Annotated in this window: 55 protein-coding genes and 1 tRNA gene; 27 read left to right on the top strand and 29 right to left on the bottom strand. The window is 69.6% G+C overall.

Annotation, left to right across the window (positions count from 1 at the left end; all coding sequences use genetic code 11):
- Positions 1-3: 3 nt before the first annotated feature.
- Positions 4-435: a MerR family transcriptional regulator gene (locus tag EPO51_RS24985; RefSeq protein ID WP_293356347.1), complete on the bottom strand. Its 432-nt coding sequence runs from the start codon at positions 433-435 to the stop codon at positions 4-6.
- Positions 436-535: 100 nt separating this feature from the next.
- Between EPO51_RS24985 and EPO51_RS24980 the strand changes: the two genes are divergently transcribed.
- The 3 genes from EPO51_RS24980 to EPO51_RS24970 all read left to right on the top strand — a co-directional run bounded on the left by EPO51_RS24980 (position 536) and on the right by EPO51_RS24970 (position 1,631).
- Entirely contained in the window at positions 536-871 is a 336-nt protein-coding gene (locus tag EPO51_RS24980; protein WP_293356344.1) for a hypothetical protein, read from the top strand.
- A 1-nt stretch (position 872) separates the two neighbouring features.
- Positions 873-1,241: a hypothetical protein gene (locus EPO51_RS24975; protein ID WP_293356341.1), complete on the top strand. Its 369-nt coding sequence runs from the start codon at positions 873-875 to the stop codon at positions 1,239-1,241.
- A gap of 66 nt (positions 1,242-1,307) precedes the next feature.
- Positions 1,308-1,631, top strand: coding sequence for a YnfA family protein (locus tag EPO51_RS24970; RefSeq protein ID WP_293356338.1), 324 nt, complete (start codon positions 1,308-1,310; stop codon positions 1,629-1,631).
- 73 nt (positions 1,632-1,704) lie between these two features.
- On the opposite strand, the gene EPO51_RS24965 is transcribed toward EPO51_RS24970, so the two are convergent.
- The 6 genes from EPO51_RS24965 to EPO51_RS24935 all read right to left on the bottom strand — a co-directional run bounded on the left by EPO51_RS24965 (position 1,705) and on the right by EPO51_RS24935 (position 6,485).
- A complete protein-coding gene (locus EPO51_RS24965) occupies positions 1,705-2,319 on the bottom strand; it encodes a class I SAM-dependent methyltransferase (RefSeq protein ID WP_293356335.1) in 615 nt (204 codons plus the stop codon).
- A 2-nt stretch (positions 2,320-2,321) separates the two neighbouring features.
- Positions 2,322-3,461 (bottom strand): DUF2147 domain-containing protein, encoded by a 1,140-nt coding sequence (locus EPO51_RS28190; protein ID WP_465246637.1) that lies wholly within the window; start codon positions 3,459-3,461, stop codon positions 2,322-2,324.
- Positions 3,462-3,543: 82 nt separating this feature from the next.
- The gene (locus EPO51_RS24950) at positions 3,544-4,602 is read right to left on the bottom strand and encodes a helix-turn-helix domain-containing protein (RefSeq protein ID WP_293356332.1); all 1,059 of its coding nucleotides are present in this window, start codon (positions 4,600-4,602) and stop codon (positions 3,544-3,546) included.
- Complete coding sequence (locus EPO51_RS24945) at positions 4,599-4,985, bottom strand: GFA family protein (RefSeq protein WP_293356329.1); 387 nt, start codon at positions 4,983-4,985, stop codon at positions 4,599-4,601. The genes EPO51_RS24950 and EPO51_RS24945 overlap by 4 nt, the downstream gene beginning before the upstream one ends.
- Positions 4,986-5,025: 40 nt before the next feature.
- A complete protein-coding gene (locus EPO51_RS24940) occupies positions 5,026-5,856 on the bottom strand; it encodes a nucleoside phosphorylase (RefSeq protein WP_293356326.1) in 831 nt (276 codons plus the stop codon).
- Positions 5,853-6,485, bottom strand: coding sequence for a class I SAM-dependent methyltransferase (locus tag EPO51_RS24935; protein ID WP_293356323.1), 633 nt, complete (start codon positions 6,483-6,485; stop codon positions 5,853-5,855). The genes EPO51_RS24940 and EPO51_RS24935 overlap by 4 nt, the downstream gene beginning before the upstream one ends.
- 74 nt (positions 6,486-6,559) lie before the next feature.
- Here EPO51_RS24935 and EPO51_RS24930 point away from each other — a divergent pair, with 74 nt between their 5' ends.
- Positions 6,560-7,228 carry an ArsR/SmtB family transcription factor gene (locus EPO51_RS24930; RefSeq protein ID WP_293356320.1) on the top strand — a complete coding sequence of 223 codons (669 nt, stop codon included), beginning with the start codon at positions 6,560-6,562 and terminating at the stop codon, positions 7,226-7,228.
- Positions 7,229-7,341: 113 nt separating this feature from the next.
- Here EPO51_RS24930 and EPO51_RS24925 read toward each other — a convergent pair whose 3' ends face one another.
- From EPO51_RS24925 to EPO51_RS24910, 5 genes are all read right to left on the bottom strand, one after another.
- On the bottom strand, positions 7,342-7,482 hold the full coding sequence (locus EPO51_RS24925) for a hypothetical protein (RefSeq protein ID WP_293356317.1): 141 nt from the start codon (positions 7,480-7,482) through the stop codon (positions 7,342-7,344).
- 107 nt (positions 7,483-7,589) lie between these two features.
- Positions 7,590-7,952, bottom strand: a complete 363-nt coding sequence (locus EPO51_RS28185) for a ubiquitination-like system serine protease family protein (protein ID WP_465246636.1) — start codon at positions 7,950-7,952, stop codon at positions 7,590-7,592.
- Positions 7,949-9,436: a ThiF family adenylyltransferase gene (locus EPO51_RS24920; protein ID WP_293356314.1), complete on the bottom strand. Its 1,488-nt coding sequence runs from the start codon at positions 9,434-9,436 to the stop codon at positions 7,949-7,951. Before EPO51_RS24920 ends, EPO51_RS28185 begins: the two co-directional genes overlap by 4 nt.
- The gene (locus tag EPO51_RS24915; protein WP_293356311.1) at positions 9,337-9,720 is read right to left on the bottom strand and encodes an E2/UBC family protein; all 384 of its coding nucleotides are present in this window, start codon (positions 9,718-9,720) and stop codon (positions 9,337-9,339) included. The genes EPO51_RS24920 and EPO51_RS24915 overlap by 100 nt, the downstream gene beginning before the upstream one ends.
- 2 nt (positions 9,721-9,722) lie before the next feature.
- The gene (locus EPO51_RS24910) at positions 9,723-10,163 is read right to left on the bottom strand and encodes a multiubiquitin domain-containing protein (RefSeq protein WP_293356308.1); all 441 of its coding nucleotides are present in this window, start codon (positions 10,161-10,163) and stop codon (positions 9,723-9,725) included.
- Between the two features lie 183 nt (positions 10,164-10,346).
- On the opposite strand from EPO51_RS24910, the gene EPO51_RS24905 reads away from it, so the two are divergent.
- The 6 genes from EPO51_RS24905 to dcd all read left to right on the top strand — a co-directional run bounded on the left by EPO51_RS24905 (position 10,347) and on the right by dcd (position 14,302).
- The gene (locus EPO51_RS24905; RefSeq protein WP_293356305.1) at positions 10,347-10,709 is read left to right on the top strand and encodes a helix-turn-helix domain-containing protein; all 363 of its coding nucleotides are present in this window, start codon (positions 10,347-10,349) and stop codon (positions 10,707-10,709) included.
- Positions 10,709-11,626: an ImmA/IrrE family metallo-endopeptidase gene (locus EPO51_RS24900; RefSeq protein WP_293356302.1), complete on the top strand. Its 918-nt coding sequence runs from the start codon at positions 10,709-10,711 to the stop codon at positions 11,624-11,626. Before EPO51_RS24905 ends, EPO51_RS24900 begins: the two co-directional genes overlap by 1 nt.
- Before the next feature lie 2 nt (positions 11,627-11,628).
- Entirely contained in the window at positions 11,629-11,967 is a 339-nt protein-coding gene (locus EPO51_RS24895; protein WP_293356300.1) for a hypothetical protein, read from the top strand.
- Positions 11,968-12,052: 85 nt separating this feature from the next.
- The gene (locus EPO51_RS24890; protein ID WP_293356297.1) at positions 12,053-12,511 is read left to right on the top strand and encodes a hypothetical protein; all 459 of its coding nucleotides are present in this window, start codon (positions 12,053-12,055) and stop codon (positions 12,509-12,511) included.
- The gene (locus EPO51_RS24885; protein WP_293356294.1) at positions 12,492-13,688 is read left to right on the top strand and encodes a hypothetical protein; all 1,197 of its coding nucleotides are present in this window, start codon (positions 12,492-12,494) and stop codon (positions 13,686-13,688) included. The genes EPO51_RS24890 and EPO51_RS24885 overlap by 20 nt, the downstream gene beginning before the upstream one ends.
- On the top strand, positions 13,688-14,302 hold the full coding sequence (dcd, locus tag EPO51_RS24880) for a dCTP deaminase (protein ID WP_293356291.1): 615 nt from the start codon (positions 13,688-13,690) through the stop codon (positions 14,300-14,302). The genes EPO51_RS24885 and dcd overlap by 1 nt, the downstream gene beginning before the upstream one ends.
- Positions 14,303-14,566: 264 nt before the next feature.
- Here dcd and EPO51_RS24875 read toward each other — a convergent pair whose 3' ends face one another.
- Complete coding sequence (locus tag EPO51_RS24875; protein ID WP_293356288.1) at positions 14,567-14,812, bottom strand: helix-turn-helix domain-containing protein; 246 nt, start codon at positions 14,810-14,812, stop codon at positions 14,567-14,569.
- A 99-nt stretch (positions 14,813-14,911) separates the two neighbouring features.
- Between EPO51_RS24875 and EPO51_RS24870 the strand changes: the two genes are divergently transcribed.
- The 4 genes from EPO51_RS24870 (at position 14,912) to EPO51_RS24855 (ending at position 22,088) form a co-directional block, all read left to right on the top strand.
- Complete coding sequence (locus tag EPO51_RS24870) at positions 14,912-15,391, top strand: RNA polymerase sigma factor (RefSeq protein WP_293357017.1); 480 nt, start codon at positions 14,912-14,914, stop codon at positions 15,389-15,391.
- Between the two features lie 11 nt (positions 15,392-15,402).
- Positions 15,403-16,377: a FecR family protein gene (locus tag EPO51_RS24865; RefSeq protein WP_293356285.1), complete on the top strand. Its 975-nt coding sequence runs from the start codon at positions 15,403-15,405 to the stop codon at positions 16,375-16,377.
- Between the two features lie 128 nt (positions 16,378-16,505).
- Complete coding sequence (locus EPO51_RS24860) at positions 16,506-19,553, top strand: TonB-dependent receptor (protein WP_293356282.1); 3,048 nt, start codon at positions 16,506-16,508, stop codon at positions 19,551-19,553.
- 9 nt (positions 19,554-19,562) lie between these two features.
- The gene (locus tag EPO51_RS24855; RefSeq protein ID WP_293356279.1) at positions 19,563-22,088 is read left to right on the top strand and encodes an alpha/beta hydrolase family protein; all 2,526 of its coding nucleotides are present in this window, start codon (positions 19,563-19,565) and stop codon (positions 22,086-22,088) included.
- On the opposite strand, the gene EPO51_RS24850 is transcribed toward EPO51_RS24855, so the two are convergent.
- From EPO51_RS24850 to EPO51_RS24840, 3 genes are all read right to left on the bottom strand, one after another.
- Positions 22,006-23,682 carry an asparagine synthase C-terminal domain-containing protein gene (locus tag EPO51_RS24850; RefSeq protein WP_293356276.1) on the bottom strand — a complete coding sequence of 559 codons (1,677 nt, stop codon included), beginning with the start codon at positions 23,680-23,682 and terminating at the stop codon, positions 22,006-22,008. The genes EPO51_RS24855 and EPO51_RS24850 overlap by 83 nt on opposite strands.
- 128 nt (positions 23,683-23,810) lie before the next feature.
- Entirely contained in the window at positions 23,811-24,479 is a 669-nt protein-coding gene (locus EPO51_RS24845; protein WP_293356273.1) for a lasso peptide biosynthesis B2 protein, read from the bottom strand.
- Between the two features lie 268 nt (positions 24,480-24,747).
- The gene (locus EPO51_RS24840; protein ID WP_293356270.1) at positions 24,748-25,374 is read right to left on the bottom strand and encodes a GntR family transcriptional regulator; all 627 of its coding nucleotides are present in this window, start codon (positions 25,372-25,374) and stop codon (positions 24,748-24,750) included.
- 277 nt (positions 25,375-25,651) lie between these two features.
- On the opposite strand from EPO51_RS24840, the gene EPO51_RS24835 reads away from it, so the two are divergent.
- The 3 genes from EPO51_RS24835 to EPO51_RS24825 all read left to right on the top strand — a co-directional run bounded on the left by EPO51_RS24835 (position 25,652) and on the right by EPO51_RS24825 (position 33,181).
- A complete protein-coding gene (locus EPO51_RS24835) occupies positions 25,652-26,650 on the top strand; it encodes a toprim domain-containing protein (protein WP_293356267.1) in 999 nt (332 codons plus the stop codon).
- On the top strand, positions 26,625-28,673 hold the full coding sequence (locus EPO51_RS24830) for a ParB/RepB/Spo0J family partition protein (RefSeq protein WP_293356264.1): 2,049 nt from the start codon (positions 26,625-26,627) through the stop codon (positions 28,671-28,673). The genes EPO51_RS24835 and EPO51_RS24830 overlap by 26 nt, the downstream gene beginning before the upstream one ends.
- A gap of 260 nt (positions 28,674-28,933) precedes the next feature.
- Positions 28,934-33,181, top strand: a complete 4,248-nt coding sequence (locus EPO51_RS24825) for a strawberry notch family protein (protein ID WP_293356261.1) — start codon at positions 28,934-28,936, stop codon at positions 33,179-33,181.
- A 3-nt stretch (positions 33,182-33,184) separates the two neighbouring features.
- Here the strand turns inward: EPO51_RS24825 and EPO51_RS24820 are convergent, their stop codons facing one another.
- Positions 33,185-33,499 (bottom strand): hypothetical protein, encoded by a 315-nt coding sequence (locus EPO51_RS24820; protein WP_293356258.1) that lies wholly within the window; start codon positions 33,497-33,499, stop codon positions 33,185-33,187.
- A 156-nt stretch (positions 33,500-33,655) separates the two neighbouring features.
- Here EPO51_RS24820 and EPO51_RS24815 point away from each other — a divergent pair, with 156 nt between their 5' ends.
- Together EPO51_RS24815 and EPO51_RS24810 are read left to right on the top strand one after the other, a co-directional pair.
- Positions 33,656-34,003, top strand: a complete 348-nt coding sequence (locus EPO51_RS24815) for a single-stranded DNA-binding protein (RefSeq protein ID WP_293356255.1) — start codon at positions 33,656-33,658, stop codon at positions 34,001-34,003.
- Between the two features lie 34 nt (positions 34,004-34,037).
- A complete protein-coding gene (locus EPO51_RS24810) occupies positions 34,038-34,469 on the top strand; it encodes a single-stranded DNA-binding protein (RefSeq protein ID WP_293356252.1) in 432 nt (143 codons plus the stop codon).
- Between the two features lie 83 nt (positions 34,470-34,552).
- Here the strand turns inward: EPO51_RS24810 and EPO51_RS24805 are convergent, their stop codons facing one another.
- Entirely contained in the window at positions 34,553-34,732 is a 180-nt protein-coding gene (locus EPO51_RS24805; protein ID WP_293356249.1) for a hypothetical protein, read from the bottom strand.
- 146 nt (positions 34,733-34,878) lie between these two features.
- On the opposite strand from EPO51_RS24805, the gene EPO51_RS24800 reads away from it, so the two are divergent.
- The 6 genes from EPO51_RS24800 (at position 34,879) to EPO51_RS24775 (ending at position 40,244) form a co-directional block, all read left to right on the top strand.
- Positions 34,879-35,358, top strand: coding sequence for a GcrA family cell cycle regulator (locus tag EPO51_RS24800; RefSeq protein WP_293356246.1), 480 nt, complete (start codon positions 34,879-34,881; stop codon positions 35,356-35,358).
- A 74-nt stretch (positions 35,359-35,432) separates the two neighbouring features.
- Positions 35,433-35,936: an exonuclease domain-containing protein gene (locus EPO51_RS24795; protein WP_293356243.1), complete on the top strand. Its 504-nt coding sequence runs from the start codon at positions 35,433-35,435 to the stop codon at positions 35,934-35,936.
- Between the two features lie 5 nt (positions 35,937-35,941).
- Entirely contained in the window at positions 35,942-36,394 is a 453-nt protein-coding gene (locus EPO51_RS24790) for a BRCT domain-containing protein (RefSeq protein WP_293356240.1), read from the top strand.
- A 72-nt stretch (positions 36,395-36,466) separates the two neighbouring features.
- Positions 36,467-37,321, top strand: a complete 855-nt coding sequence (locus tag EPO51_RS24785; protein WP_293356237.1) for a hypothetical protein — start codon at positions 36,467-36,469, stop codon at positions 37,319-37,321.
- Positions 37,322-37,774: 453 nt separating this feature from the next.
- A complete protein-coding gene (locus EPO51_RS24780) occupies positions 37,775-38,707 on the top strand; it encodes a DUF2493 domain-containing protein (RefSeq protein WP_293356234.1) in 933 nt (310 codons plus the stop codon).
- 295 nt (positions 38,708-39,002) lie between these two features.
- Entirely contained in the window at positions 39,003-40,244 is a 1,242-nt protein-coding gene (locus tag EPO51_RS24775; protein ID WP_293356231.1) for a DUF3363 domain-containing protein, read from the top strand.
- Here the strand turns inward: EPO51_RS24775 and EPO51_RS24770 are convergent.
- The 7 genes from EPO51_RS24770 to EPO51_RS24740 all read right to left on the bottom strand — a co-directional run bounded on the left by EPO51_RS24770 (position 40,241) and on the right by EPO51_RS24740 (position 47,701).
- The gene (locus EPO51_RS24770) at positions 40,241-40,396 is read right to left on the bottom strand and encodes a hypothetical protein (protein ID WP_293356228.1); all 156 of its coding nucleotides are present in this window, start codon (positions 40,394-40,396) and stop codon (positions 40,241-40,243) included. The two genes, EPO51_RS24775 and EPO51_RS24770, sit on opposite strands and share 4 nt — an antisense overlap.
- A 58-nt stretch (positions 40,397-40,454) precedes the next feature.
- Positions 40,455-42,002, bottom strand: a complete 1,548-nt coding sequence (locus EPO51_RS24765; RefSeq protein WP_293356225.1) for an AcvB/VirJ family lysyl-phosphatidylglycerol hydrolase — start codon at positions 42,000-42,002, stop codon at positions 40,455-40,457.
- An 83-nt stretch (positions 42,003-42,085) separates the two neighbouring features.
- Positions 42,086-44,620: a bifunctional lysylphosphatidylglycerol flippase/synthetase MprF gene (gene mprF / locus EPO51_RS24760; protein ID WP_293356222.1), complete on the bottom strand. Its 2,535-nt coding sequence runs from the start codon at positions 44,618-44,620 to the stop codon at positions 42,086-42,088.
- A gap of 19 nt (positions 44,621-44,639) precedes the next feature.
- Positions 44,640-45,221, bottom strand: a complete 582-nt coding sequence (locus tag EPO51_RS24755; RefSeq protein WP_293356219.1) for a DUF1003 domain-containing protein — start codon at positions 45,219-45,221, stop codon at positions 44,640-44,642.
- A gap of 62 nt (positions 45,222-45,283) precedes the next feature.
- Positions 45,284-46,672 carry a sensor histidine kinase gene (locus EPO51_RS24750; protein ID WP_293356216.1) on the bottom strand — a complete coding sequence of 463 codons (1,389 nt, stop codon included), beginning with the start codon at positions 46,670-46,672 and terminating at the stop codon, positions 45,284-45,286.
- Complete coding sequence (locus EPO51_RS24745; protein WP_293356213.1) at positions 46,669-47,352, bottom strand: response regulator transcription factor; 684 nt, start codon at positions 47,350-47,352, stop codon at positions 46,669-46,671. Before EPO51_RS24745 ends, EPO51_RS24750 begins: the two co-directional genes overlap by 4 nt.
- 103 nt (positions 47,353-47,455) lie before the next feature.
- A complete protein-coding gene (locus EPO51_RS24740) occupies positions 47,456-47,701 on the bottom strand; it encodes a hypothetical protein (RefSeq protein ID WP_293356210.1) in 246 nt (81 codons plus the stop codon).
- Between the two features lie 926 nt (positions 47,702-48,627).
- Here EPO51_RS24740 and EPO51_RS24735 point away from each other — a divergent pair.
- Positions 48,628-48,819, top strand: coding sequence for a hypothetical protein (locus tag EPO51_RS24735; RefSeq protein WP_293356207.1), 192 nt, complete (start codon positions 48,628-48,630; stop codon positions 48,817-48,819).
- Between the two features lie 428 nt (positions 48,820-49,247).
- Here the strand turns inward: EPO51_RS24735 and EPO51_RS24730 are convergent, their stop codons facing one another.
- The 4 genes from EPO51_RS24730 to EPO51_RS24715 form a co-directional block, all read right to left on the bottom strand.
- Complete coding sequence (locus EPO51_RS24730; protein ID WP_293356204.1) at positions 49,248-50,339, bottom strand: Fic family protein; 1,092 nt, start codon at positions 50,337-50,339, stop codon at positions 49,248-49,250.
- 352 nt (positions 50,340-50,691) lie between these two features.
- Positions 50,692-50,768 (bottom strand) — tRNA-Arg (locus EPO51_RS24725).
- 79 nt (positions 50,769-50,847) lie between these two features.
- Positions 50,848-52,122 (bottom strand): hypothetical protein, encoded by a 1,275-nt coding sequence (locus tag EPO51_RS24720; RefSeq protein WP_293356201.1) that lies wholly within the window; start codon positions 52,120-52,122, stop codon positions 50,848-50,850.
- Between the two features lie 108 nt (positions 52,123-52,230).
- Positions 52,231-53,253, bottom strand: coding sequence for a P1 family peptidase (locus EPO51_RS24715; RefSeq protein WP_293356198.1), 1,023 nt, complete (start codon positions 53,251-53,253; stop codon positions 52,231-52,233).
- A gap of 51 nt (positions 53,254-53,304) precedes the next feature.
- Here EPO51_RS24715 and EPO51_RS24710 point away from each other — a divergent pair, with 51 nt between their 5' ends.
- Positions 53,305-55,041 carry a gamma-glutamyltransferase family protein gene (locus EPO51_RS24710; protein WP_293356195.1) on the top strand — a complete coding sequence of 579 codons (1,737 nt, stop codon included), beginning with the start codon at positions 53,305-53,307 and terminating at the stop codon, positions 55,039-55,041.
- The last annotated feature ends 153 nt before the right edge of the window (positions 55,042-55,194 follow it).

Below are 55,194 nucleotides of genomic sequence, written 5' to 3'. Positions count from 1 at the left end.
GCGTCAGCCGGCGCAACAGCGGCCGGGGGCTGCCAGGTCCTCAAGGATCACGCAGTCCGGTCCGGGGCCACCGGCGCAGCGCGCCTCGCAGTCCGCGACCAGCAGGCCGAGGCTGGCCTCCAGCTCGCGCAGCTCCGTCATCCGCGCACGGACGGACGCAAGCTGGTCGCGGGCCAGATCGCGCACCTCGGTGCAGGAGCGGTCGGCGTCCTCAATCACCGAAACGAGGTCCCGGACCTGCTCGATGGGAAATCCGAAATCGCGGCAGCGGCGGATGAACGTCAGACGCTTCAGGTCCGCCTCGCCATAGACCCGATGGCCGCCGTCGCGCCGGTCGGGCCGGCGCAACAGGCCGATCTGCTCGTAGTAGCGGATGGTCGGAGGCGTGGCCCCGCTGTGGCGGGCCAGCGCGCCGATGGACAAGGCGCGATCCAAACGGTCGTCTCCTGCGAATGAGCCCTTGAAGCTCAAGTAGCTTTAACTCTTATGTCCTTGTCTCCCCGGCGCCAAGAGCGCGCCAGCCCGGAGACTTCCGATGTCCGAAGCCATCCCCATCGCCTGCACCCTGGGCGCGGGTGACCTGCAGCAGCGCCAGGCGTGGATCGCCGATCTCAACCGGCGGCAGCTGAAGCGCCACACGCGAAACGACCTCACCCTGACCCTCGTCTACCATCGCAAGGCGCGCCGCGACGTGGCCCGCCTGGCCGCCCAGGAACGCGCGTGCTGCGCCTTCCTCACCTTCGAGGTCGCCGACATCCCGGAGGGGATCGTGCTGACGGTCACCGCGCCGGAAGCGGCGCGCCTGGCGGCCGAAACGCTGTTCGCGGGCTTCACGGCCGGCCAGGCCCCCGGCGCCTGCGGGTGCTGCTGAGATGGCCGTTCAATCCGAGGACGCGCCGGCCGCGCAAGGCAAGGCCGCCGGGGTCACCGCCGTGCTGGCGACCACCGGCGCGGTTGGGGCCTGTGTGCTCTGCTGCACGCTTCCGGTCGCATTCCCCGCCGCCGCACTCGCCCTGCTGGGCGGCGGCGTCGCGTTCCTGGGCGTCGCGCACAAGGCCATGACCCTGGCCGGGCTGGTGACCGTGCTCGCCGCCTGGGGCTGGGTCTGGCGGCAGAGCCGGCGGACCGGTCGCAGGCCGGCGCGCGCGACCCTGCGGCTGATGGGCCTGGCCACGGCCTTGCTGATGCTGGCGCTGGCGTGGCCACTGGTCGAAGGCCCGCTCCTGGCCTTGATCCGCTAGACGCTTGCCGCAGCGCGGACCGACCGCCTAGGTGCTTGTCCTTGCCCCGTCACAGAGAGATGAACCGTGTCCTCGGTCTACTTCGCGCTGGCCGCCGTGGCCGAGATCGCCGGCTGCTTCGCGTTCTGGGCGTGGCTGCGGCTGGGCAAGTCGCCCCTGTGGCTGGCGCCGGGCATGCTCAGCCTGGCGCTGTTCGCCTACTTGCTGACCCGGGTGGACAGCGACGCCGCCGGCCGCGCCTACGCGACCTACGGCGGCGTCTACATCCTGGCCTCGGTGCTCTGGATGTGGGCGATCGAGCAGCGTGTCCCCGACCGTTGGGACGTGATCGGCGTGGGGGTCTGCCTCGCCGGCGCCGGCATCATCCTGCTCGGGCCGCGAACGGCCTAGATCGGAAATCCTGAACCCCCATGCCGCGGCCCAACGCCCGCCCGGTCCAGGGTCCCGGACCGTTGGGTCGCGCTCACGCCCTGGTGGCGATCAGGAGCACAGGCTCACCTTGCGCCGGCTGGCCCTCCAGCCTGAACCCGGCGCGCTCAGCCGCGCTCTCGACCTCGAGCAGAGCGCGGAAGCGGTAGACCTCGCTTGGAAAGCTCTCGACCGCCGGGGTGTCGGCGCTGGTCCGGAAGACCAGCGCCATCCGGCCGCCCGGCTTGATCACCCGCGCCAGCTCACGGAGGGCTGCGTCCAGGTCCGGCCAGAAGTAGACGACGTGGACGCAGAGCACCTTGTCGAAGCACGCCGCGGCGAACGGCAGCGCCGCGACCTCCGCGATCGCTACGTCCACGCGGCCGGAACGGACGAGACCGCGGTTCCGCGCCAGCGCGACCTCGGCCATCACCTCCGAAGGATCGGCGCCGACGACCCTGCCGCGCGGCGCCTTCGCCGCCAGGGCGGCGAGGGCGCGACCCGGCCCGCACCCGACATCGAGCACTTGGTCGTCCTCGCGCACGCGCAGGGCCGCAATGGCCCGCAGGTTCTGGGCCCAGGTCTCGCGCGCCATGATGAAGGCGATCAGCCGGCCGAGCCATCCGCGCGCGTCGCGCGCCTGCTCGGCGATGAAGCGGGGCCGGCGCACGATCAGGGCGCCCGCGACGCGGCCAGCACGTCCTGAGGCCGCCGCCAGGTCTGGCGCTTGCAGACGATATTGAGGGCGCAGCCGCGCAGCTCGAGCTGGCCGTCGCCGAGGCGCACCGCGCCGGTGTAGGTCCGCCCATCGTCGGGATTGTAGAGACGCCCGCCGGTCCAGGCGCCGGCGCCCGCCGGCCGCAAACCGCGGATGATCTCGACGCCCACCAGAGGGCGCGTCCGCAACGCGGGGTCCGGATTGTGCTGATCGACCCGGAGCCGCCCGCCCGGCGACGGCGCCCAGAGCCAGACGATCCGGCCGCACATCTCCGCAGGCGCCGTGGCGCACGGTCGGACCTCGACGATGGAGCCGAAGCCTTCGGTCGCCCAGCGGCCGGCGAGGTCGGACCGAGCTTCAGCGCTCGCGGCTGGAAAGGCCGTCGCGAGGCCGAGCATGCAGGCGGACAGGCTTGCGATGCGGCACATCAAGCCGCCTCCGACGCCGGACGGCGCACGCCCTTGGCTGCGGCGAACCGGGCCAGATACTCGGGGTGCTCGGTGCCCATCAGTCGGTCCCACCAGGTGAACCACAGGCCGTAGTTCCAGCCGGCCTGCGCGTGATGCAGGTCGTGGTGGGTGACGCTCGTGAGCCAGCCGATGAGCGGCTCGCCGTCGCGGCTGGCCGGATAGAGTTCGTAGCCGCTGTGGCCCAGGGTGCGGCGAGGGGTTGTGCGAGCGGTGGTGGCGGCGATGGAAGGCGCGGAACAGCCGCGGGTCATGCATCGCCCGGTGGGTCCAGTAGAAGTAGGTGTCCTGGGCGATGATCATCAGCACCAGAGAGGCGACGGTCCAGCCCGGTCCCCACTGCGCGGCCCGCGCCGGTCCCGGCAGGTGGCCGGCGCGCTCCAGAGCGAACAGCATCACGCCGACGGTCGAGAAGACCGCCAGCGACCGCAGTGAGATCGCGAACTCGATCAGCAGCTGACGCGCGGGCGGCGTCTCGTCGCGGATCTTGATGCTGCGTAGCGGGCGGGCGAGCAGCACCCAGAGGATGAACCAGGTGGCGATCGCGAAGATCGCGTAGTTCCTGAGATCGACCGAGATGTTGAGCAGCCACCTCGCGGCGAACTCGGACAGGGTGTCGAGGGACATGAGGAACCTCCGTTGTGAGGGAGGCACATGGCCCGGGCGGCGGGGGCTGCGTCTCGCCGTCCGCGAAAACGCGCAGCCTCCTTCAGTTTCGAGGAGGATCGTCCGGATTCGAGGAGAGCGCGGCCTGCCGCCAAGCGGTCGGCGTCACGCCGGTGATATCCCGGAAGGTGCGGTTGAACGGCGCGAGCGAACTGAAGCCCACCTCGAAGGCGACGGTCGAGACGGCTGTCCTGGCCTTGGCCGGATCGGCCAGCACCGCCTTCGCCGCGTCGATCCGGCGTTCGTTCAGGAAGGCGGCGAAGTTGCGGTAGCCGAGGCCCTCGTTGATGAGGCGGCGCAGGTGATGCTCCGCCACGCCCAGGCGTTCGGCCAGCGTCCCGATGCTGAGGCCGTCCTCCCGCCAGACCTCGTCGCGATCCAGCGCTTCGGTCAGCCGCCGCAGCAAGGGCTCGTCGCGCGCGGCCACCCGGCGCGCCGCCGGCCGCGCCGCGCTTCCCCCGAAGAGCTGCGGATCGTCGCGCAGGAAGACCAGGCCGCTGGCCACGCTGAGCGTCAGGAGGGTGATCGCCGCGAGGAACGAGAGGCCCGTCGCCGGACCGACATAGAGTTCGCCGATCTGCACGGCCGCTACGATCAGGGCATAGATCGCCGCCGAGGCCAGCAGCGGACCGCGCAGACGCCGCCGCGCCTCGACCAGATCACCGCGCCACCCGGTCCAGACCACGGCCAGCAGGTGCAGCAGCAAGGCGGCGCCGATCAGGTTGTGGGCCAGCCAGAGGTGTCGCGCGATCGCCTCCGGGACAAGCTTTGCCGCGACGCCGACGGCGAGAAGCGCCGCAGCCGGCGCGAGCCGGATCGGCGAGAGCCGGCCGTGGTCGCCGAACAGCTCCATGGCGAAGGCCCAGAAAAGGCCGGCGCCCATCACCGAGAGCGCCCAGGGCGCGGCGTTGGCGTGCCCGAGGAGCTGCATGGCGGGGGCAGACTGGGTGATCGTGTGCGCGCCGGCCGCCAAGGCGAACAGCGCGCCCGTCACACGCGCGGACGTTCGCGCGCCCACCCCGATCCGGACGGCCAGCAGGACGAAGATGCCGATGGCGGCCCCTCGAACGAGCAGCTCGGCGGTGGCGGGGCCCTCGATCACGCGGTCTGCGCAGGCTCGGCGAGGCAGAGCCAGGGAAGGCGCTCCTCCGGGTAGATGTGGAAGCTGGGCGCAAGCGCCGGCGCATCGTCGAACGCACCGACGTGGATGTGCAGCTCGCCCGGCCGCGCGTCGCCCTGGCAGGTAAGCGTCGAACCGCAGGTCGCGCAGAAGCCCCGCACGGTGCCGGGCGACGAGCGGAACGTCGCGACCGCCCCGTGTGTGGTTTCCACCTCGGCCTCGGGAAACGCCACGAACACCGAGACCGGCCCGCCGCTGTGCCGGCGGCAGCTCTCGCAATGGCACCAGGCGACCCACTGGGGCTGACCCGTGGCGCGAAAGCGCACCGCGCCGCAAAGGCATCCACCCTCCCACTGTGCCTTCACCGTCCGTCCTCCCCTGTCCTTGTCGCTGCCGGTTGGCCGCTCAGCGCTGTTGGGCGCGCGCGTCGACTCGCCCCGCGCCCAGCGCCTGCACGCGGGCGATCGTGGCTTGGATCACCGCAAGGCTGTCCGTCACGCCGTCCGCTTCACCCTTCTCGAAATCCCCGGCCTGCCCCATCTGGTTGGTCACATGGGCGAAGCAAACCACGTCGCGTCCTCGCGCCTGCGCCATGGCATAGAGGCCGGCGGCCTCCATCTCGACGGCGACGAGGCCGCGCGCGACCATGGCGTCGATGTCGTCCGCGGTCTCGCGGAAAGGCGCGTCGGTTGTCCAGACGGCGCCGAGGTGAACCGTCTGGGTCAGCCCGTCGAACGCGCCCTCCAACGCCTGCAGCAGGTGCAGGGGTGCGGCGCTGAAGTCGCCCGGTGGTAGATAGTGGTAGCTCACACCCTCGTCGCGCAGGGCCTTCTCGATCAGCACGAAATAGGGTGGCGCGCCCTTGGCGGCGAGCTGGCCCGCGGAGGTCACACTGATCAGCAGCTCGCAGCCCGAGGCGAAGAGCTGCTCGGCGACCAGCACGGCGAACGCCGCGCCGACCGCGCAGCCCACGATGCCGATCTCGCGCCCGCCGAGCTGCGTGCGGTGGAGGTCCGTGTGGTAGCAGGCCCAGGACGGGTCGCGGTGAGCCCGTCCAGCCTGGGTAAGTCTGCGCACCAGATCGCCGTCAGGATCCAGCACGCAGACCTGCGGCATGGCCACAACCGCAAGCCCCTTCTGGCGGCGGGCTTCGCGCAGGAGGTTCTGCGGCTGGAAGACCGACGGCGCTGCATGGGCTCGCCTGCGAACGATCGGAGGCGGGGCGGCTTCGGTCACGACGTCAGACCCCGCTTCTCGAAGACGCACCAGGTGAAGTCCTGCGTCGCCCCGCCCGGCGTGAGATGCGCCGCCATCTCGCTTCTGATGAGTTCGAACGCGGGACCCACGGCCGCCGCCAGCTCGCCGCTATGGTATCGCTGGACCGGAAGGCCGCTGCAGCGTTCCGGTCCGGACGGAGCGAAGGTCGCAAGGATCAGATGACCGCCCGGGCGCAGCCCCCGTGTCACGGCCCGCATATAGGCCTGGCGGTCGGCCGCCTCGATCAGGAAGTGGAACACGGCCCGGTCATGCCAGAGGGCGTAGCGGTCGCGCGGCGGCTGCCACAGGGTCACGTCCTCGACGAGCCAGCTCACCTCCGCCGCGCGGGTCCCGAGGCGCGCCCTCGCGAGCGCGAGGGAATTGATTGCGATGTCGAGGACGCTGAGGTCCCGGAACCCGCGCCGCAGGAGCTCGTCCACCAGCAGGGACGCGCCGCCCCCGACATCGATGATGGCGTCGTCGAGCGCGACGTCGAGGGAATCGATCAGGGCCAGCGAGCGCGCCGGCTTGGCCTCGAACCAGCTGACGCCGTCGACGCGCTTCTCGCCATAGACTGTCTCCCAGTGCGACCTAGGGGTCTCTGCCATTGCCGCTCGCCATTGTTCGAGGGAAGCGGTTCATGATATTCAAGAACTCTCTTGAATGTAAACGGCCTGGACGAATGTCGCCGAAAATCCAGCTCTTCACCGCGTTCGCGGCCGTGGCGCGCGCGCTGGGGAACCCGCATCGCCTCGACCTCCTGGAGTATCTGGCCCAGGGCGAGAAGCCTGTGGAGGCGCTGGCCCTCAAGGCCGACCTCAGCTTCGCCAACGCCTCCCAGCACCTTCAGGCGCTGAAGCGCGTCGGCCTTGTCGAAGCCGAGCGGCGCGGAAAGCAGATCGTCTACCGGCTCGCGTCGGACGACGTTCACGACCTCCTGGCCGCGCTCCGGCAGGTCGCCGAGCGCCACACCGCCCAGGCGCAGGCGGTGATCGAGGACTACTTCCATGCCCGCGACCGCCTCGAAGAGGTGAGTTTTGTCGAGCTGGAGCGGAGGCTCTCCGACGGGCTGGTGACGTTGCTGGACGTCCGGCCGCCCGATGAGTTCGCGGACGGCCATCTGCCGGGTGCGCTGAACGTGCCGCTCGCGGACCTTTCGGACGCTCTCGCGGCGTTGCCCGCCGACCGCGAGATCGTCGCCTACTGCCGTGGCCCTTGGTGCGTCCTGGCGTTCCAGGCGGTCAGCTTACTGCGAACCCGCGGGCGCCTCGCACGGCGCCTGGACGGCGGGCTGCCCGAATGGCGTCGGGCGGGACGCACGGTGGTGACCGCGAGTGTTTCGCCAGGCTGAATAGCCTGGCTGGAATGCGCCAACACAGGACATTGAGATCGGTGCCGGGAGCGGACGAAGGTCGCTCCCGTCTTTGTAGACGAGCGCGACCTTCGTCCGGCGCAGACTGTGGGTTATTTGCTGTCGCCGCGACCAGGCTTGGGCATGCGCTCAACCGTATGGGTCTTCGGCTTGGCCTGCGCGACCTTCACCGGAGTAAGGCGGCCGGTTTCGGCGTTGCGACCGATGGGAAACGTCTTCGAACCTTTAGCCATAGCGTAGCTCCTTGTTCGTGGTTTGGACTAAAAAAGATGGGAAGCTTGGCCTTAACCGCAAGCGCCGCGCCAGAGTGTCATCATGAGCCTCCGTGCGGAGGACTCGCCTAGCACCAGCGCACGTTGCCTTTGGTCAGGATGAAATGGCTCCCGCATCCGACTTGACGCCAGACGGACGGATGCAGAGTCGCGGTGCGATCGGCCCCCACGACGAGATCCCAGCGCGGTCGACGGTTCGGCAGGAACCTCACATGGAGCGTCTCTCGACATCCACACGGACACAGCATGCATCCGAACACCGGACCCTGCATGGTAGTCGTGACATAGAGGCGCCGCGCCTTCGGTCGATCTGGCGCCGAGTGGACATAGGCGACCTTGATCCGACGATCGGACCAGGGCGGCGTCCAGCGCGCGAGACGGGCAACGCCCGAGGCGACACGTCGGCACTGGCGAATGGCCCACCCGATCACGCCGCGGCCTCCAAGCGGCCGCACATCAGCAGCGGCCGGCAATTGCCACGGCCGACCCAGCGAGCCAGCTCGGCGTCGGGCTCACCGTCGGGTCGGTGGGCGATCCGCCCATGGCTGAACAGCAGCTTCTGGATGGCGAACTCACTGTTGGGCATGGTCCGGAAGGGGTGGAGCCGCGCGAGCAATTCGTTGACCGCGCAAGCCGCCGCCGCCGAGTTGATGCTGATCACCGCCGGGCGGTCGACCTTGACGCCGCGGATGTAGCCTCGCCGAAGCTGGTCCTCGTAGAAGGTCGGGTTGGTGCGCTTCAGGAATTCGGCGTAGAGATCGGCATCGTCGTAGACCTCCCGCGTCTTGAGGCTCGAACCGCCAGGCTGCAGGTAGTGGACGCCGGCGGAAACGCTGCTGACGCCGCCCTCTCCATCGGCGTCGAGCCGGACGCCGATGTCGATGAACGGAAGGCAGTAGAAGGCGCAGAGACGGCTCAGGGTATCGCGGCCTTCGACCGAATCGACGCAGCCGAAGACGAAGTCGCAGACAGACAGCAGCGTCACCGCCTCGGGCTCGTCGACACGGCCTTCATGGGTGACGACGGTGGTGCCGAGGCCGATGCGGCGGACATGGCGCCTGCTCGTCTCGGCCTTGTTCCGGACGGCCCGTGCATCCCGCCGCGTCGCGCCATAGATGCGGTTAAGGTTCTTGCCCTCGATCACATCCGGATCGATGACGATGATGCGGGCCACACCCAGGCGGGTCAGCATCTCGATCAACGGGCTGCCGGTGCCCGAGGCCCCGACGACCGCGACCGTCATGCCGGAAAGCAGCTCCGTTGTGCGGTCCCCGAACGCTTGGCGGTGGCGCATGTCGAAGTCGCGCAGCGCCTTCTCCATATCGCGATCGAAGGAGACTAGGTCGTCGCCGACGACCGTGACGCGGTCAATCCAGCCGCGGACGCGGCCTGCGCTCATGACCCGGACCAGCAGCTCGCCGTCGGGGACCATCACGGCCGACAGGTGGGCGCCGGGCGCGCGCCGCTCCACCGCCGCGAACAACTCGGCGTCGGAGCGGTCGTCGCGGGCCGAGAAGGCGCGCAGGCCGGTCGGGTGGGAATGCAGCTTCAAGACCGACATCCCCTTGCCCGCGACGTCCGACAGCCGCTGCTTCAGCGCCGACGTCGGCCACGTCACGAACTCGGGCGCGCGGATACAGGCGTCATGCGGGATCTCGACGATCTCGTGGACGGTCCAAAGGCGCCGGTTGAGGGCCTCCGCGCGACCGCAGATCGCCAAAGCGACGGCTTCAGCGCCGTCGCCCGGGAAGAGGTGGGCGTGCAACTGGCCGTGTTGCCGCCGGGTCATGCGCAGGAGGTTCATCGGTAAGCCTTTCAGCGTTTGCGGAATTCGTGGGTGAGCCAGGAGCGGAAGCGGCGCAGATGGCTGCTGAGCGTGTCGACACCGGAGCGGAAGCCGTAGTGGCGGGACCATTGCTGGAAGGCCCGGCCGTCGATCTCGAGCATGGCGAGATTATTGATCGTCTTGCCGTCTTCCCGCGCCAAGACAGGATAGACGTAGGCCATATCCAGCGGCCCGGGCGGATAGACGTCGAGCTTGATCGCGACCTCGACCGACGCGTGGTTGTAGCCGCTCGGTACGGGGTGTCCGTGGATCAGCAGGAAGCGGCTGCCTGCGGACTTCACGGCTTCCCAAGGACGTCCAATCGCTTCCAGCGCCCGGACGTCTTCAGGGGAGAGGTCGAAGGCGCGGCGCACCCTCAGCCCTCCGTCTCGTCGAGCGGGAAGGACTCGAACACCTCAATGCCCTTCTCGCCGAGATCGACGCACTCGGTCAGGTCGATGGCGATGTAGGCGCCGCCGTGCACCCGCTTCTCGAGTTCGTAGCGCTCGGGCGGCGTCTTGCCGGCCATCTCCAGAATCTCGCGGCCGGTGACGACGCGCTTGTCGAAGACGTAGGGCTTGCCGTCGATCTTCACCTTGTAACGATGCGCCGGCGGCGGACAGCGGTTCTCGCGGCCGCACTCCTCGATGTCGACGATATCGATCTCGATGATCTCGCGGCCGTGCTCGTGGCGGACCTTCACCTCGACGGCGACGTCGTCGTCGGCGCGGTCGCGGACGGTGACCACATCGCCGTCGGATTCGCGGATGACGATGACATCGTCGCGGTCCGGCCGCTCGGAACGTTCTTGGTTCATTGGAAGACCTCCATGCGGCGGGACCAACGCGGCCGGCCTGGAAATCTAAGTGGACTTAGCAGGGTTAAATGTCAAGTGCGCCACGCTCTGCGTACTAAAATTAGCAAGTTTGCCGAGCGGTGCTTGATAAAATTAGCTTTTCAGGTACGCTGGCCGCCCCACCAACCCAGGACCGGGTGATTCATGCCCAAAGAGAGGACCCGCGATGACACACGCCCAGACTTTGGCCAGTTCCTGAAACAGATCCGCGTTTCACGCGGACTCACGCTGCGGGACGTCGAGCGCGTTACCGACAGCAAGATCTCCAACGCCTACCTCAGCCAACTCGAGAACGGCGTGATCGAGAAGCCGTCGGCGGTCATGCTGCACCGCCTCTCGGCGGCCTACGCCATCGACTACGGCACCCTGATGGAGAAGGCCGGGTTCATCACCGAATCGGATGCTCCGGTGAACCGTGTGGCAACGTCCGTCTTTGGCGAACTCTCGTCGGTCGAAGAGGAGGAGCTGTTGCGCTATCTGAAGTTCATTCGGGAGCGCAAAGACTGATGCTGGCGGACGACTGCTCGATCTCGGCGGACCAGCAGGATGAGGTCCGGGCGGCGGCGCGCAAGGCGCTCGCCGACGCCGCCGCCTTCGGCGTCCTTCCGACGCCGGTGGACCGCATCCTGGAGGCCGCCAAGGTCGAAGTCTTCCCCATGAAGATCGACGAGGACTACCTCGCCCGGCTCCGCCGCAAGGCGGAGTCGGCGGGCCGGGCCCTGCTCAGCGCCATCAGCAAGGTCTGGGGGGTGTTCGATCCCAAGGCGCGGATGGCCTTCATCGACCCCGAGACGCCCAAAGAAAAGCTGCCCTTCCTCAAGCTGCACGAGGGCGGACACGCGGTGCTCCCGTGGCAGAGCATCTTCGGACTGTTCGAGGACTGCCGGAAGACCCTGGATCCGGACGTGAAGGCGCAGTTCGAGCGGGAGGCCAATGTCTTCGCCTCCGAAGTGCTCTTCCAGCTGGACCAGTTCGCCCACGACGCCCGCGACCTGTCGTTCGGCATCAAGGCGCCCCTGGCGCTCGCCAAGCGCTACGGCGCCTCGGTCTACGCCACCGTGCGCCGCTACGTTTCCACCAGCGATCGCATCTGCGCGGTCGTCGTGCTCAATCCGCCCGAACCCGCGGAACGGCACGGCCACTTCAGCCAGCTGCGCCGCGCCGTGGTCTCGCCGAGCTTCGAGGGGCGTTTCCCTCGGTTCCGCTGGCCGGAGGTCTACACCCCCGACGACCCCATCGGCGCGCTGGTGCCCTACGGCCGCATGACCGCCGCCCGGACCCTCGTGCTCACGGATACTGACGGCGGACGCCATCCCTTCGTCGGCGAGGCGTTCAAGACCCCCCACCAGACCTTCGTCCTCTTGTTGGCCGAGGCCACGATCGGCCGCAAACTCATCGTCCCCCTTCAGCGCCTGGCCATCTGATCGTGCACCAGATCGTCGGCTACGTGACGGAGGCTGAAGCCCGTGCGTTCGCGTCCTACGCGGAAGCGCTCGGCCTCGACGCAACCGCGCTCGCCAACCTCCTCATCCGCCGCGAACTGGAGCTGGGCCGCCTCGGCGCGCTTGACGCCGCGCCGCCTGGCGAGCGGGTGACGAAGGTGACGGCGCACTTCCGCGCGGCGGACCTAAAGGCGCAATTCCGCGACCACGCGGCGCGGTTCGGCCTTCGCCCAGGACCCGCGGCCGCCCTGCTGTATCGCGCCGAACTCGAGGAGAAATGGTTGCTAAGCAGCCTTAGCGTTAACCACTTTGACTCAACTTGAGTCGCAACCTACCCTCCTAACAAGTGTTCCTTGGCAGCTCCCGATCGCCGCCCTAGGGTCGGCGCGGGGCTTGGAGGCGGGGAAGATGGCGGGTTTTTCGACGGGCGATCGCGCGCCCTCGACTTTCGCACTGGCGGACCTGGCCCTGCAGGCGGCGATCGAACTCGATCGGATGGGAGCAGGGCTCGACCACGATCCCGCAGTCTTGGTCCATCTGGCCGACGCGCTCCGCCGCACCTCGCGGCCGCCGGCAGACGCGCCGCCCTTCAGGTTCGTCGAGCCAGGCTACTATCTGCCCTTCGAACGCCTGTACCGGACTATAGAATCGCACAACCCTGTCGTGTTGGAGAACATCCAGGCGTTCCTCCAACGCACCAGCGACGCGCTCAGCCAGGCTGACAGCGCCGACCAGGCGGAATTGACCAGTTTCTGCGTCGCGCTGCACCAGGCGTTGATTCAGGACAGCACGGCGGAGGACGGGTTTGTCGTCCACGATTGGCGAGCCCTCGGCGACAGCACTGCGCTTGGCGTCCGCGCGGCGTAGAGTCCGCGCGTTCCTCGATCAGATCCGGCAACTCGAAGCTTCCGACTTCCCGCACGCCGACGCGCGCCAAGCGCTGGCCTTCATTCGGGACTACTTCGAGACCCGCCAGAACCTGCTGCGCCGCATGCCGGACAGCGTCACGGACGCCGTCGCGGACGAGGTCTGCCAGAACACCAACCGGTCCTTGTCGAGCTACACCGAGGTGCTCGGCTTCATCCTGCGATCGACTAACGTCCGCAACGCCTTCGAGATGCACTTCCCGCTCAAGCGGCTCGTGCAGCAGGCGGTCGACCCGGACGCACGGCTCATCGTCTCGTCGGAATGGAACTTCGTTCCGTTCACCTACCCGATGACGCTCGACCTTCTGCCCGATTTTGCGCTCGTCGGAGGTCCCGCGCCGGAGTCCGGCAATCCGTTGATCATTCCGCTCGCGGGGCATGAGATCGGGCACTCGGCGTGGCGCGCGCATGGCGGGAAGGAACAGGTGAGCCCCGTCGCCCTGCTCGGGATCGACAAGGCGCTCGACGCCGATCCCGAGCGCCGCGACGCACTACTCGAGGAGCTGAAGAAGTTCGGTCACGACATCGAGTATCTACAGAACGCCTGCCTGTTCTCGGCGATGCGCCAGCTCGAAGAGGTGTTCTGCGATCAGTTCGGCCTCTACGTATTCGGCGAGGCTTACGTCTACGCCTACGACTACTTCCTGGCGCCCGGCGGCGGTGTTCGCACCGCGGGCTACCCGTCGGCCCGCGACCGGGTGCGCTTCCTGCTCGACGGCGCCAAGGTCCTGGAAATCGCCGTGGACGCGACATTGTTCGCGTCCTGGCAGGAGTCGTCGCCTCGCGCGTCCCTCGACGGGGAAATCCTGTTCTTCGCCGACCAGGCAGTTGACGCCAGCGTCGCCGAGGTGCGGAGCCTCGCATTCGATATCCTGAAGAGCAAGGACGTGGCCCGCCCGGATCCCGCCACGACCACGAAGGTCGACGAGGCCTTTCAATCGCAGATTCCAGATTGCGGCGGCGCCTCGCTCGCCGAGATCGTCTCGGCCGGCTGGCGCTATCTACGCCGCAAGGGTGGGCTGTCGGCCGAAGCGGACCTAGCCGAATATGACATGCTCTGTGAGCTCATGTTGAAGTCCATCGAGGTCTCGGAATTCAAGCTTCGGGTGGAGGCGTGATGCTCAGCGCGAGCGAAATCGCCGAAGCCCTGGATCCGGATGCTCCGCAGGACGGCCGTCTTACCGTCGTGCCCCGGCCGGACGTCGAAGACCTGCGCAAGCGTGGCGGGACCTCGATCGACCTACGCTTGGGCCGATGGTTCAAGTCGTTCAAGCAGACCCGCACCAACTCGGTGTCGCTGGCGGGTTTCGATGAGCCCACCGGCGAGGGTGGAGAGATGTCGCGCACGCGCCAACACTTCGTGCCTTTCGGCGATTCCTATGTCCTCCACCCCGGCCGATTCGTGCTTGGCGCGACGCTCGAATGGCTTCGCCTCCCCGCCGGCCTCTCTGGCTACGTCACCGGCAAGTCGTCGCTAGGCCGACATGGCCTGGTGATCGAAACCGCGGCGGGTATGCACCCCCATTTCTCCGGCTGCCTGACGCTCGAGCTTGCGAACGTCGGCGAGGTCCCGCTGGAGATCTTCCCGGGAATGAAGATCTGTCAGATCTTCTTACATAGGACGACGCCGAGCGCGCAAAGCAGCCTGGGCGCCTTCTCCGGCCGGCGGAAGCCCGGCCTGTCCTCGCCGCGCGCCGACGACATCCTGCGGAAGCTTCGCGACCACGAGTAGCGATCGCGACCTGCCGCAGGCGGCTCGACTTCCACGTCCCGAGAACTGCAGGCTGGCAGAATTGACACACCAACGTTGGCGGCAAGCGGGCGGTGCCCGTATGCAACGCTTACGAGCGGACGTTGCGCCGTCTCGGAAACCTCGTTTTCGACACCGCCAGAGCGATGGGGCCTGGCCCTTGGCGGCCGACGTTAGGCGTGGCACCAGGAAGCGGGCCCTCCGAACGGCGGCTTTGAGTCAGGTGCGGCGGTTCGGATCGCCTAGCTACAGGCCCGCGTCGGACAAAATTGACGACGGCTTGGCACCAAGTGCTCGCGAGATTTTCACGAGGTTGAGGAGCGTCACGTTGCGCTCGACCCGCTCGATCTTGCCCATGTGAGATCGATCGATGCCAGCTGCATCAGCCAGCGACTCCTGGCTTATATTGACGGACTTTCTCAATGCACGAATGGCCGAGCCTACCTTTCGTAAAAGGCCCTCCTCATCCGCCACTCCCGAGACCCGCACCATCTGCAGGAGATGACGGTCTGACCGCTTTTTCGACCACGGTATTTACGACCCATTCAGGACAGTTCAGAATCGAGAACATCGAAGTCCTGAGTGATCGAGATGCCGGCATCGAAGCTCACCGCACCACCCTTCCACTCGTCGCAATTGGAGAGTTCCTATCGGCGCGATCGGGCCTGGCTGATGGGCTTTCTCAGTCGCCGGTTCGGTCAACTCGTAGGAGAGGATCTGGTCCAAGAGGCCTTCGTCCGCACGCTCGCCGGCGCGTCGGACGTCCGTAATCCGAGGGCATTCCTCGCCAAGGTGGCGATCCGTGCGGCGATGGAGGAGGTGCGACGGCGGCCTGAGTCGCGGTTCCTGTATGAGCCGCCGGCTGCGGTGCTTCCCGACGCCGAGGTTGCGGTCCTGTTGGAGCAGATGATTGCGGCGTTGCCAGGACCGATTCGCGACGTCTTTGTCTTGAGCCGGTTCGGTGGTCTCTCTAATGTGGAGATTGCCCAACGCTGCAACCTGTCCGTGAAGCGCGTCGAAGCCCGGCTCACGGAAGCGCGGCGGAGGTGTGCGGCCCTGATGCAGGACTGAGGCGGCAGGCCATGAGCGAGTCAGCAGATCGCGGGACCCAGGCCTCCCAGTGGTTCACGGTCATGACCGGCGGGGATATCGCGCCCAGGGAGCTCGATGAGTTCCGCGCCTGGCGACGGGATCCCGCCAACGCCGCCGCGTTCGAGAAGGTGAAGCAGGGCTGGGAAGCCGCGGGCGGCCTGGCCGAGCGGCCGGCGATTGCGGCCATGACCGAGGCGGCGCTGGCGAAGTACCCGGCGAAGGTCGGCGCGGGTCAGGCGGGGCCGTCGCGCCGCTTCGTCCTCGCGCCGATCGGGCTCGGGCTGGCCAGCATCTTGGTCGCGGGCGGTGCGGTCTTCGCGTGGCGCAACTACGAACCGACCTATTCGACCCAGGTGGGCGGCCAGCGGCTCGAGGTGCTGGCCGACGGCTCGCGCGTGCGGCTCAACACCGACACCCGGGTTCGGGTCGATTTCCGGGACAGCGAGCGGCGGGTGGTTCTGGACCGGGGGCAGGCCTTCTTCGATGTGGCGCACGACGCCTCGCGGCCGTTTGTGGTCGTGGCGGACGGCGTGCGCGTACGGGCGCTTGGCACGCGGTTCGACGTCCGCAACGACGGCGCCGTCGTGCGGGTGACGCTCGTGCAGGGCCGCGTGGAGGTGCGGGGCGGCGACGGCGAGCGGACGGAATTGACGCCTGGCCAAGCGGTCGTCGCCGATCGCCGCGGCGTCTCCCGCCCCGCGGTCACCAACACCAGCGCCGTGGCGAGCTGGACCACCGGGCGGCTGACGTTCTCGGGCGTGCCGCTGCGCGAGGCGGTGGCCGAGGTGAATCGCTATTCGGACCGCAAGGTGGTGCTGGAAGCGCCCGAGGCGGTGGCCGGGGAGCTGGTCAGCGGTCAGTTCGTGGCCGGCGACGTGGACAACTTCGTGGCCGGCGCCCGCTCGCTCTATGGGCTGCGGGTCACCTCCGAAACACCCCGCGAAATCCGACTTTCTCCGGGGTGACGACGATTTTCTGACAGCGGCGCGAGGGTTTCGTGGCGGATCCGCCCTCTACCCCTGCAGACGAACCTCGTGGCGCCGAAGCAAGACCATTTTGGTAGCGCAAAGCCCGCGGTCGTCGCGGGGGAAACATGTTCGAAGCGTTCGAGTACCGCGTTGGTCGCCGGTGGGCCTGGCTCGCCACGGCCGCTGTCCTGGTCGCCAGCGCCGCCCAGGCGCAGACGACCTATGCGGTCTCTGTCGATGCGGCGGGGCTGGAGCCGGCGCTGCTGAGCCTCGCTACTCAGACCAAGCAGCAGATCATGTTCTCCAAGGGCGTGGTGGCGGGTCGCAGCGCGCCGCCGGTGAAGGGCCAGATGACGCCGGAGCAGGCGCTGACCGGCCTGCTCATCGGAACCGATCTGCGGGCCCGGCGGGTGAACGACCAGATGATCGTGGTCGAGCGCGTGACGGCGCGCACGCAGGAGGCCGGCGACGGTCGCCCTTTCGGAGTCAGCGCCGCTGACGTTGGCGGATCGGCGTCAATTTCCGACCCGGTGGCGCTCGAGCCCACGCTGGTCGATGAGGTGCGGGTCACCGGCACCCACATCCGCGGGACGACGAAGAGCGCCTCACCGCTGATGGTGCTGGACAGGGCCGCGCTCGAACGCTCAGGGCATGCCACCGTCGCCTCGGCGCTCGCCGCTCTGCCACAGGCCTTCGCCACCGGCGCATCCGAAGGCACGCTCACCACCGGCTCCGACCGCATCGTCCGTAATGTAAACTACGGCTCGAGCGTCAATCTGCGGGGCCTCGGGCCCGACGCCACCTTGATCCTGGTCAACGGCCGGCGGCTGTCCGGGTCAGGCTCCTTCGGCGATTTTGCCGATATCTCGTCGATACCTTCGGCGGCGGTCGAGCGGGTGGAGCTGCTGCTGGATGGCGCCTCGGCGCTGTACGGCGCCGACGCGGTCGGCGGCGTGGTGAACATCATCCTGCGCAAGGATGTCGAAGGCGCCGAGAGCCGCGCCTACGCCGGGATTGGAACCGACGGGGAGCCTCTGCAACTGCAGCTCTCGCAGTCGCTCGGTCACCGCTGGTCTACAGGCAGCGTGTTCCTCGCCCTGGAGTACCAGAAGCGCAACGCCCTGCGGGCCGAGGACCGTCCCTACACCGCCAGTGCCGACCTGCGGCCACTCGGCGGGAGTGACAGGCGGGTGACGAACAGCTTCCCCGGCAACATCCTGGGACCTGATCCGATCACCGGCGCCCAGGCGCCGCGCTGGGCGATCCCGGCCGGCCAGAACGGCGTCGGCCTGCGGCCCTCGGACTTCCAGCTGGGGACCGTCAACCTGGAGAACGGCCGGGCCGGCATCGACACCCTGCCGCGCCAGGTTCTGCAGTCCGCCTTCCTGACGGCGAACCAGGAGGTCGGGCACGGCGTCGAGATCACCGCCGATGTTCGCTATGCCTTCCGAAAGTATGCGGTAAGCACGGCCGCCAATGTGACGACGCTGAGCGTCAACCGATCCAATCCCTTCTTCGTGTCGCCGAACGGATCGACCTCCCATTCGATCGCCTACTCGCTTCAGGAAGAGCTCGGCAATCCGCTGAACATCGGATCGGCCGAGACCTGGGGCGCGTCGCTGGGCGCGAAGGCTCCGTTGTTCGGCGACTGGCAGGCCGACGGCTATCTCGGATTCGGGCAGGAGATCAGCGAGTCCGACACGACGGGACTGCTCCACACGCTCTACCTCAGCGAGGCGCTGGGTACGACCGCGGACCGTCCCGACACCTCCTTCAACGTGGCGCGAGACGGCTATTTCAATCCGTTCAGCGGCAGGCCCGGCGCGAACAGTCCGGCCATGCTGGCGTTTATCAGCTCAGGCTTCACGAGCAGCCGCATCAAGATCAGTTCGTACGTCGCCAGCGGCCAGGCCGATGGCACGCTGCTCACGGGCCCGGGCGGCCCCATCAAGCTCGCGATCGGCGGCCAGGCGCGACGCGAGACCGTGCTTCGTGGAGGAACCAACTTCGCAAGCACGGCGGCGCCGACCGCGCAGATCTCTGCCGACGTCAGCCGAGAGACCTTCGCGGCGTTCGGGGAGCTGCGCGTGCCGATCGTCGGCGAGGCGAACCGCCGTGCAGGTGTCGACGCCCTCGAAGTTTCGCTCGCAGGCCGGATCGAGCGCTACAATGACGTCGGCACGACAGCCAATCCCAAGGTGGGGCTCTTGTGGCGTCCGACCGCGGATCTGACGCTCCGGGGCACCTATGGGCGGTCGTTCCGCGCCCCGGCGCTGCGGGAGGTGCACGACCCGGAATCGGCGTCCTCCATCCAGCTCAACAAGGCGGACGGGACGCGCGTGCGCGTCCTGGTGCTGGGGGGCGGCAATCCCGGCCTCGAGCCTGAAACGGCGAACTCCTGGACCTTCGGCGCGGACTATCGTCCCGCGGCAATCCCAGGCCTCGCCCTCGGCTTCACCGCCTTCGACATCGCGTTTCGTAACCGCATCGACCGGCCCGTGCAGCAGAACACCGTCGCGGCCCTCATCGACCCGGCCCTGACCAGCTTCGTGCAGAACATCGCACCGGCGACGAACGCGTCGGACCGCGCGCTGATCGTCGCACTGCTCGCGCGCCCCGGCACGCTGGCCACAGCGCAGGCGTTTCCGCCGGAGGCCTTCGCCGCGATCGTGGACAATCGGTACGTGAATACGACGACGCTGCGGGTGCGCGGCGTGGACGTGACGGCGTCCTACCGGTTCCAGGTCGGGGAGGACGACGTGGCGCTTGGCCTGAACGGCAGCTACCTGGCCGACTTCAAGCAGCGGATCACGCCCACGTCCGGCGCTCAGGAGCGGGTCGGCGTGGCGGGATCGCCCGTCAAGTTACGCGCCCGCGCGACGGCGGACTGGACGCGCGGACGCCTGACGCTGGGCGCCGCCTTCAACTATGTCGATCGTTACCGCGACGTCCTGGGGGCCCGCATCTCGGCGCAGCCCACCGTGGACCTGCAGGCCCGGCTGGCGGCGCCCGATCACGGGTTCGGTCGTGGCGTGACGGTGACGCTGAACGTGCGCAACGTCTTCGACCAGGCGCCGCCCTTCTACGACAACCCCGCGGGTATCGGCTACGACCCCACAAACGCCGACCCCATCGGCCGCTTCGCGGCCATTCAGATCACGCGCGCTTGGTGAGGTCGGGTCATGAAGCGCGTGACGGCGAGCGCCTTGCTGGCGCTCGTCCTGCTGGCCGGCGCGCCCCACGCGCCGGCCAGCGCCCGACCCTTCACCGTCGAGGACCTGCTGCAACAGGAGTCGTTCGGCGCGGTCGCCATCGGGCCCTCCGGGCGATGGGTGGTGTTCGAGAAACGCGAACCATACGCGGGCGCGCCTCGGTTCGATGACGACCAGGGCTCTCCCATCGGGACGAGCCGGCTCTTCATCGCCAAGCGCGGCGCGGCGGGACCGGCCCGACCGTTGCTGCCTGGCGAAGCGCCGGGCCAGCTGATCGGCGCTGTCGCACCGTCGGGCGACCGCCTCGCCGTCTACCAGTTCCACGACGGCGACTGGCGGCTCGGCGTGGTGGAGCTCTCGACGGGCGCGGTGCGCTGGCTGGACGTCCGCCTGCCGAAACCGCATCGCGGCCGCCTCCTACAGTGGCGATCCGACTCCGAGGTGCTCGTCGTCGACCGCGGCGCAGCGCCCCTCACGACCAGCGACCGGATCGGCCGGGTGTCCGCAGAGACGCTCCCGCGCCTCTGGGCAGCGACGGCTTCCGGCCGTGGCGCACACACCGTGGTCGGAAGCGGGGCCTATCGCAGCGCTCGGCCACGCCCAACCCCCTGGCGACTGGTGCGGATCGATCTCACAACCGATCGCAAGACCGTGGTGGCGCGAGGCGAGATCGTGGATTTCGAGCTTGCACCCGGCGGTGCACACGTGGCCTTCCGCACACTCGGTGAGGACATCCAGTCCCGGCTCGGACGCCCGGTGCAGGGCGACTGGGGCGTGAGCCCGCAGGTCGAGACTCTGCAGATCGCAGACCTGCAGACCGGTGGGATCGTCACGCCATGCGGATCATGCGACGTGCTTCCCAGCCTGATGGCGTGGTCACCGGCGGGTGCGAAGCTCCTCTTCTTCGGCCGCGAGGGTGATACGCCCTGGAGCGCTGGGCGCCTGCGGCGTTTCGACGTCCGGGCCGCGCGCGAGACCGTCCTTGACGACGACACGGTAGCGCCCGTCGTGCTCGGTCGCCCCGAGATCGTGCGGGCCGACTGGATGGGAGAGGTCCCGATCTTTATCGGACGCAAGCGCGGATCGGGCGGGAGCCGCGCTGACTGGTTTCGATGGGACCGCGGCGGGCCCATCGACATGACCCACGATTTGCCGGCGGCCGCAGCCAGCCTCGTGTCGCTGGATGAGAGGGGCTTCAGTTTCATCGTGCAGGGCCAGGTCTGGTCCGTTACGGCCCGTGGCCAAGCGCGGCGTCTCGACGCCCCGCCAGCCGTGCTCGCCGCCTCACCACTGAAGACCCGGGACGGACGTCCGCTGACAGCGGCGCACGCCGTTGGCTGGGTCGCGACGACGCCGGCGCGAGGCGACCGACGGCTTCGGGGGGTCGGACCTGCGGTCCAGGCCGCGGACCTTGCGCTGCCTCCGGGAGTCACAATCGAGGCGGTCAGCGACGACGGGCGCGCCGCCGTTGTCCGCGTCGACCAGCAGGGCCACGAGGCTCGGCTCGAATGGCTGGGGCAGGATGGCCCATCGCGTGTGCTGGCCGAGATCAACACGGCCCTCGCCGATACCGACCCAGCGGATATCCGAGCCATCCGTCATCCCGGCCCGGATGGCCAGCCGTTGACAAGCTGGCTTTACCTTCCGCCGCGGCGCGGGGGTCCCCCATCCCCCCTCATCGTCAAGGTCTACTCCGGCGACAACTACCGGGTCCCGCCGCCCTACAAGGCGCCTGTGCTGGGTCTCCAGGGCGACACGCGCGTGCTCCTGGGCCAGGGGTACGCGGTCCTGGCGCCCAGCCTGCCCCGGCCGATCGCACACGATAGACCCGAAGAGCCCACGAAGGGCCTCGCCGGACGCATCCTCGCGATCGTCGATCAGGCTGCGCGGGATCCCGCGTTGGTCGGCGCCTTCGATCCCGACCGCCTGGCCCTCTGGGGGCACAGCTATGGGGGCTACACCGTCATGGCGACGATCACCCAGACCGATCGCTTTCGCGCGGCCGTGGCCGTGGGCGGTTACGCCGATCTGGTGGCCAAATGGTCGTCGCTGCCGGCTCCGCATCGACCTCTCCAGGACGAGGGGGTGCGCAGCAACTATGTCACTGGCGGCATGGAATCCGGGCAAGGCCGCATGCGCGTTCCACCCTGGTCTGATCCCGAGCGCTATGCCCGGAACAGTCCCCTGCTCCAGGCCGACGCCATCACGACGCCCCTGCTCCTCGCCCACGGAGACCAGGACGGCGCTGTGCCTCTCACCCAATCGGAGGCCATGTTCTCTGCGCTATACCGGCAGAACAAGGACGCGCTACTCGTCACCTACTGGGGCGAGGGTCACTACATCTCAAGTCCCGGAAACGTCCGTGACCTCTACGTGCGCGTCCGCCGCTTCCTGGACACCTATCTCGCGCCGACTAGGACCACCGAGACGCCCTCGCGGAGTCCGGCACACGACCCTGCCAGTAACGCACCCAGGCTTCCACCGGCGCCGCGTTGAGGACGTCGTTCGGGCGACCGGCGTGGATCAGGTGGCCGGGATCAAAGGCGCGTTCCACCGCCGCACGGTCCAATAGCCCCGCTTCCGCGAGGCAGCCATCGCGCAGAAAGGGCAAGAGGGTCTCGCGGCTGGCCGCCACGAGCCGTGAGAAGTAGGCGGTCAAGCTGCCCTTGGACCGGCGTTGTCGGACCACATCCGGGATTCGGCCCGCCAACGCCTTTCGTGCGAAGGGCCGGTCCTGCGAGCCGGCCGCGAGGTCCGCCACCGGGATCGACAGGCAGAGTTCCATAATCGGCTGGGCGGCGAGCGGAAAGATGAGGTCGCCTCGCCTGCGGCGCCGGCAGTCGCCGCGAACCACGTGGATGTTTGCGAGCGCACAAATCTGTAACTGGCGCGCCAGCGGCAGGTCCCGCGCCGCGTGCTCCCAGGGGTGCACGGCGCGGCCGGCGATCTCGCGCGCATCCGCGTTCATGAGCGTGGAGGCCGACTTCGGCAGGCCCCTACCGCGCTGCAGGCCCGCCCGTGCCTCGCGATAGACCGACCACACGGGCTTGTGCAGCCGTCGCGCCGTCTCGACGAGCACCGGCGATCCGAGGGCCGCCGGTCCCCGGCGGCGTACCTCTTCGCTCGCGATCCAGGCCGTTGGCATCTGGTAGAAGACCGCGTCCCCTCCCTGCCCCGAGACGATGGCGTCCGCGCCACCGGCGTCGAGACGGCCGGCCATGTCGCGGTCGCGCGCTGCATCGGCGCCGTTGATCCCAGGCCAGAAGCTGGAGCCGAGTTCGGCGAAGTCATCAGGCGTCAGCGGTGTCATCGGCTTGCGCACGACCGTCAGGTGTCGGTCCAGCCGATCCGTCACGGCGCGGGCATAAGCGCGCTCGTCGCCCTCCGGTCGGTCGTCCAGCCGGTGCACCCACTGCGTGACCCGCGCCACCGCACCACTCTCGCCGAGCGCACCCGCGACAATCGAAGAGTCCAACCCGCCGGATAGGTCGACGAGCAGGCGCTCGAACTTCTCGACGCTGGCCGCCGTACAAGCATCGACGCGGTCCAGGAGTTCGCGCGCCAGGAGTTCGCGATCAAGGCGCGTGGGACTGCAGAAGTTGGCGGGCGACCACGCAAGCCGGCCCGGATCATTGCCGCGCACCCGGCAGACGGCGCCTGGCGGGACAATCCGCACATCATCGAGCAAGGAGGTCGCCGTTGCGCCGCCGGGGGCCGCCAAGCACATGGCAATCCGCTCCCAATGGAGCCCGAGGCGCTGCGGACGTAGCCAGCCCGGCGACGCGGACAGGTCAGACGCGATGACCCCGACGCCCTCACGTGTGGTCCACACACAGCATTCGAGCTCGCCGGAGGGGTCCCTCAACACGGAAGCTTCGGAAGACCCGCCCCTGAGGATCGCCACGTACCGCCCCCAATGGGCGCGCAGCAGTTCCGCGGCCAACGCGTCCGGCTCCCGCGGAGGTCGGGCGATCAGCGGCGACAGGTGCGGCGGAGCGCCCGGCATCGGATGAAGGTCGCCCAGGATGACGCCGGCATCGTGCGGCAACCGGTGCAGGGACAGGCCTCCTCCGGCCGTCCAGATCGCCATCTCAGAGGACGTGGTCCGTTGCAGCCAGTCGCTCTCTCGATGAAGCCGCGCCGTCGCGTCAGCGAACGGTGCGACGCCCTCGGGGCCGGGACCACGCACGAGGGCGATGTAATGCGGTCGGGGCGCCACTAGACCACCATGATGGGCGTCAACGCGACCAGGGCCTCGACGTCGTCGTCGAGCACAGTGTCCCCGCGCTGCAGCCAGCAGTGGGCGCGGAACGGCCAAGTGCGCACGCCAAAGACCCATCGGGCGTCGTGCCCGTGGCGCCGAAGCAACCTGAGCAGCATGAACGACCGCAGTAGGCACTTGCCGGGCGCCGGTGCGAAGGGCGCCCATCTGTGAAAGCTCTCGACGAGGTCGAGCATCCGCGCGTCCGGCCTGTCGTTTCCGCCCGGGGTCGCGCCCTCGGCGGCCCACGCAACCAGCTTAGCCAACGGCCGCCGATGGTACGCCTGTGCGAGATCGAGAGTGGCCCGCAAGCCCCTGACGCCATCGCGCCATCCAGGTGGAGCGAAGTCTACGCCCACCGCGCTGATCGTCGCGACGGCAATCGGGTCGGGCAGGTCGCGCGGCGTCGCGTGATCGGCAATCAGGTCGGCTTGGCGCAGCTCTTCGGCGAAGGCGGGGTCTGCGACACCCAGCACGCGCTGCGCCGCGTCCAGCGACATCCACCCGGCGGCCGACGGCACGCAGGCGTAGCGGTCGCGGGTGACATCCAGGAACACCGCGTCATCGCCGATGACAACCGCGTGGACGTCGCGTCGAAGCGCAGAAATTTGGGATGGGGTGCTCATGGCGAAGGCTGGCGCCAGGTGTCCCCGGCGCCAGCACCCAGCTCAGCTGTAGAGGATGAAGGGATCGTCCTCGAGCTCGTCTTCGCCCACGGGGGCGTTGGTCAGGGCGCGCGCGCTGCCGAAGCAGATCAGGCGCGACGTCGGCAGATGCAGCTTGGACATCGCAGACCTCTTTCGAGTGAATGACCGCCGGGATTGGCGGACAAGGCGATGACGCGCCTCGGGCTGGATATACTCAAACTATATCGTGGTATATTCGACTATATTCTCACTCGTTCTCGGGATTCTGGGGAGCGAGCAGCTGGGCCAGGGGTTCGGCCAGGGCCACACGGCGGCGGTGGAAGTCCTGGATGGCGGTCGGCCGGCGGGGGCGCTGCGACGGGTCGGCGAGCCGCTGCAGGGATTGGGCTTCCTGCGCCAGGTCGTCGATGAGCTGGACCTCGCGGCGGCGGACCGGGGCCAGCTGCAGCATCGTGGTGCGGTAGGCGTCGACGATAACGCGGCTGCCGGACTCGGTCGCCCAGGCCAGGAAAAGACGCTCGACGGCGCGGACCGGGTCCTGCTCCTCCGTCGCGGGTGTTGAGCGGCTGGGCGGGGTGGGGCTTCGCGCCGCGCCCTGGCACATCAGGAGGAACTGCTCGCTGAGGCGATAGAGGACCGCGACATCGGCGGCGGAGAGCTCGGGGACGAAAAAGCCGTCGCCACGGCGATCCTCCAGCAGCCCCTCGCCTGCCAGTCGGGAAAGGGCTTCGCGCACAGGCGTGTGGCTGAGCTTCAGCTGGTCGGCCACCTCCTTGGCGGTCACCCGCGCGCCGGGCTCAAGCGCGCCGTCGCGCAGGCGTCGTCGCAGGTCGACCAGCGCCTGCCGGAAGGGTTCGAGCCGCTCGGGGGTCATGGCGCACGCTCCTGGCACTGTCACGGGGCCGTCACTCAACGCGCCACGACCCAGGCTGGCAAGGGCGATATATTCACCTCCCTAAGTCGAATTTCGGCGCGAGGATGAAGAGGCGAGCGGTTCTTCGCAATTCTTGCCGTAAATCGGAAGCAAACCTGCCGATCAAATACTTTTGAGTGGCCAGACAAAAGGCGGCGCGGCAGTCCGATTGGACGGGGGCAGAGGGGAAGGGCCGCCCCGGTGACCCGGTTGGGGGTCTGGAGCGCGGAGGGGTTTGATGCCCGTCGCAACGACCTTGTCCCTGATACCCCTGGCGCGCGCCCTGGGCGGCGACGTCTACGCCGGCGGGCGGCGCGCCCTGGCGCCGGCGCCGGGGCATGGCGCGACCGACCGTTCAGTTTCGCTGGTGCTGATCGACGGGCGCGTCGTGGTGCACAGCTTCGGCGCGGCCGATTGGCGCGAGGTGCTCGACGACCTGCGGGCACGGGGCTGGATCGATGGGGACAACCGGCTGCTGGGCGGCGGCGGGGTGTCGGCACGACCGCCACGGCCGGAGCGCAGCCGCGCCGAGCGCGAGCGCATCGCCCTGGCGCTTTGGGAAGCGGCGGTATCTGTTGCGCCTGATGGGCCCGCTGCGGCCTATGGGCGGTCGCGCGGGGTCGATCTCTGCGCGTTGCGGCTGTCCGGCCTGCGCGCGCATGGCGCGGTTCCAACGCAGGTCTATGCCGATCGCGGCCTGCGGTTGGCGGGGCTGCTCGCAGGGGTGCGCGACGCGGACGGCGCGATCACCGCCGTGGAAGTCACCTACCTCGATGCGCGCGGCGAACGCAGCCGCCTGGCCCGGCCGCCGCGCAAGGTGGTGGGTTCGATCCCAGCCGGCGCGGCGGTGCGTCTCGTACCGCGCGCCGCGGAGATGCTCGTGGCCGAGGGCGTGTTCACGACGCTGTCGGCGATGGCGCGGTTCGGGCTGCCAGGCTGGGCGCTGCTGTCGACCAGCAACCTGCGGCGCTGGTCGGCGCCGCAGGGGGTCCGTCGCGTGCTGATCGCCGGGGACCGGGGGCCGGACGGCGAGCGCTCGGCCGGCATCCTGTGCGCCCGGCTGCGCAACGCCGGGGTGCTTGCCGAGGTGGTGCTGCCTCCCGTCGGGGCCGGCGACTGGAACGATCTGGCGCGGAGGGAGGACGAGGAAGGGCGGCGTGGGGCGCCCGGATCGCAGGGATGGTCCCTCGCGGCCGGGCGGGACCTGCCCCATGGCCACGACCCCATCCGTTCATGAAGCCCCATCCGTCTCCGAGACACCTGCCGAACGCCTGCCGAGGAGCTTTCCGCTCCGCGACCTCGCCGTCGCGCCCGAGAACATGCGCTTCGGTGAGGCGCCGGACGACGAAATCCCCGAACTCGCGGAGACCATCTTCGCCGCCGGCGTGCTGCAGCCGCTGACCGTGCGGCCGGGGAAGAAGAAGGAGAAGCCCGCCATGGCCCTGGACGGCCGGCGGCGCTGGCTGGCGCTGCAGCTGCTGCTGGAGGCCGGGCGCATCGCCGAGGACTATCCGGTGCCGGCCTTCGTGGAGACCGATCCGGCCCGCCAGGCTGCTGCGATCGTGCTGACCAACACCGCGGTGCCGGTGCATGTGGCCGACGTGATCATCGCCATCGGCAAGATGACGAAGGCCAAGCTGACGTCGGCGGTGATCGCGAGCGCCCTGGGCTACGCCGAGATCGATGTGCGCCGGCTCTTGGCGCTCGCCGAATTGCACCCCAAGGCGCTCGAGGCGCTCCGGAGCGGACGCCTCAACCTCAAGCAGGCGCGGCTGATGGCGCGGGTGCCCAGCAAGAAGGAGCAGGGCGAGATCGCCGAGGCGGTGCTGAACGGCTTCGGCTTCCAGGAGTGGCGGATCACCGACAGGCTGGACGCCGGCCAGGTGACCGTGCGCGACCGCCGCTTCAGGCTGGTGGGCGCCGAGCGCTACGGGGCGGCCGGCGGCCGCCTCGAGAGCGATCTCTTCGGGGAGCGGCCGGATGTGATCCTCGACCCCGAGATCCTGCAGGACGCCTGGATCGCCCGCGCCGAGGCGCTGTCGGCGGGCCTCCGGACCGAGGCCGTGCAGGTCCTGGTGTCGGTGGCGCCGTCGCAGATCGACGACCCGGCGCTGGAGCCGTTCGGGGACGCGTACGGCATGGGCCTGGACGCCGAGGCGCTCTCGGCCTGGGACCAGGCCCAGGACGCCGCGCAGGATGCGGCCGCAACCCTTCACGAGCAGGACCTCTCGCTGCCGGAGGCGGATGGCGCCATCGCCGCCTTGCTTGAGGCCAAGCTCGCCGCCGAGGTGGCGGGCGAACCCTTCCGGGAGATCAGCCTCGTGCAGGTGTTCTCCGACGGGTCCACCGGCCTGGACGTGCGCGCCTTCGGGCCGCCGGCGCCCGTCGTGGCGCCCGAGGACGACGAGGCCGGGCGCGCGGGTGACAGCGACGAAGCGGACGAGGGCGACGGGGCGCGGGAGCCGACGGCCATCGTGCGCCGCGGCGTGATCAGTGTCGTGCCGGTGGCTGTGGCCCCGACGCCCGAGCTGGAGGGCGTCAACCATGTGCTGCACGACGTGCGCACCGACACCGCCACGCGAGCCCTGATCCGGGCGCTGGCCGACGACCCGGCGGTCGCGCTCACCGCCTTGGTGGCCCGGCTGTTCGGGGTCCTCGTGCTGCGGCAGAACCGGGCCAAGGGCGGCGGCGCGCTGGCGATCGACGCCGAGACCTATGGGCGGGTCGGGGTGTCCCCGATCGAGGCGCTGGACGGCGAGATCCGCAGACGCCTCGCCGAACGGCGCGCGGCCTGGGAAGCTTCCGAGGTCTCGCCGATCGGCTGGGTCGACGGCCTGGCGCACGGCGAGAAGATGGCGCTGCTGGCCGAGCTCGTGGCGCTGAGCCTCGACCTGCGCGAGGAGCGGACGACCTCGGTGCGGCGCTCGGCCCGGGCCGAGGCGGTGGAGATCGCCGCCCTCTGCTCGGCGGACGTCACCCTGCACTGGACGCCGGACGCCGGGTTCCTGGGCGCCCATCCCAAGCCCAAGCTCTTCGACATGCTGGACGAAATGGGCGCGGGTGAGAGCCGGGCCGGCGCCTGCAAGAAAGACGAACTGGTCGCCCTGGTCGCCGAACGGGCGGCCGAGCGTGGCTGGGCGCCGGCCTATCTCTCCTGGGCGGCCGAGCCGCCGGCCGAGGCCGAGGTGGAGGAGGAACCGCCCGCGGCGGTGGCGGAAGCCGTCGGTGACGATGCGGCCGAGGCGCCGCTCGCCGCCTGAAAGAAAGCCTGACGCGCATGCCCGTCGCGAACGGCCGGCGCTTCGCACCGTAGAGCCGGTGCGGCCGAGCCGTGGGCACGACTGGAGCGCTCTCAGCGTGGAGACCACAGCGGCTCCCTCCGCGGTGCGCAGTCGGGTCGACGGCGCCGTTCCGGTCGCTCCGGGACGGCGCCGTCCTACTGGGACCGGAGGAAGGGTGGGCGGGGGCGAGCCCGGCGAAGTGGAGGGAGCCGCCCTCCGCGCCGGGCCGGAGCTCCGACATGAACGCCGCCCTTCCGCTCTTCGCCGCCGACGCCGCTGGAGACCGTCCGCAGAACTTGCTCGCCGCCGGCCGCGCACTCGCCCCTCACCTCTTCCGCGGCCGCCCCCTTGAGCGGCGCGTGGTCTCCACCGTGCTCACCACCACCTTCGGCGCGACGGACGCCGAGGGAGCCTGGGACTGGCGCGACGCCTACGACGCCATCGAGGCGGCCATGGTGCTCCAGGTCCGCCGGATCGCGGGCCAGGTGGCGCGGCTCGAGGACGCCCCGGCAGAGGTCGTGGGCGCCTTGGCCGATCTGGTGGACCTAGGGCTCACCCACACCCGCCGCTCCGAGCACCAGCTGGCGCTCGACCAGTTCTCGAGCCCGGCGCCGCTGGCCGCCTTGCTGGTGCTGGCCGCCCAGGTGCGTCCCGGCGACAAGGTGCTGGAGCCGTCGGCCGGCGTGGGCATGGTGGCCGCGGTGGCGGAAGCGTGCGGCGCGGCTGTCACCCTCAATGAGCTCAGCGACCGGCGCGCCGGGCTGCTGGACGGGCTGTTCCCGGGCGCGGCGCGCACGCGGCTTGATGCGGCGCACCTGGGAGACCTGCTGCCGGAGGCCGGGGGCTTCCACGCTGTCGTAATGAACCCGCCGTTCGCGGGGCTGGGCTCGCACGTGCTCGCGGCGCTGGCCTGCGTGGCCGAGGGCGGTCGCGTGGCCGCCATCGTGCCGGCGAGCGCTTTGACCGACGCCGGCTTGCTCGCGGCGGTGCGGCGGGTTGGGCGGGTGGTGGGGCGCTTGGTCCTGCCGCCTGGAGCCTTCGCCAAGCATGGCACCGGCGTGGAGACCGGAATCCTGGTGCTCGACCGCGGCGCGGGCGCGCAGCCCGCCGCGCTGGAGACGGCCGTGGCGCTGGCGGACGCGGCCGCCTGGACCGGAGGCCTGCCGGCGCGACCGACCTGTCAGCCGCGCCTGGCGCGCGTGGGGCCTGTGGGCTTGGCGCTGCGGCCTCGCGGCCTGAGCGGACCCGCGATCGCGCTGCGCTTCCTGGAGGACGCCCAGACCCTGGACTATGCGGAGGCCGCGTGGTCCGGCGAAGGGCGCGACGTCGGCCTCTACCAGGCCTGGCGGCTCGGGCGGATCGCCTTTGCGGCCGCGCATCCCCATCCGACACCGCTGGTGGAGTCGGGGGCGATGGCGTCGGTGGCGCCGCCGGCGCCCACGCATCGGCCTCGGCTTCCGGCGGTCCTGCGGGCCGAGGGACGGCTCTCCGACGCCCAGGCCGAGACCGTCGTGTACGCCGGCGAGGCGCACGGCGCGCACCTGTCGGGGTGGTGGCTACCTGGGGAGGCCGCCCACGAGCTGCGGCTCGCGGACGCGGACACCGAGGGCGCGGTCCGGTTGCGGCGCGGCATGTTCCTCGGCGACGGCACCGGCGCCGGCAAGGGCCGCCAGATCGCCGCGGTCATCGCCGACAACATGGCGCACGGCCGCATGCGCGCCGTCTGGCTGTCGAAGAACGAGGCGCTGCTCGAGGACGCGCAGCGGGACTGGAAGGCCATCGGCGGCTCGGCGCACGACGTGGTGGCGCAGTCGCGCTGGAAGCAAGGCGAGGCGATCCGCCTGGAGCGCGGCGTGCTCTTCACGACCTACGCCACCCTGCGCCAGCCGGCCCGGGGCGGACGACCCTCCCGCCTCGACCAGATCGTGGCCTGGCTGGGCGCGGGCTTCGACGGGGCCATCGTCTTCGACGAAGCCCACGCCATGGCCAATGCCGCCGGCGGGGTCGGCGGGCGCGGCCCGAAGAAGGCGTCGCAACAGGGGCTGGCGGGCCTCGCCCTGCAGAACCGCCTCCCGGACGCACGGGTGTTCTACGTGTCTGCGACTGGGGCCACCGAGCCCGCAAACCTCGCCTATGCCGCGCGCCTTGGCCTGTGGGGCGGTCCCGACGCGCCCTTCACCACCCGCGCCGACTTCCTCGATGCCGCCGAGACCGGCGGGATCGCCTTCATGGAGCTGGTGGCGCGCGAGCTGAAGGCCATGGGCCTTTATGTGGCTCGCAGCCTGTCGTTCGAGGGGGTCGAGTACTCGCCGTTGGCGCATCCCCTGACGGCCGACGACATCGCCATCTGGGACGCCTGGGCCGACGCCTTCCAGGTGATCCACGCCAACCTTACCGCGGCCCTGCAGGCCATCGGCGTGGTCGACGATGAGGGCAAGGTGGTGAGCGGGGCGGCCATGAGCGCACTGCGCTCGGCCTTCGAAGGCGCCAAGCTGCGCTTCTTCGGCCATCTGCTCGCCGGCCTGAAGGCTCCGACGCTGGTGGCGGCCATCCGCCGCGACCTGGGCGCAGGCCGCTCGGCCGTGGTGCAGATCGTCTCCACCAACGAGGCGGTGATGAATCGCCGACTGGACGAGATCCCGCCGGAGGAGTGGAACAACCTGCAGGTGGACCTGACCCCCAAGGAGTACGTCCTGGACTACCTGCAGGGCGCCTTCCCGACCGCGCTGATGGAGGCGGTCGAGGGCAAGGACGACCAGGTGGTCCTGCGGCCGGTGATGAAGGACGGCTGTCCGGTTCACAGTCAGGAGGCGCTGCGCCTGCGCGACGAGACCGTCGCGGGGTTGGCCAGCCTGCCGGCGGTTCCCGGCGTTCTGGACGCGGTCCTCGACGCCTTCGGGACCGGCGCGGTGGCGGAGATCACCGGCCGCTCGCGGCGGGTGGTGTTGCGCGAGGGACGCCGCGTCGTCGAGCGCCGGGGCGCCTCGGCCGCCAAGTCCGAGACCGACGCCTTCATGGACGGGCGCAAGCGTGTGCTGGTGTTCTCGGACGCCGGCGGCACCGGCCGCAGCTACCATGCCGCCCTGGACGCCGTGAACCGCCAGCGGCGCGTCCATTACCTCGTCGAGCCGGGCTGGCGCGCCGATGCGGCCATCCAGGGCCTGGGGCGCACGCACCGGACCCATCAGGCGTCACCGCCGCTCTTCCGGCCGGTCACCACAGACATCCACGGCGAGAAGCGCTTCCTCTCGACCATCGCGCGGCGGCTCGACTCGCTGGGCGCGCTGACCCGCGGGGAGCGCCGGGTCGCCGGCGCGGGCCTCTTCCGGGCCGAGGACAATCTCGAGAGCCCCTGGGCGCGGCGGGCGTTGCTGGTGCTCTACGGCGCGCTGGCCTTTGGGGAGCTTGCCAGCATGTCGCTGGAGGCGTTCGAGGCGAAGACGGCCCTGAAGCTGCTGGACAGCGAGGGCCAGCTGAAGGGCGGCGAAGAGTTGCCGCCCATGAACACCTTCCTCAACCGCCTGCTGGCCCTGCGTATCGCCGACCAGAACGCGCTGTTCGCCGACTACGAGAAAATCCTGGCCGGGGTGGTCGAACGCGCCGCCGCCTCCGGGCAGCTGGACCACGGCCTGGAGGACATCGTCGCCGAGGACCTGCAGGTCCTGTCCGAGGAGACCGTCCGAACCGACGAGGCCACCGGCGCGGAGACCCGGCTGGTGGGGTTCGCGCTGCGGACAAGGCGCGAGTTCTTCGGGGTCGATGAGGCCCTCGGTCTGGCCGAGGGGCTCGGTGACGCCGCCGTGCTGGCCATCAACGGACGATCAGGTCGCGCGGCGTTGGTGGAGCTCGGCCTGACGACCACGGACGACAACGACCGCCTGCTGCCGGCCGTGCGCCTGCGCCGGCCCGACGGGAAGTCGCTGGAGACGGCCAAGGCCTTCGAGGAGTCGGCCTGGGCGCCCGCGGAGCCGGAGACCTGGCGCGCCGCCTGGACGGGCGAGATCGCCGAGGCCGATCCCTGGCGCACCCGCGAGCTGACCCTGGCCACGGGCCTCCTGCTGCCGGTCTGGGCGCGGCTGCCGGGGCGAGGCGCCCAGGTGCGCCGCGTGAAGGCGCCGGACGGCCGCCGCTGGCTGGGCCGCGTCCTGGACGCCAGCCAGGTCGCGGCGCTGAAGGCCGCGCTGGGCATGACCAGCCTCGCCGAAGCCTGGTCGGACGGGGCGCTGGTGCTTCGCGAGGTGCTGGAGCGCGGCGTCCAGCTCGGCCTGGACGGCGGCTACTGGTTGCGCCGGGCCCGGGTGATGGATCGCCGGCGGCTGGAGGTCGTGGGCGGCGCCGGTGACCGGGCGGCCCTGGTGGCGCTCGGGTGCTTCACCGAGATCATCGCCTACACCCTGCGGGTCTTCGTGCCGGTGGACCGACCCGAGGTGGCCGCCGCCGTGGTGGCGCGCCACGCCGTCGTCCAGGCGATCGAGCCAGGAGGGTGAGGGTCAGTCGAGGTCGGCGGCTTCAGCGTCGGGCTCGACGGCCGCCACGATATCGGCGTGCTCGGCCTCGCGCACCGCGCGGGCCACGTTGAGGCGCACGAACAGGCGGGCGTTGCGGTTCGCCTTCAGGGTCTCGGTGACGATGGGCGCGGCCCGCACGAGGCTGTGGGCCGCGCCGCAGAACAGCACCTTCAGGCGCGCCGAGGGGCCGCTGGCGACCAGCACATTGCCGGCCATCACCGGCAGCTCGGCGGGCGCGGCGCTGCGGAAGCGGTAGCGCGCGCCCGAGGCGCCGGAAATGTCGAGGAAGTCGGGCATCGGCGATGGCTTACCGCCCAGAGGGGGCATTCGCCAAGGCGGCATCGTGTCGGGTTTGCGGCGGCGGTAGCCGCCGCGAGGCGGGAGGGAGGGCTTCGCCGGGTGAAGCGGTCCGGGGATTGAGCCTCGGCGCTTCGTCCACTCAAGGAGATTGTCATGCAGAACATCGTGTTCGTGGGCCGCTTGGCGGCCGATCCGCAGGTGACGGAGGACTATGCCAAGGCGGTCTTCCGGCTGCTCGAGAACCGGGGCCGCGACGCCTCGGGCGAGCCGCGGGTGGTCGGCGTCAACTGCGTCAGCTGGGCCAAGGGGCTCAACGAGCGGGTGATCGCCGAGGGCCTGGCCGCCGGTTGCGAGGTGGTCGCCATCGGCGCCTTCGTCGACAACCGCTACGAGGCCCGCGAGGGCGGCGAGCGGGCCGCCAAGGAGCTGGTCATCCGCTCGCTCACGGTCCTCGACTGGGCGGCCGACCGGGCGGCCCAGGCCCTGCGGCACGCCGCCTGACCTCCCCCTTTCCTCATTCCCAAGGAGACTGACCATGCAAAGCGTGATCATCGAAGGCTATCTCGCCGCCGACCCCTCGATCCTGGCGGCTCAGGGTTCGGGTAAGAAGCGCGCCAGCTTCCGGGTGCTGGAGACCGTGCGGTTCCGGCGCGGCGACGGCCAGATGGGCGAGCGCACCACCGGCTTCAACTGCGTCTGCTTCAACGAGAAGACCGCTGAGGACTACATCAGCCCCTACGCCCAGAAGGGCTCGCGGGTCGTCGTTAGCGGCCACGTCGAGAACGACACCTGGACCGGCAAGGACGGGACCACCCACTACGACCTGCGCCTGATCGTGGAGAACCTGCGCATCAAGGCGAGGCCCGAGCGGACCGGCCCCGAACGCGGGCCGGGCACGGCGCGCGAGCCGGAGGCCGAGCCCGAACCGGGCTTCGAACCCAGCCTGGACGACGAAATCCCGTTCTAGCCACTCTCCCCGCAACTTCGGCTCCGCCGGTTCGCCGGCGGAGCTCTTTTTCGTTTGGACGGGGTGTGCGGACGGGAGCCGGCCTACCAGGCCTCCGGCGGCTCAGCCTGGGGTTGGAACTCGGCGCCATCGCGCCGCACCACCACCAGCCGGCGGCCCATGCTGGTCGCCACGGCCACGATGCGGTCCGGCTCGGACTCGCGACGCCAGGTGTCTTCGGAAATTCGCAGCTCTGGGCGCTGATCGTGGGGTGTGGGGGACATGGACGGCGGCTCGAATTGAACTTGCACCTCGCATGCGCCGGGCCGGGCCGCCTGTCAAAGACCGTGAATACGTCGGCGCGGGGCGGAGCCGGAGGGAGGGCGGGCCGGGGTGAGCCGATTGGGCTCGCGAGACCCGGAGACACCCCATGCCCGCCACCTGGACCGACGATCGCGTCGACACCCTCACACGCCTTTGGCGCGACGGCCTCAGCGCCAGCCAGATCGCCCGCGACCTCGGCGGCGTGACCCGCAACGCGGTGATCGGCAAGGTGCATCGGCTCGGCCTCAGCGGCCGCGCCGCGCCGCATGTGCCGGGCGCGCGCCGCTCGGAGCCGCGTGGGGAGCGCCGCTACCGCCGGCCGCAGATCGCGGCGCAGGCGATTCGGCCCGCCAGCGTGACGCCGGCCGCGATCCCACCGGTGGAGCCCGTTCCGGACACCGGCCTGGCCACGATCCTGAGCGTGCGCTGGAGCCAATGCCGCTGGCCGATCGGCGACCCGCTGGCCGACGGCTTCCGGCTCTGCGGGCGGGGCAAGGCGCGGGGCGCCTACTGCGCCGCCCATGGGGCCCTGGCTTACCGGCCCACCGAGCGGAACCACCTCATGAAGTTGGCCGGCCTGCGGTGACGCGCGGGCTTGAGGTGGGGACCATTTACGGCTTGATCTCAGGTTCCCGCGACTCGCTCTGGAGACCCGCCCGCTTGACGATCCTCGACCGTCTGACCCGCAGCCTCGGCCTGATGACGGGGGCCGCGCTCGCGTTGCGTCCGCCTGCGGAGCCGCGCGAGGCGGCGCCGGTCGTTGCGCCTGCGCTGCCCGAGATGGACTTCGTGGTGGTCGACGTCGAGACCGCCTGCGGCCGGGCCTCCAGCATCTGCCAGATCGGCATCGTCGGCTTCGCCGGGGACCGCGAGGTGCTGGCCTGGGAGACGCTGGTCGACCCGCAGGACGTGTTTGCGCCGTTCAACACGCGCCTGCACGGGATCGGCGCACGCCACGTGCGCGGCAAGCCGCGGTTTCCGCAGCTCTATGGGGCGCTCTCGGCGCACCTCGGCGGCCGGGTCACGGTCGCCCATTCGGGATTCGACCAGGGCGCGCTGGGCGCGGCCTGCCAGGTCGCCGGTCTGCCTCGCATTCGCACCCGCTGGCTCGACAGCGTGCGGGTGGCGCGCCATGCGTGGCCGGAGCTTCCCAGCCACCGCTGAACCTGATGGCTGAGCACCTCGGCCTGGAGCATCAGCACCACGATGCGCTCAGCGACGCCCGCGTCGCCGGCTGGGTTCTAGTGAAGGCCATGGAACACACCGGCATCGACCTCGACGGCTGGATGGCCGGGCCTTGGCGAGGGCAGCCGAGGCGAAGTCGCGGCGCGGCGCCAGCGGCGGCCGACAGCGGGCCGCTCTCGGGCCTGCGGGTGGCGATCCTCGGCCAGCCGCGCGACGGCCCGCTGTCGCGGGAGATCGCCGCCGCAGGCGGGCGTGTGGTGTCCAGCGTCGGGGCGAAGACGAACCTCTTGGTGGTGGCCGAGGCGCGGCCGTTCTCCTGGGGCATCGAGCGCAGCGCCACCTACCGTCGGGCGGAGTCGCTGATCTCGATGGGCCAGCCGTTGCGCATCATCAGCGGGGCCGACGCGCAGGCAATGATCGCGCAGGCCGAGGTCTGACGCGTCCGGCAGGACCCGCCTCAATGTGGGCTGCCATTGTCCCTTAGGCCCCGCCGCCGCTAACTGGCGGCGATGACCAGCTGTCTCCTCGTCAAGGCTCCCGACCGACTCGTCGCCGTCGCCGACGGCCGGCTTTCGGTTGGCGAGACCGCCATCAGCTTTGAGACGACGCGGAAGATCGTCCGTGTCGTGCCGCGCTACCGCGTGCCTTACGTCTCGGTGGGACGTTTCAGCCACTATGGCGACCACTTGGGGCGCGAGGTCTTCGTCGCCTACGCGGGCGCCTACGCCCTGATCGCCGAAATCCTCAACGTCTTCCGGTCACGGATCACGGAGCGGCTCATCCTCGTCTGGCGGGACGGAGCCCCAGTCCTTTCGGAAAGCTTCGACAGGAGCGCGCAGTTTCTCGACGACTACGACTTTCGGCCCGAAGAGCGCCCCGACATCGACCCGCGTCTGCTGCTGGAGGAACTCCGCGCCGCCATTCAGGAAAAGGCGGACGAATGGTGTCGCAATCGCGCGCTGCGCGCCGAATGCGAGTTCTTGCTGTTCGGCAAGGACAAGGCGAACGCCTATTTTGCCTATCGCGTTTCGATCGATCCGGCCTGGTCGCCAGGCGGCGCGGTTCGAGTTCTGGCGGACCCGATCGGCGATGGAGAGCTGGCGGCGATCGGGTCTGCGGATGTCCTGGGGGCCGCCTTTGGCGATCCAGAGCTGACCAGGGCCTGGAAGGCTGGCGCGTCGATCAGGAGCGGATTGGCGTCGACAGGCTCTTCGCCGGCTTGGACGAACATGACGACGCTCCGAGCGCTCCAAGGTCGCCACCCGTCTCGGACCCCGAGAACTGGCCTTCCGATGACGTCGTCGCCCGCTTCAGCCGGCACATCAGGGACAGCGGCGATCGGAGCGTGGGGGGCGAGCTCGTGATCGTGCGTGGCGGGTGGTACGGCGAAGTGTCGCTACGGTCTGCGAGCTAACGTGGGAGCGACGGGCGTGCCCCGGCCTGATGGCCGGGTCGGGCTCTAGTCGCCTACGGCTCCCGGAGCCCCTGTCGGGTCTCCGCCCATGCGGGTGACGATCCCTCACGCGGGACCTGCGCGGGCGCGTCGGGCCTCAGTCCTGCGCAGCCGTGACCTCAGACATCGGCGCGAGGGGCGCGCCGAGTTGCGCGCCCGCCTCTTCGGGCGGGCGCAAACGCCCCCACACAACGACCTCCGATCTTGTCACGTCACCCGGGCCGTCAACGGCCTGAAGGCCGTTTCCCTCCGCTCCGCGTGAAACGCTCCGCTCCGGTGACTGCCCGGGGCCCGACGTGGCCAAGACAGAGGTCGTTGCGCGTGAGCGCGCATCGGCGATTCCCTCAAACAACGGAGTCCCCCGATGACCTTCTCCCTTCATGCCTTCTCGACCTCGGATACGAGCTTCGACGTGCAAGCCTCGGCGCTGGAAGATGTGCGTCCCCACCCGACGGAAGCGGCGCTGGTGCAGCTGGGCCAGGCCGTGATGACCGAGCTCCTCGACCTGATCGGCGACACGGCGCTCGAGGATGTGCAGACCATCCTGGCCGAGAGCCTGATCGGCGCCTTCCATTCAGCGGCGGGTCGCATCGAGCGCGACGCGGACCGGGCCCGCGACCGGATGCGGGCGCTGGAGCGCGACTTTGACGGGTCGGAGATGGCCGACACCGAGCTGCAGGAGGCCACCACTTCGGCCCGCGCGGCGGATGTGGCGCAGGCGGCCTGCGAGCTGGTCCGCGACGCCGCGGCCGAGGTCTATACGACGGCGACCGGGGATGTCTGGACGCCCTGGCGCGGAAGCCGGCGCGGCACGCAGCTGACGGCAGCGCAGTTGGAAGCCAAGCAGGCGCTGCGGGCGATCGAGAAGCGCCGGTCGGCCGATGCCGATCCGGGCGGCCCGGTGGTGGCCTTCCGGGCCGCGCCGATGGCTGACAGCGGGGTCGACGCCAACCGCATCTTCGACGCCCTGAACTGGGCGCGGGCGCAGTGGCCGGACATGGCCCTGGCGACCACCGGGGCCAAGGGCGCGGAGCGTCTGGCGATCCGCTGGGCGCAGCAGAAGGGTGTCACCCTGGTGCTCGCCCGGGCGGACTTCGACCGGCACGGCAAGGCCGCACCTTTCCGGGCCAACGACGAGCTGATGGCCCTGGAGCCCACCTGCTGCCTGACCCTGGCGCAGTCGCTCGACACCGGACGTGCGGCGCACTCGCATCCGTTCGGGCCCGCGCTGAACCTGGCGCAGCAGGCCAGTTCCCGCGGCGTGCAGCACCTGGCGATCCGGGCTCGCGCAGCCTAGCGCCGCTCTACCTGACTTCGACCCGCTCGGCTTCGGCCGGGCGGGTTTTTCTGTTTGGCCGGTGGAGCGGCGACTCAGTCTAGGACATCAGAGATCGACGGTGGCGACGTCTTGATTGTTGTTGATGCAGATTGATGACTATTGATCTGCACCTCGATTTTGTCGTTTAGGGCAAGATAAAAGAGGTGTTTTGGCTCGCTGTTTGCTCTACCGTTTCAGTCGGTTAGGGCCAGGCACAGGCGCATCGGCAACGCGCTATGACGTGCAGGCCGCCGCGTCAGGATCGGAGGGTCCCATGCTGGTCCGCGAAGCCATCGAGACCCGCCTCTCGAGCGCCTCGGACACACCGCGTGCCCGGCGCTTCGCCAAGCTGCCCACCCGGCTCAAATCGGACCAGGGCCTTGCCCGCACCATGATGCTGCAGCGGCTGGCCGCCTCGCGGCTCTTCGCGCTCGGCGACCGCGCAGGCGTCCTCAGGACGGCTCAACGGCGTTCAGGCCGTCCTTTTCGGCTGGATGTCCGGCAACGGGTGATCGTGAAGGGACTGGTGTCACGCCACGCCGGCGCGGGCGCCCTGCGCGGCGCCGCACTTGCGGCCCACGTATCCTACCTGGGGCGCCCCGGCGCCGGCCAGGACGCGGCACGGCCCGCCTTCTTCGACCGCGAGGCGGAGGACCTCGACGCGGTCGCCGCGACCCGTTCGTGGGCGGAAGACCGGCATCACTTCCGATTCATCGTCTCACCCGAGCATGGTGACCGCATCGCCGACCTCAAACGCTACACGCGCGAGGTCATGCGGCGGGTCACGGCCGATCTCGGCGATCCGGGCCTGAGATGGGTGGCGACCTGCCACTTCGATACCGATCAGCCGCACGCCCACGTGTTGTTGCGCGGCCGCCGCGGCTCGGGGCGCGACCTGGTCATTCCCCGGGCCTACATGGGCTACGGATTTCGGGCGCGGGCACAGGAGGCGGCGCACGAACTCCTGGGCGACCTCTCGCGCAGTGATGCGGAGCGGCGGATCTGGCGCGAGACGCAGGCTGACCGTTTCACCGGCTTCGACCGGCGGCTGCTCGCGGCGGCCGACGCGGGACTGGAAGTGGACGACGGCGTGGGCGGCAGTGACGCCTGGTCGGCTTTGCTGCGGGGCCGCCTCCGGCATCTGGAGACCCTGGGCCTGGCGACACGGCGGGGCCCGCGGTTCCGGCTGCATCCAGACCTTGAGCCGCGGCTGCGGACCCTGCAGCTGCGGCGCGACATCATCCGGACCCTGCAGCAGCGCCGGCTGGAGGCGGGACGCGAGCCCCGGGAACTGGGCGACACGCCGGTCAGGGGCAGGGTCGTCAAGACCGGGCGCTACGACGAACTCGGAAGCTCGTCGTGGGTGCTGGTCAGGGATCGCGACGGGCAGGAGCACTTCGCGCGGCTGAAGCTGGGGCAGTCAGCGCCGGCGATAGGTCGCGGGATCGAGCTCATTCCCACCGCTCACGGGGCGCAGATCAAGGGTGGTTCGCGCTCAACCGAGCTCGGGCGCTAGACGGCCTGGACGTTGCCCAGGAGGCTCAGCAGCGCGGTGTTCATGTAGTAGCTCTCGCGACCAAGCTTGAGCTTTCGCATCAGGCCGATGCGCGTGAGTTCGTCGAGATAGCGCGTCGCCGTGATGCGGCTCACCCCGAGGTCGCGCTCCACGAAGGCTATCTATGGTGGGTGGCGGAGACACTGAGCACCTCGCCCGCGCACCGGTCACCTACTGCGGCAGGGCTTTCAGGATGGCCTGGCTGACAGCGGTGAAATCGCCATTGTAGTGGTGACCGCCCGCGAGGCGAACGCTGCGGATGACCCCGGGCGGGAAGGTGGGGCAGGCCGCGTCGCTTTCCTGGTCGCCGTAGACGCAGACCAGCGGCGTCCCCTTCAGGCCAGCCAGCGCTGGGGCGATCGGGTAGGCTGAGGCGCCGCTGAGATCGAGCCAGTCGCCGGGGCGGAACTCAAGCTCGCCCGTCCTGTCGACGCCGACCAAGGCCACCCCGCGGATGTGGCTGCGTAGATCGGCGGGCAGGTGCGGAATGATGGCCGGAAGCGCGTCGGCCCCGAAGGAGTAGCCTGTCAGGACGATGCGGCTCTTGTGCCAGGCAGACATATAGTGACGCAGCACGGCCGTCAGGTCCGCGGCGGCGCCCTGCGGCGTGCGCGCGGTCCAGAAATAGCGCAGCGAGTCATACCCGACCACCGGGATGCCAGCGCGCACGAACCCTGCGGACATTCCCTGATCGATGCCCGCCCAGCCGCCATCGCCCGAATAGAACACCGCCAGGGTGTCGCCGCCTCCGGCTGTGGGGAGGGCGGCCAGCGGCAGATCCGCCACATGAGCGTCGAGCGCCGTGTCCGTAGTGCGCATTCGGACCCCGTCGGTGGCGGCATAGAGCGACGCGAAGGCCTGTGCGAACTGCGGCGCCCAGTTGGCGGGGACCGCGTAGCCATGACCGACCTTGGGCAGGTCCACGACCCGGCCACGCGGGACCTGGGCCATGTAGGCGTGCGTCGCAGCCGGCAGACAGGTCCCGTCCTGCCCCCCCTGCAGTGCGGTGAATGGCGCGGTCAGCGTCCTCGACGGGCCGTAGATGAATCCGAGCGTCGGATCGGTCGTGTGCGCCAGCTTGCCGTCACCGGCGGCCAGGGGCTTGTCGGTCTTCAGGTCCGGACAGAAGCCCAACCCGATCGCGCCCTGGAACGTGTCAGCGGGGGCCTGCGCCAGGGCGCCATAGGCGAGCGTGGCGCCTGAGGAGTATCCCACCACGACCGGGCGATGGAAGTGCTGGAAGCCCAGGTTTTTCTGCACCGCCAGGGCTAAGCTGGCGAAGTCCCCGGCGGGATAGAGGGTCGCGGACCTTCCGCTCTGGGCGATGCGGAGATAGTGGCGGATGTCCACGCCCACCACCGTGGCGTCCATGTGGGCCAACTGGCGGGCCATATCGACAACGCCCAGGTTCCAGCCGCCGTCACCGGAGATGAAGACGACGAAACGGGCTGGCTCCTTCGACGTCCTGTAGGTCGTAACCGGCCCGGTGGCTGCGTAAGGCAAAGTGGTTTCGGACATTGCGCCTGAAGCCTCCGCCATCGGCGCGCCCACGCTTCGCGCGGGCAACTGGGCGCCCGCGGAAACGCGCGGGCTGGCCATAGGGGAACGCGCGACCACGGGCCCCGGCATAGCCGCGGCGGCGGCCTGCGCCATCGCGCAGGCCCCGATCCCAAGCGCCAGAGCAGCGGTCCCGGAAAGAAGGATGTCCATCAGTTTCATGGCGAGGCCCGTGCAATCGGTTGCGCGGAAGTCCGCGAGACACCTAGGTCTCATGGCCGGCCCACACCCCCTTTCCACGAGACTTACGGATTTGTGAGTGGGGTCGGCGGCGCCCGGCCGACCAGGCGGGTCGCATCCAGCAGCGCTGCCGCCAGCGCGGTGGGTGGCGCCGCCAGGTAGCGCGGGGTCCAGACCGGATCGAACTTGGCCTTGAAGGCGCGCAGGCCGGTGAAGCCGTAGAAGCGGCTGCCGCGCAGCGCGATCTGGGCGCCGATCTTGTGCCAGGCCGGGGCCAGCGGATGGTGCGCAAGGCCGCTCAGGGGCGCCATGCCGAGGTTGAACCAAGCAAAGCCCTGAGTCTTGGCCCACAGAAAGAGCTCGACGAATAGGAAGTCCATCACTCCGCGCGGGGCGTCGGGCAGGTGCCGCATCAGGTCGATGGACGCTTCCTCGCTGCCCGCCGTCCAGATGTTGGCGAAGCCCACGACGCGTCCCTCATGCCGGACCAGCGCGATGGGCTCGGCGGCCAGAACGTGGGGATCGAAGCGTCCCAGGGAAAAGCCCTTCTCCCGTCCGCCATGCCCGACGAGCCAGGCGTCGGAGATGTTGCGCAGGTCGGCGAGCAGGACGGCGGACTGCGGGGGCGCGACCACCTCGAAGGAAAGGCCCTCGCGTACCGCCTTGGCGTGACCTTGGCGCAGCTTCGCGCGCCGGCCGCCTTCGAGGCTGAAATCGGCGAGCGGAACCCTTGCCTCCTCGCCCAGCTTCAGCAGCGAGAGACCTAGATCGAGGTAGGCGGTCAGCCAATGTGGGCTGACCTGATAGATCACAGGCCGCGCGTCGGTCGCGTCGGCCAGTTCCTTGAAGCGCCAGAGCAGGTCCCGGCCCGCGTCCGGATCGCCTACGGGGTCGCCCATGGCGATCAGGCTGCGCCCCTCGGCGCCGTACATGATGAAGGCGTCGCCGGCCGCCGACCGTAGCAGCGCCTTGTCCCCGATCAGGGCCAGCCGCGAGGTGGTGTCGGACCCGGCCTCGACCAGCCCACGGATCGCGTCCAACTCCATGGGGCTCGCCGGCGTGGCGCTGGGACCGGAGAGGCGCGCCAGCGCCCACGCGCCAGCCGCGAGCAGCGCTGCACCGAGCAAGGCCATGCTGCGCAGGAACCGGGCCGGGTCGGCATGGTAACCGACCTCGGCCCAGAGCCGCGCCTCGTAGGGCGTGTCTTCATAGACCCACAAGCCCAGGATGGCGGCGCCGACCAGCACGGCGGCCGTTCCCGCGAGCCACCAGGGCAACATCTGCCTCAGCGGCCAGGCGCCGCGGCGGGTGAAGGCGTCGCGCGCCAGGACCACGCCCAGGGCCAAAGCGATTGCCGCGATGGCCGGGCCGACATCCAGGCCACGGAGCAATGCCGTCGAGGCGCCGACCAGGGCCGCAACGACGGCGACGGGCGCCGCGTTGGCGTGTCGCCGCGCCACGGGCAGGGACACCGCCAACAATGCGAGGCCCGACACCAAGCTGATCAGGTGGCTCGTCTCCAGCACCACCGCCGGCACGGTCTCGCGCAGGATCGCCAGTCGGCCCGGATCGATCCGACCCACGCTGGTCAGAATCAGGACGACGCCCTGGGCGAGGGCCCCCAGCGCGAGCAGCGCTGGGGCGAAGCGACGCCAGGCCTTGCGGATCCCCGCGAGGTCCAAAGCGTTGGGGACCAGCCCCGACCTCGCGAGCGCCAGCGCCGCGATGCCCAGGGGGATGAGATAGTAGATCAGCCGGTAGCCCAAGAAGGCCGCGACTAGCGCGGGCCGTGGCGCGCTCGGCAGAAGGGCCAGGACGCTGCCTTCGAAGACCCCCGCGCCGCCCGGGACGCTGGAGATGACGCCAGCCGCGGTGGCGATGGCGTAGGGCCCGGCAAAGGTGGCGTAGGTGATCCCAACGCCACCCAGGAGAAGCCAGACGACCATGGCGGTGATCACGTTGTCGGCGAGACCCACGAGGACCTGGCCGGCTGCGATGCCCGGCGAAGGCAGCGACACGGACCGGCCCCCCAGGCGAACGGGTCCGCGAAACAGGGCGCAGGCGCCGACATAGGCGATCGGCGCCAGGGTCAGGACCAAGCCGAGGGCGGCGCCCAGCAGGGGGTGTAGTTGCAATCCCAGAACCGGAGGGGACGGCTCCACCAGGAGCGCCAAGCCGGCCAGCATGGCGATGCCGCAGCCGAAGGAGACCGCACAGAAGATGCTGGTCTGCGCAACGGAGAGCAGCGAGACGCCGCTGCGGGCATAGAGGCGCGCGCGCACGGCCCCGCCGATCAGCACCGCAAACCCGATTGTGTGGGCGAAGGCGTTTGCGCAGAACGACCCCAGCAGCACGGTGCGGAACGGCACGGACGCGCCCGACCATTTCAGCCCCAGCCACTCCATGGCCGCAAGCAGGGCGTAGCTAACGAGCGTGAGGCTCACGGCGCCGACGATGCGGACGGGCCCCCAGCCGGCCATCTCGACCCAGATCTCGGCGGGATCGAGGCGGCCCAGTTCGCGCCAGAGAACGAAGGCGGCCAGGGCGAGGAGCGCGGCTGGGGCCAGCCGCCCGGCCCAGGTTCGGACGATCATGAACATGGCGAAATCCTGCCTCGGGCTATAGTGCAGCGGCGGGGTCGCCCGCGCCACGTCCCGCCTGCCGAAGGGTCTGTAGGAGGGCGATCTGCTGGGCCATCAGGTCGGCCAGTTCGCGTGTCCGCAGGCCGTCCAGCTTCTCGTGCAGGCCCATGATCTCAAGCTCGGCCTTCAGATTGATCTCGTAGTCGTGCTCGGCCGCGAGGCGATCTTTCGCCGCCTGACGGTTCTGGCTCATCATGATCACCGGCGCCTGTAGGGCCGCCAGCATTGAGAGCAGGAGGTTGAGGAAGATGTAGGGATAGGGATCGAAGGGGTGCAGACCCAGGCGGGTCATCAGCAGAGAGTTTCCCGCCACCCAGACGGCCAGCACCATGCCGAAGCCGACGATGAAATTCCAGGACCCCCCAACTGCCGCGACCCTGTCGGCGAGCCGCTGACCGAAAGTCTTGTTCTCGCTCAGTTCGCGCGGCGGGTTGCGGGCGGTCACCGAGCGGCGGATGAGGTGCTCGATGACCCGCCGCTCCTCGGGGGACATGTCGCGGAATCCTATGCCCAGCAGGCGTTGGGACGCGGAGTTCAGGGACTTCATTGCGTTGTTCATGGCCGCCTCCAACTAGACCGACCATCACGGGAGCACCCTTCGGCAGCCGCGGCCTCAACCTGTCAATTCTGTGGGGTTGGATCCGTGCCCCCGCGCGGGATCCTCATCACGACCCGTAGGCCAGGCCCATTGTCCTGGAGGTCCAGCGACCCGCGATGGAGCTTTGCGCAGGCAGCGGCGATCGCGAGGCCCAGGCCCGAGCCTGTCGTGGTTCGCGCCGTGTCGAGCCGCACGAACCGCTCCTGCACGCGACCGCGATCCACCTCGGGAATGCCGGGCCCGCTGTCGGCGACAACGACCTCAACGAACCCCGGCCCTTCGGACAGGCTGACGACGACATCCGCGCCCTCACCGGCGTAGCGGCTGGCGTTGAACAACAGGTTGCCCAAGGCTTGGCGCACGAGCAGCTCATGCGCCTGCAGAAAGAGCGGTTGGCCCGGCAGCGTCACCTTGAGGTCCTGTCCGGCGTCCTCGATAACTGGCGCGAACAACTCGACGGTGTCGGCCACCAGCGCCTGCAGATCGATGCGCTCGAACATGTCACGCGAGACGCCGGTTTCGGCGCGCGCGATATCGAGCAGGGCGGACGTCGTCGCGAGTGCCCGATCGGCCTCTTCCCAGGCCTGGGCGATCGCATCGAGGCGGTCGGACACCGACGCGTCCGCAGCCAGCGCTCTTGAAAGCGCCCCTTTCATGCGCGTGAGCGGGGACCGCAGGTCGTGGGCCAGGCTGTCGCTAACCGTGCGCAGGCCAGTCAGCAGTTCCTCGTTCCGATCGAGCATGGCGTTCATCCCCATACCGAGACGATCGAAGACGTCACCCTGCGGATCGGCTGAAGCGCGCGCAGAGAGATCGCCGGAGACGATGCAAGCAGAGACGGCGGCGATGGATTCTGCTCGTCGATAGACTAGGCGATTGAGCCAAAGGCCGGCCAGCACGACCGAGCCGAGCGCCACCGCCAAAGCCGCGAACGAGGCGCCGACGATCGCGCTTCGGAACTCAGCGCGCGCGCTGAGATCCTCGAACACAACGAGGGTCCCTCCCGTCGATATCGGCTGCACCAGCACCTGCCAGCTCGAAACATGCTCGCCCGAGCGCAGATCCAGTGTCCAAAAGCCTGGTCCCGGCAACTGAGCGGCTGTGGCCAGTTGCGCCCCGCCCACCAGGTCCCCATCGTCAGAGAAGAGCGCGTAGCGGAACGCCTCGTCATGCTCGGCACGCTCGCGGCGGTCCAACGCCCGCGCCAGCGGCGCCAAGCCTTCCTCGTGCGCAAACGCGACAAAGTAATCTCTCGCTGATTCGGCGACATCCTTCTGGCGCGCGGACAGAATGGCTTCACCCGCCCGGTCGATGACAAAGCCCCCGATCAGCATCGCTGCGAGGGCGACCGCCAGCAGGACGCTGCCGACAAGGCCTGGGCGGAGGCGCGGCGGCGGCGCTCGCGCCTTCAAGGCTGTTCCGACAGTCGGTATCCCGATCCGCGCAGCGTGTGCAGCAGGGGGCGGTCAAACCCGTCCTCGAGCTTCTTTCGCAATCGGCTGATGTGGGTGTCGACCACGCTCGTGTGGGGATCGAACCGGTAGTCCCAGACCTGTTCCAGGAGCATGGTCCGCGTCACCACCCGCTCCTTGTGCCGCATCAGATATTCGAGGAGCTTGTACTCTCGTGGCAGAAGTTCCAGGAGCCTGCCGCCCCGCGAGACCCGGCGGGTCAGGAGATCGACCTTCAAGTCCCCACAGACCATCTCCGTCTGCACTTCCTTGCCGGCGCGACGACGCAGGAGAACCTCAAGGCGCGCCAGGAGCTCCGAGTAGCCGAAGGGCTTGGTCAGGTAGTCGTCACCCCCCGCTCGCAGCCCCTTGACCTTGTCGTCCAGGTGGCTGAGCGCGCTGAGGATGAGTATCGGCGTCTCGATGCCTGCAGCTCGCAGGCCCTTGATGATGCTGAGCCCGTCCATGCCCGGCAACATGCGATCCATGATCATGACGTCGAAGTCCGAACTCGACCCCATGAACAGGCCGTCCCGGCCATCGGCTACGTGCTCGACCGTGAAGCCGTCCTGGCGGAGGCCTTTCAAGATAAAGTCCGCCGTCTCGGTATCGTCTTCAACGACAAGTATCCGGCGACTCATGGGTGTCTCCAGGCGTTGCTCAATCTGACGCGCCCCGTGGCCCCTGACAAATCGAAGCCCGGACGGCGGGGGCGAACCGTCCGGGCGGTAGCTGGGCCGTGGATCAGCCTTTGGCGACGCACGACTTCATGAAGGCGGCGCGCGTGCCCGCATGCTTCTTCTGGCCTTGCCATGTCTTGGCGCAAGCCTGCTGCTTCCCGTTGACCGCGGTCTTGCCGGGGGCCGCTTTGGTCGCCGCGGCGGAGGCCATAGGGACGGGCTTGGCCGCGGCCGGCTGGGGCGTGGCGAAGGCCGTCGAGCCGAGGGCGATGCTCGCGACGAGCGCCATGGGGATCATCACGTTACGCATTGGGTGTCTCCCGAGTCTCACGCCGGATCAGCCCGGCAGGGTCTATCCAACCCCGCCCTCCCCACGCCACACCGGCCTGTGCCTTACAAAATTGTCAGCCGTTGAAGGCCACGATCTCCGGATCCTGGCCCCGACATCGTGGTCCAATGCTTGCTCGGCGCACGCGCGTTCAGTCCCTAGCGCGCGAACTCTGCCTTCGGGCACGCCCTGACCGTTGCCTCAGGCGCACGCTCGACGCATTGGCAAGCAAGGGAGCACCCAACGCTCAACCTCCTCTAGAACCCGGCGGAATGTGGATCTGCCAGCCGACCGGAGCGTGATTCGAAACGAGATCGCCCAGCCGTCCGCAACCACGCCTCGACCCGGAACTCCCAGCCGACCACCTCGGACTTCGCCCGCCCGGTAGCAATCCACTGTGACGCGGGCCGGGTTGCAAGGAACAGGTCCCGTCCCAGCTACGCGTCTTGCGCACCTTACACCTTTGTGAGTCGCGCGACTGGTTTGCGGAAGGGTCACAAGCATCAATTGGGGTTCGCCGGATCGATCCGGTCCAGAGGCGAAGGAGACGACCCCAAACCGCTTGAGCCCAAGGCGTCAGCGCAAGCTCGCCTCGGGTCTGGTAGGCGCCACGGCGCCCTCGCCCCCCCGCGAGGCGCGCCACCCGCCGGCGAACTCAGGAAGCGCCGGCGTCCCCACCGCGCCGTCCACCTGACGGTCGGGCGGCCACCTCTGAGCGGTCGCCCGACCTTGTGTCTTTAGCTGAACAGGCTGCCACGGGAGACGCGCGCATCCGGCGCGAAGCTTGCTTCAGGTGGCGAACCACGGAGCCGGTCATGGCGACCAGATCGGGGTCAAGGAAGGCCCCTAATGCCGCCGCTTCTCAGGTGGCGGATGAAGGCCGGGGCACGATGACGGGAGTACGGCGCATGACAGCCCTCGATCCGATGTTTGAACCCGACCGGCGCGACGACGGGGAGGTGCACCTACATTTCACGCCCGCGGAGTGGCGGGCGGTTTTGGAGGATCCGCACTTCCTTGACGACGAGGACAATAACTACGCGCCGCGGCGGCTGCTGGGCGTGGCCGTTACGATCGTTCCCGACCACGCTTTCGGCTGAGTTCTGCCCGTGCGGCAGGGAGATGGCCGGCAACGCCATCCCCGCGTTGGAGCCACTTTGTCTCGCAGTCCTCTGCATCATCCCATTGCTGGCCCGAGAGACCAACTGCCGAAGCTATTCCTCTTCGATATCCCGGCGGGATCGACAGCTGGCCCACTTCGGGCTGCACTAGACGAGGCAGGTCGTGTCGCCGCGCGCTGCCCAACAAGCGATACAGCTCCCGCCTGACGAGCCTGGACCATTGCAGCCGTTGAACAGGCCGCGAACCGCCGATCTCAAAGGCGCGTAGGTTTGCGCGCATCGGGCGCGCAACACGATGGGACCAACCGGAGGTGCATCCGGACAGGATGCGGGCGATCCGTCAGCGGGGGGCGAGGGGGAGACGGATCGCCTAAGTCGCCCGAAGCCCGGACCTGGATGCGTTCGCTTCAGACGGCCTGGACGTTGCCCAGGAGGTCCAGCAGCGCGGTGTTCATGTAGTAGCTCTCGCGACCGAGCTTGAGCTTTCGCATCAGGCCGATGCGCGTGAGTTCGTCGAGATAGCGCGTCGCCGTGATGCGGCTCACCCCAAGGTCGCGCTCCACGAAAGCGATCTTGCTGTAGGGGTGGCTGAACATGTTGTTGAGCAGGTCCTGGCTGTAGATCCTCGGAAGTTCGCGCCGCAGCCGGACCTTGTGGTCGAGCATCAGGTCGCGGATCCGGTGGACCAGCCGGGTGGTCTGACCCGCCGTCTGTTCGACGCCGTCCAGCATGAACATGAGCCACTCCTCCCAGACGCCATCGGTCCGGACCGCCTGCAGCAAGCGGTAGTAGTCGGCCTTACGCTGGTTGATGTAGCGGGAGAGGTAGAGGACGGGCGTGCCGAGCAGGTCCTCCTTCACCAGGTAGAGGATGTTCAGGATCCGGCCTGTCCGGCCATTGCCGTCGTAGAAGGGATGGATGGTCTCGAACTGGTGATGGATCACCGCCATCTTCACGAGGGGGTCGAGATCGAGGGTGTCCTCCCCGTTGATGAAGCGCTCGAGGTTCGCCATCAGCGGCACGATTTCCTCGTAGCTCTGGGGCGGCGTGAACACGACTTCGCCGGTCTTGTCGTTCTTCAGCGCGGTCCCGGGAAGGCGGCGAAATCCGGCCTGGTTGCGCTCCAGGGTCGCCTGCATGGCGAGGATGTCGTTGATCGTGATCAGTCCGGTCGCGCGGACCGTCTGGAAGCCCTCTCTCATGGCGCGCGCGTAGGCGTAGACCTCCTTGGCCGCGACGCTGGCGAACCGGTCGGCGACATCGTCACTGCGATAGAGGTCGTCGTGGGTGGTGATGATGTTCTCGATCGCCGAGCTGTCCTTCGCCTCCTGCAGGGAGAGTGTGTTGATCAGGATGGCCTCGTTCGGCACCAGGCCGGCAGCGCCTTTCAGTTCCGCCAAGGCGCGATGCGCGGCCGCCAGTTTCTTGAGGACGAGCTTGGTTTCCAGCTCCACCGACAGTGGAAGGAACGGAGGAACGTGGGTGGCGATCAAGGCCATCGGGAACCGATCTGTATAGAATACGGCTATTCTCTATACATAATTCCGGGACGTGTATAGACCTCGTGGGTGTTTCCGACATGCCCTGTGGATGCGTCCAGAAAGTCGCCGCTTCCTATGCATATTCCCCGGCATGTGTCGCAAAACGCTCCGGACCTATGCACATTCCGTCAGGCCGCGACGGGCCTGCGACTCACCGTGAGCCCATCTCCCGTCCGGAGAACCCCCTGAAACACGATGCAGCGGCCTGGATGCCTTGCGTTATTCGCGACCCCAGTGTGACCCCAACGCTGATTCTTGGACTCTCGCGATCCAGAGCGCGGCGATAATATAATGAAGTTGTTGGAGAAATTGGCGCGCCCGGAACGATTCGAACGTCCGACCCTCAGATTCGTAGTCTGATGCTCTATCCAGCTGAGCTACGGGCGCGCATTGCCTCTCGGCGAGGGCGCGGAACCTAGTCGGGGGCGGGACGGAGCGCAAGACCCCGTCCCGACGATTTTCCGAACTATCTCCGCGGGAACGGCAGACCGCCGCCCAGGATGCCCTGTCGAAGGATGTCGGCGGCGCTGGGCGCCTTGGGCGGCTTCTGCGGCTGGCCGGGCTGCTGTTGCGCCGGCGCGCCGGGTCGGCCGGCCTGGCGGCCGCCGCCCATCATGGCGCCCATGTCCTGGCCCAGGATGCCACCGGTGGCCGAGCGGTAGCGGACCTTCACGGCCCACTGCTGGTTCCAGGTCACCTTCGGATCGGTGGGCCGGGGCGGGTAGACGAAGTTCGCCTCGCCGCCGTAGGCGACCAGCTGGACCATCGCGGAGGGCGCGGCGTCCATCACCTCCTTGGGCACGGCGCAGGTCTTGGTGGCCGGGCCCATCAGGGTCTTGTTGGCCACCAGGCGGCTGATGTCGCCCTGGCTGAGGAAATCGGGGTTCGAGAAGGCCGCGGCCTGGGTCTCGGACGAGCTCCACATCACCACGGTCTCATTGTCGCCGCCGCCCACGGCCGTGGCGTAGTAGGCCTGGGCGTTGCCGACCAGGTTCCAGCCCAGGTTCGTCCAGCCGCCCGGCGCCTTGGCGTTGGTGGTCAGGTTGATGGGCGCGAGGAAGTCCTGGTCCTCTTCCAGGTTGAAGTTGATCTCGGGGTTGTAGTTGCCGCGGATCGTGTGGGCGCCGACCAGCGAGCCGTTCGAGGGGACCATGTCGCGGGTCTTCTCGTTGGGCCATCCGCCGTACGTGCGGTTGCGCCCGAACGCCGGCGGCTGCATCGGCCGGTAGTCGATGCCCTTGAAGAGGTTGGCCGGATTCTGCTGGCCGGACGCCATCTTGGCGAAGTCGATGACATAGGGCTGGCCGGGGCGGGCGTGCTCGCCGCAGCCCCAGAAGATCAGCATCCGCCCCTTGGGCTTCTGGTACTCCTCGGGGACATAGTCATGGCGCTCCTCCCGGACGGTCGTGGTGGGCTTGGGCGTCAGGAGCGGCAGCTGCGGGCCGACCTGCAGGCCGGCGGGCGGCAGGTGATCGGCGGCCGGCGCGGGGTTGGTCTGGCTGGACCCCAGGTCGAGCTGCAGCGTCTTCGACGCGCCGCCGCCGCCCATCATGGCGCGCATCATCGCCCCGGTGTCGGGCTTGCCGCCGCCGGCGCCCATGGAGGGCATGCCGAAGCCGGTCTGTGTCTGGGCGCTCATCCAGTACACGGCCACCGGGCCGGTGACCTTCTGCTGCGCCGTGGCGGCGGTGGCGATTGCGGCTGCGCCGGCGATCAGCGCCAGCTTACGTCCCAGTCCCATTGGGAAACCTCTCCTGAACAAACCCGGCAGAACGCTAGTCCGCGACCGGCCAAAGTGAAATGCGCTTTTCTGCCGGGCCGTCCTGCGGATTTGCGACGAACGTGGCCGTCAGCTCTGCAGGTCCCGCCAGCAGGGGACATACGCGTCCGGCCACGGCTTGGCTTCAAAGATCCCGCGGGCCACGGCGCGGGCCAGGCAGTCGGCGGCGAGCGCCCCCAGCCGGGCCAGGGCATAGGCCGGTGGATCGGTCAGCGGCCGCAGGCCGGTCGAGATCGCGAACACCACGTCGCCGTCGAACGGCGCATGCACCGGGCGGATGGCGCGGGCGAAGCCGTCCTGGGCCATGACCGCCACCCGCCGGGCCTGGGCCGGGGTCAGGATGGCGTCCGTGGCCACGCAGGCGATGGTGGTGTTGCGGGTCTCGACCGGCCGCTTGGCCGAGCCCCACTCGTCCGGGCCGGCGCGCAGGCCCGCGGATCCCAGTCCGCCGAACTCGCCGTCCAGCTCGAAGGGCGCGGCCCAGAAGGTCCGCCCGCCGGGCGCGATCACCGAGCCCCAGCTGTTGACGCACACCACCGCGCCCACCGTATAGCCGTCGTGGGTGACGACCGAGGCCGAGCCGGTCCCGCCCTTCAGGCCGCCGGCCAGGGCGCCGTAGCCCGCGCCGGCGGTCCCCAGGGCGAAGTCCAGGCCTGCCGCCTCGATGGCGCGACGGCCCAGCGCACGATGGGGCGGGTCCTCGCCCCAGGCCTTGTCGCCGCCGTTGGCCATGTCGAACAGGACGGCCGCCGGGACGATCGGCGACCTGGGAATGCCCTCCGCCATCGCGTGGCCGCGGCCGCGGGCGCCCAGCCAGGCCGTCACGCCGTCGGCGGCGGCCAGGCCGTAGACCGAGCCGCCGGCCAGGACCACGGCGTCCACCGTGTCCACCAGGTTCTCGGGCGCCAGGGCGTCGGTCTCGCGGGTGCCGGGCCCGCCGCCGCGGACGTCGGCGGCGGCGACCGCGGGCGCGTCGGGCAGGATCACGGTGACGCCCGTGCGGACAGCATGGTCCTGCGCCTGCCCAACCCTTAGGCCGGGAACGTCGGTGATCAGGTTGCGTGGGCCTGGACCTGGCCTATTTCCGTCCATAGGAGGGACGTCGCACGACCGGGCGTTTGTTGTCCACGCGGCCGGCCCGCTATGGTCAAGTTTCGTCCTGCGCCAGGAGCCGTCCGCCCCGTGAAGTCCAAGCTGTCGTTCGCCCCCCTCGCCCTGGCCGCGTTCCTCTCGGCCTGCGCCCTGCCCGAGACGGCGGCCTCCCAGGCGCCCGCCAAGGCCATGGTCGCCGCGGCCAACCCGATGGCGGTGGAGGCGGGGCTGAAGGTGCTGCGCGCCGGCGGCACGGCGGTGGACGCCGCGGTGGCCGTGCAGGCGACGCTCGGGCTGGTGGAGCCGCAGAGCTCGGGCCTCGGCGGCGGGTCGTTCATGACCTACTACGACGCGAAGACGAAAAAGGTCACCGCCTACAACGGCCGCGAGACCGCGCCGATGGCGGCCACGCCGAAGCTGTTCTACGGCGACGACGGCAAGCCCCTGAACCGGACGACCGCGATCCTGTCGGGCCGGTCCACCGGCGTGCCCGGCGCCATCGCCATGCTGTCGCTGGCCCAGTCGCAGCACGGCAAGCTGGCCTGGAAGGACCTGTTCGGCGAGGCCGAGCGCCTGGCCGACGGCGGCTTTCCGGTTCCCCGCCGCATGGCCGCCGCCGCCGCGGGCCGGGGCGCCCAGGCCGCGACGCCCGACGCGGTCGCCTATTTCACCAAGCCCGACGGGACCAAGGTCCAGGCCGGCGAGATCATGAGGAACCCGGCCTACGCCGCCACCATCCGCAAGGTCGCCGCCGAAGGCCCCAAGGCGCTGCTGGAAGGCCCGATCGCCGAGGCCATCGTGGCCAAGGTGCATGAGGGCGAGCTGCCCGGCGCCCTGACGCTGGCCGACCTGAAGGCCTATCAGCCCAAGGCCACACCCGGTCTCTGCCGTCCCTACCGCGTCTACGTCGTCTGCGTGCCCGGCGCGCCGTCGGGCGGGCCGGCGGTGCTGGAAGCCCTGGGCATCCTGCAGCACACCGACATCGGCAAGCACCCGAACGACGTGGAAGGCTGGTACCTGTTCAGCCAGGCCAGCCGGCTCATGTACGCCGACCGCGACCGCTATATCGCCGACCCCGACTTCGTGGACGTGCCCGTCGAGGGCCTGCTGGACCCGGCCTACCTGGCGGAGCGCGCCAAGCTGATCGGGCCCATGCCCGCCGCCACGGTGGCCCCCGGCAAGCCCAGGGGCGCCGGGGTCCGCGCGCCCGACGCCACGAAGGAGGTCTCGGGCACCACCCACCTGGTGATCGTCGACCAATGGGGCAACGTGGTCTCGATGACGACGACGGTGGAGAGCACCTTCGGCTCGGGCCGGATGGTCCACGGCTTCTTCCTGAACAACCAGCTCACCGACTTCTCGTTCAACCCGGAAGACCGCGACGGCGCCCCGGCGGCCAACGCCGTGGCCGGGGGCAAGCGGCCCCGCTCGTCGATGGCGCCGGCCATCGTGCTGGACCGGAAGGGCCGGTTCGTCGCTGCGGTGGGCTCGCCCGGCGGTCCCTCGATCCTGGCCTACAACCTCAAGGCCCTGGTCGGCATGCTGGACTGGAAGCTCCCGGTGCAGGACGCCATCAACCTGCCCAACCTGATCGCCGGCGGCAGCTTCTACGCCGCCGAGGCCGACAAGTTCTCGCCGGAGGTGAAGGCGGGGCTGGAAGCGAAGGGGATCAAGCTCACGTCCGGCTTTGGGGCGGAGGGGTCAGGCCTGCACGGGATCGAGGTGACCCCACAGGGGCTGCGCGGCGGGGCGGACCCCCGGCGCGAGGGCGTGGCGAAGGCGCCGTAGGCCGTCGCTTTAACCGCAGAAAACGCAGAAAGGCGCAGAAGGACGGCCCGACAGGGCGACCTGTCGGTTCCTCGATTCTGCGTCTTCTGCGTTTTCTGCGGTCGATTGGATCGGCGCTGACGCGCCGGAGCGGGGGTCAGGCGGAGCTGTGGT

It is taken from the genome of Phenylobacterium sp. (assembly GCF_004297125.1).
Taxonomy (GTDB): Bacteria; Pseudomonadota; Alphaproteobacteria; order Caulobacterales; family Caulobacteraceae; genus Phenylobacterium.
This window is presented reverse-complemented; position numbering and strand designations above follow the sequence as displayed.

Excerpts from the sequence above, each read along its gene's own strand:
- EPO51_RS24775 (WP_293356231.1), top strand. The coding sequence starts at position 39,003 with ATGCTGGTCCGCGAAGCCATCGAGACCCGCCTCTCGAGCGCCTCGGAC.
- EPO51_RS24865 (WP_293356285.1), top strand. The coding sequence starts at position 15,403 with ATGAGCGAGTCAGCAGATCGCGGGACCCAGGCCTCCCAGTGGTTCACG.
- EPO51_RS24905 (WP_293356305.1), top strand. The coding sequence starts at position 10,347 with ATGCCCAAAGAGAGGACCCGCGATGACACACGCCCAGACTTTGGCCAG.
- EPO51_RS24790 (WP_293356240.1), top strand. The coding sequence starts at position 35,942 with ATGGCTGAGCACCTCGGCCTGGAGCATCAGCACCACGATGCGCTCAGC.
- EPO51_RS24740 (WP_293356210.1), bottom strand. The coding sequence starts at position 47,701 with ATGCGTAACGTGATGATCCCCATGGCGCTCGTCGCGAGCATCGCCCTC.
- mprF (WP_293356222.1), bottom strand. The coding sequence starts at position 44,620 with ATGTTCATGATCGTCCGAACCTGGGCCGGGCGGCTGGCCCCAGCCGCG.
- EPO51_RS24850 (WP_293356276.1), bottom strand. The coding sequence starts at position 23,682 with ATGGCGATCTGGACGGCCGGAGGAGGCCTGTCCCTGCACCGGTTGCCG.
- EPO51_RS24855 (WP_293356279.1), top strand. The coding sequence starts at position 19,563 with ATGAAGCGCGTGACGGCGAGCGCCTTGCTGGCGCTCGTCCTGCTGGCC.
- EPO51_RS24765 (WP_293356225.1), bottom strand. The coding sequence starts at position 42,002 with ATGAAACTGATGGACATCCTTCTTTCCGGGACCGCTGCTCTGGCGCTT.
- EPO51_RS24720 (WP_293356201.1), bottom strand. The coding sequence starts at position 52,122 with ATGGGACTGGGACGTAAGCTGGCGCTGATCGCCGGCGCAGCCGCAATC.
- EPO51_RS24980 (WP_293356344.1), top strand. The coding sequence starts at position 536 with ATGTCCGAAGCCATCCCCATCGCCTGCACCCTGGGCGCGGGTGACCTG.
- EPO51_RS24800 (WP_293356246.1), top strand. The coding sequence starts at position 34,879 with ATGCCCGCCACCTGGACCGACGATCGCGTCGACACCCTCACACGCCTT.
- EPO51_RS24820 (WP_293356258.1), bottom strand. The coding sequence starts at position 33,499 with ATGCCCGACTTCCTCGACATTTCCGGCGCCTCGGGCGCGCGCTACCGC.
- dcd (WP_293356291.1), top strand. The coding sequence starts at position 13,688 with ATGCTCAGCGCGAGCGAAATCGCCGAAGCCCTGGATCCGGATGCTCCG.
- EPO51_RS24845 (WP_293356273.1), bottom strand. The coding sequence starts at position 24,479 with ATGAGCACCCCATCCCAAATTTCTGCGCTTCGACGCGACGTCCACGCG.
- EPO51_RS24715 (WP_293356198.1), bottom strand. The coding sequence starts at position 53,253 with ATGGACGGAAATAGGCCAGGTCCAGGCCCACGCAACCTGATCACCGAC.
- EPO51_RS28190 (WP_465246637.1), bottom strand. The coding sequence starts at position 3,461 with ATGTCCCTCGACACCCTGTCCGAGTTCGCCGCGAGGTGGCTGCTCAAC.
- EPO51_RS24930 (WP_293356320.1), top strand. The coding sequence starts at position 6,560 with ATGTCGCCGAAAATCCAGCTCTTCACCGCGTTCGCGGCCGTGGCGCGC.
- EPO51_RS24805 (WP_293356249.1), bottom strand. The coding sequence starts at position 34,732 with ATGTCCCCCACACCCCACGATCAGCGCCCAGAGCTGCGAATTTCCGAA.
- EPO51_RS24935 (WP_293356323.1), bottom strand. The coding sequence starts at position 6,485 with ATGGCAGAGACCCCTAGGTCGCACTGGGAGACAGTCTATGGCGAGAAG.
- EPO51_RS24910 (WP_293356308.1), bottom strand. The coding sequence starts at position 10,163 with ATGAACCAAGAACGTTCCGAGCGGCCGGACCGCGACGATGTCATCGTC.
- EPO51_RS24900 (WP_293356302.1), top strand. The coding sequence starts at position 10,709 with ATGCTGGCGGACGACTGCTCGATCTCGGCGGACCAGCAGGATGAGGTC.
- EPO51_RS24825 (WP_293356261.1), top strand. The coding sequence starts at position 28,934 with ATGAACGCCGCCCTTCCGCTCTTCGCCGCCGACGCCGCTGGAGACCGT.
- EPO51_RS24730 (WP_293356204.1), bottom strand. The coding sequence starts at position 50,339 with ATGGCCTTGATCGCCACCCACGTTCCTCCGTTCCTTCCACTGTCGGTG.
- EPO51_RS24835 (WP_293356267.1), top strand. The coding sequence starts at position 25,652 with ATGCCCGTCGCAACGACCTTGTCCCTGATACCCCTGGCGCGCGCCCTG.
- EPO51_RS24875 (WP_293356288.1), bottom strand. The coding sequence starts at position 14,812 with ATGGTGCGGGTCTCGGGAGTGGCGGATGAGGAGGGCCTTTTACGAAAG.
- EPO51_RS24810 (WP_293356252.1), top strand. The coding sequence starts at position 34,038 with ATGCAAAGCGTGATCATCGAAGGCTATCTCGCCGCCGACCCCTCGATC.
- EPO51_RS24890 (WP_293356297.1), top strand. The coding sequence starts at position 12,053 with ATGGCGGGTTTTTCGACGGGCGATCGCGCGCCCTCGACTTTCGCACTG.
- EPO51_RS24785 (WP_293356237.1), top strand. The coding sequence starts at position 36,467 with ATGACCAGCTGTCTCCTCGTCAAGGCTCCCGACCGACTCGTCGCCGTC.
- EPO51_RS24870 (WP_293357017.1), top strand. The coding sequence starts at position 14,912 with ATGCCGGCATCGAAGCTCACCGCACCACCCTTCCACTCGTCGCAATTG.
- EPO51_RS24920 (WP_293356314.1), bottom strand. The coding sequence starts at position 9,436 with ATGGTCCCGCCACTACGGCTTCCGCTCCGGTGTCGACACGCTCAGCAG.
- EPO51_RS24860 (WP_293356282.1), top strand. The coding sequence starts at position 16,506 with ATGTTCGAAGCGTTCGAGTACCGCGTTGGTCGCCGGTGGGCCTGGCTC.
- EPO51_RS24745 (WP_293356213.1), bottom strand. The coding sequence starts at position 47,352 with ATGAGTCGCCGGATACTTGTCGTTGAAGACGATACCGAGACGGCGGAC.
- EPO51_RS24815 (WP_293356255.1), top strand. The coding sequence starts at position 33,656 with ATGCAGAACATCGTGTTCGTGGGCCGCTTGGCGGCCGATCCGCAGGTG.
- EPO51_RS24735 (WP_293356207.1), top strand. The coding sequence starts at position 48,628 with ATGACAGCCCTCGATCCGATGTTTGAACCCGACCGGCGCGACGACGGG.
- EPO51_RS24830 (WP_293356264.1), top strand. The coding sequence starts at position 26,625 with ATGGCCACGACCCCATCCGTTCATGAAGCCCCATCCGTCTCCGAGACA.
- EPO51_RS24840 (WP_293356270.1), bottom strand. The coding sequence starts at position 25,374 with ATGACCCCCGAGCGGCTCGAACCCTTCCGGCAGGCGCTGGTCGACCTG.
- EPO51_RS24975 (WP_293356341.1), top strand. The coding sequence starts at position 873 with ATGGCCGTTCAATCCGAGGACGCGCCGGCCGCGCAAGGCAAGGCCGCC.
- EPO51_RS24755 (WP_293356219.1), bottom strand. The coding sequence starts at position 45,221 with ATGAACAACGCAATGAAGTCCCTGAACTCCGCGTCCCAACGCCTGCTG.
- EPO51_RS24780 (WP_293356234.1), top strand. The coding sequence starts at position 37,775 with ATGACCTTCTCCCTTCATGCCTTCTCGACCTCGGATACGAGCTTCGAC.
- EPO51_RS24925 (WP_293356317.1), bottom strand. The coding sequence starts at position 7,482 with ATGGCTAAAGGTTCGAAGACGTTTCCCATCGGTCGCAACGCCGAAACC.
- EPO51_RS24710 (WP_293356195.1), top strand. The coding sequence starts at position 53,305 with ATGGTCAAGTTTCGTCCTGCGCCAGGAGCCGTCCGCCCCGTGAAGTCC.